Annotated in this window: 59 protein-coding genes and 1 pseudogene; 26 read left to right on the forward strand and 34 right to left on the reverse strand. The window is 60.6% G+C overall.

Going from position 1 to position 54,407, the window contains the following annotated elements:
• Window positions 1-256: 256 nt before the first annotated feature.
• The 10 genes from QK296_RS08640 to ccmA all read right to left on the reverse strand — a co-directional run bounded on the left by QK296_RS08640 (window position 257) and on the right by ccmA (window position 7,630).
• Window positions 257-664: a lipoprotein gene (locus QK296_RS08640; protein ID WP_034135170.1), complete on the reverse strand. Its 408-nt coding sequence runs from the start codon at window positions 662-664 to the stop codon at window positions 257-259.
• Window positions 665-680: 16 nt separating this feature from the next.
• Entirely contained in the window at window positions 681-1,871 is a 1,191-nt protein-coding gene (gene ccmI / locus QK296_RS08645) for a c-type cytochrome biogenesis protein CcmI (RefSeq protein ID WP_032892671.1), read from the reverse strand.
• On the reverse strand, window positions 1,864-2,337 hold the full coding sequence (locus QK296_RS08650; protein ID WP_003189960.1) for a cytochrome c-type biogenesis protein: 474 nt from the start codon (window positions 2,335-2,337) through the stop codon (window positions 1,864-1,866). The genes ccmI and QK296_RS08650 overlap by 8 nt, the downstream gene beginning before the upstream one ends.
• Window positions 2,334-2,870: a DsbE family thiol:disulfide interchange protein gene (locus QK296_RS08655; protein ID WP_003189958.1), complete on the reverse strand. Its 537-nt coding sequence runs from the start codon at window positions 2,868-2,870 to the stop codon at window positions 2,334-2,336. The genes QK296_RS08650 and QK296_RS08655 overlap by 4 nt, the downstream gene beginning before the upstream one ends.
• Complete coding sequence (locus QK296_RS08660) at window positions 2,867-4,855, reverse strand: heme lyase CcmF/NrfE family subunit (RefSeq protein ID WP_003189956.1); 1,989 nt, start codon at window positions 4,853-4,855, stop codon at window positions 2,867-2,869. The genes QK296_RS08655 and QK296_RS08660 overlap by 4 nt, the downstream gene beginning before the upstream one ends.
• A gap of 3 nt (window positions 4,856-4,858) precedes the next feature.
• On the reverse strand, window positions 4,859-5,317 hold the full coding sequence (gene ccmE, locus QK296_RS08665; RefSeq protein WP_034135169.1) for a cytochrome c maturation protein CcmE: 459 nt from the start codon (window positions 5,315-5,317) through the stop codon (window positions 4,859-4,861).
• Complete coding sequence (ccmD, locus tag QK296_RS08670) at window positions 5,314-5,490, reverse strand: heme exporter protein CcmD (protein ID WP_003172771.1); 177 nt, start codon at window positions 5,488-5,490, stop codon at window positions 5,314-5,316. The genes ccmE and ccmD overlap by 4 nt, the downstream gene beginning before the upstream one ends.
• On the reverse strand, window positions 5,487-6,242 hold the full coding sequence (locus QK296_RS08675) for a heme ABC transporter permease (RefSeq protein ID WP_003189953.1): 756 nt from the start codon (window positions 6,240-6,242) through the stop codon (window positions 5,487-5,489). The genes ccmD and QK296_RS08675 overlap by 4 nt, the downstream gene beginning before the upstream one ends.
• 87 nt (window positions 6,243-6,329) lie before the next feature.
• Window positions 6,330-6,998 carry a heme exporter protein CcmB gene (gene ccmB / locus QK296_RS08680; RefSeq protein ID WP_003189951.1) on the reverse strand — a complete coding sequence of 223 codons (669 nt, stop codon included), beginning with the start codon at window positions 6,996-6,998 and terminating at the stop codon, window positions 6,330-6,332.
• Entirely contained in the window at window positions 6,995-7,630 is a 636-nt protein-coding gene (ccmA, locus tag QK296_RS08685) for a cytochrome c biogenesis heme-transporting ATPase CcmA (protein WP_003189949.1), read from the reverse strand. The genes ccmB and ccmA overlap by 4 nt, the downstream gene beginning before the upstream one ends.
• A 199-nt stretch (window positions 7,631-7,829) precedes the next feature.
• On the opposite strand from ccmA, the gene QK296_RS08690 reads away from it, so the two are divergent.
• Together QK296_RS08690 and QK296_RS08695 are read left to right on the forward strand one after the other, a co-directional pair.
• Window positions 7,830-9,407 carry a flagellar hook-length control protein FliK gene (locus QK296_RS08690; protein WP_282390818.1) on the forward strand — a complete coding sequence of 526 codons (1,578 nt, stop codon included), beginning with the start codon at window positions 7,830-7,832 and terminating at the stop codon, window positions 9,405-9,407.
• Complete coding sequence (locus tag QK296_RS08695; protein ID WP_003189945.1) at window positions 9,404-9,733, forward strand: EscU/YscU/HrcU family type III secretion system export apparatus switch protein; 330 nt, start codon at window positions 9,404-9,406, stop codon at window positions 9,731-9,733. The genes QK296_RS08690 and QK296_RS08695 overlap by 4 nt, the downstream gene beginning before the upstream one ends.
• Before the next feature lie 234 nt (window positions 9,734-9,967).
• Here QK296_RS08695 and glp read toward each other — a convergent pair whose 3' ends face one another.
• Both glp and moaB read right to left on the reverse strand, forming a co-directional pair.
• Window positions 9,968-11,194 (reverse strand): gephyrin-like molybdotransferase Glp, encoded by a 1,227-nt coding sequence (glp, locus tag QK296_RS08700; RefSeq protein ID WP_282390819.1) that lies wholly within the window; start codon window positions 11,192-11,194, stop codon window positions 9,968-9,970.
• On the reverse strand, window positions 11,178-11,717 hold the full coding sequence (moaB, locus tag QK296_RS08705; RefSeq protein ID WP_032892684.1) for a molybdenum cofactor biosynthesis protein B: 540 nt from the start codon (window positions 11,715-11,717) through the stop codon (window positions 11,178-11,180). Before moaB ends, glp begins: the two co-directional genes overlap by 17 nt.
• A gap of 76 nt (window positions 11,718-11,793) precedes the next feature.
• On the opposite strand from moaB, the gene mobA reads away from it, so the two are divergent.
• Window positions 11,794-12,396: a molybdenum cofactor guanylyltransferase MobA gene (gene mobA, locus QK296_RS08710; RefSeq protein ID WP_282390820.1), complete on the forward strand. Its 603-nt coding sequence runs from the start codon at window positions 11,794-11,796 to the stop codon at window positions 12,394-12,396.
• Window positions 12,397-12,475: 79 nt separating this feature from the next.
• Window positions 12,476-12,697 carry a YgdI/YgdR family lipoprotein gene (locus tag QK296_RS08715; protein WP_003189935.1) on the forward strand — a complete coding sequence of 74 codons (222 nt, stop codon included), beginning with the start codon at window positions 12,476-12,478 and terminating at the stop codon, window positions 12,695-12,697.
• 55 nt (window positions 12,698-12,752) lie between these two features.
• On the opposite strand, the gene QK296_RS08720 is transcribed toward QK296_RS08715, so the two are convergent.
• The 3 genes from QK296_RS08720 to QK296_RS08730 all read right to left on the reverse strand — a co-directional run bounded on the left by QK296_RS08720 (window position 12,753) and on the right by QK296_RS08730 (window position 14,359).
• Window positions 12,753-13,643 (reverse strand): pseudouridine synthase, encoded by an 891-nt coding sequence (locus tag QK296_RS08720; RefSeq protein ID WP_094774924.1) that lies wholly within the window; start codon window positions 13,641-13,643, stop codon window positions 12,753-12,755.
• A 69-nt stretch (window positions 13,644-13,712) separates the two neighbouring features.
• Window positions 13,713-14,048 (reverse strand): hypothetical protein, encoded by a 336-nt coding sequence (locus QK296_RS08725; protein WP_003189932.1) that lies wholly within the window; start codon window positions 14,046-14,048, stop codon window positions 13,713-13,715.
• A 74-nt stretch (window positions 14,049-14,122) separates the two neighbouring features.
• Window positions 14,123-14,359 (reverse strand): glutaredoxin family protein, encoded by a 237-nt coding sequence (locus tag QK296_RS08730; protein WP_282390821.1) that lies wholly within the window; start codon window positions 14,357-14,359, stop codon window positions 14,123-14,125.
• Window positions 14,360-14,608: 249 nt separating this feature from the next.
• Between QK296_RS08730 and QK296_RS08735 the strand changes: the two genes are divergently transcribed.
• Window positions 14,609-16,339 carry a monovalent cation:proton antiporter-2 (CPA2) family protein gene (locus QK296_RS08735; RefSeq protein WP_282390822.1) on the forward strand — a complete coding sequence of 577 codons (1,731 nt, stop codon included), beginning with the start codon at window positions 14,609-14,611 and terminating at the stop codon, window positions 16,337-16,339.
• On the opposite strand, the gene QK296_RS08740 is transcribed toward QK296_RS08735, so the two are convergent.
• Window positions 16,326-17,534, reverse strand: a complete 1,209-nt coding sequence (locus QK296_RS08740) for an ammonium transporter (RefSeq protein WP_003189927.1) — start codon at window positions 17,532-17,534, stop codon at window positions 16,326-16,328. The two genes, QK296_RS08735 and QK296_RS08740, sit on opposite strands and share 14 nt — an antisense overlap.
• Window positions 17,535-17,879: 345 nt before the next feature.
• On the opposite strand from QK296_RS08740, the gene QK296_RS08745 reads away from it, so the two are divergent.
• The 7 genes from QK296_RS08745 (at window position 17,880) to QK296_RS08775 (ending at window position 25,526) form a co-directional block, all read left to right on the forward strand.
• The gene (locus tag QK296_RS08745) at window positions 17,880-18,194 is read left to right on the forward strand and encodes a YqjD family protein (RefSeq protein ID WP_003189926.1); all 315 of its coding nucleotides are present in this window, start codon (window positions 17,880-17,882) and stop codon (window positions 18,192-18,194) included.
• Window positions 18,195-18,196: 2 nt separating this feature from the next.
• Window positions 18,197-18,601 (forward strand): phage holin family protein, encoded by a 405-nt coding sequence (locus QK296_RS08750; protein ID WP_032892696.1) that lies wholly within the window; start codon window positions 18,197-18,199, stop codon window positions 18,599-18,601.
• Window positions 18,598-18,939, forward strand: coding sequence for a hypothetical protein (locus QK296_RS08755; RefSeq protein ID WP_003189922.1), 342 nt, complete (start codon window positions 18,598-18,600; stop codon window positions 18,937-18,939). The genes QK296_RS08750 and QK296_RS08755 overlap by 4 nt, the downstream gene beginning before the upstream one ends.
• 165 nt (window positions 18,940-19,104) lie before the next feature.
• Window positions 19,105-20,436 carry a deoxyguanosinetriphosphate triphosphohydrolase gene (locus tag QK296_RS08760; RefSeq protein ID WP_282390823.1) on the forward strand — a complete coding sequence of 444 codons (1,332 nt, stop codon included), beginning with the start codon at window positions 19,105-19,107 and terminating at the stop codon, window positions 20,434-20,436.
• Between the two features lie 168 nt (window positions 20,437-20,604).
• Window positions 20,605-21,006 (forward strand): response regulator, encoded by a 402-nt coding sequence (locus tag QK296_RS08765; RefSeq protein WP_003189919.1) that lies wholly within the window; start codon window positions 20,605-20,607, stop codon window positions 21,004-21,006.
• A gap of 249 nt (window positions 21,007-21,255) precedes the next feature.
• Window positions 21,256-21,882 carry a response regulator transcription factor gene (locus QK296_RS08770; protein ID WP_003189917.1) on the forward strand — a complete coding sequence of 209 codons (627 nt, stop codon included), beginning with the start codon at window positions 21,256-21,258 and terminating at the stop codon, window positions 21,880-21,882.
• Between the two features lie 8 nt (window positions 21,883-21,890).
• Window positions 21,891-25,526, forward strand: coding sequence for a transporter substrate-binding domain-containing protein (locus QK296_RS08775; RefSeq protein ID WP_282390824.1), 3,636 nt, complete (start codon window positions 21,891-21,893; stop codon window positions 25,524-25,526).
• A gap of 70 nt (window positions 25,527-25,596) precedes the next feature.
• Here the strand turns inward: QK296_RS08775 and QK296_RS08780 are convergent, their stop codons facing one another.
• Entirely contained in the window at window positions 25,597-26,079 is a 483-nt protein-coding gene (locus tag QK296_RS08780) for a GAF domain-containing protein (protein ID WP_003189914.1), read from the reverse strand.
• Window positions 26,076-26,966 carry an ATP-binding protein gene (locus QK296_RS08785; protein WP_003189912.1) on the reverse strand — a complete coding sequence of 297 codons (891 nt, stop codon included), beginning with the start codon at window positions 26,964-26,966 and terminating at the stop codon, window positions 26,076-26,078. The genes QK296_RS08780 and QK296_RS08785 overlap by 4 nt, the downstream gene beginning before the upstream one ends.
• A gap of 164 nt (window positions 26,967-27,130) precedes the next feature.
• Between QK296_RS08785 and QK296_RS08790 the strand changes: the two genes are divergently transcribed.
• On the forward strand, window positions 27,131-29,440 hold the full coding sequence (locus QK296_RS08790) for a response regulator (protein WP_120247717.1): 2,310 nt from the start codon (window positions 27,131-27,133) through the stop codon (window positions 29,438-29,440).
• A 21-nt stretch (window positions 29,441-29,461) separates the two neighbouring features.
• Here the strand turns inward: QK296_RS08790 and QK296_RS08795 are convergent, their stop codons facing one another.
• Window positions 29,462-29,947 (reverse strand): glutathione peroxidase, encoded by a 486-nt coding sequence (locus QK296_RS08795; protein WP_014717681.1) that lies wholly within the window; start codon window positions 29,945-29,947, stop codon window positions 29,462-29,464.
• A 152-nt stretch (window positions 29,948-30,099) separates the two neighbouring features.
• Window positions 30,100-30,492 (reverse strand): peptide-methionine (R)-S-oxide reductase MsrB, encoded by a 393-nt coding sequence (gene msrB / locus QK296_RS08800; RefSeq protein WP_003189907.1) that lies wholly within the window; start codon window positions 30,490-30,492, stop codon window positions 30,100-30,102.
• Between the two features lie 202 nt (window positions 30,493-30,694).
• On the opposite strand from msrB, the gene QK296_RS08805 reads away from it, so the two are divergent.
• Complete coding sequence (locus QK296_RS08805; protein WP_003189906.1) at window positions 30,695-31,906, forward strand: pyridoxal phosphate-dependent aminotransferase; 1,212 nt, start codon at window positions 30,695-30,697, stop codon at window positions 31,904-31,906.
• A gap of 304 nt (window positions 31,907-32,210) precedes the next feature.
• Window positions 32,211-33,098, forward strand: coding sequence for a protease HtpX (gene htpX, locus QK296_RS08810; RefSeq protein ID WP_003189904.1), 888 nt, complete (start codon window positions 32,211-32,213; stop codon window positions 33,096-33,098).
• A gap of 199 nt (window positions 33,099-33,297) precedes the next feature.
• Here the strand turns inward: htpX and QK296_RS08815 are convergent, their stop codons facing one another.
• A complete protein-coding gene (locus tag QK296_RS08815) occupies window positions 33,298-33,954 on the reverse strand; it encodes a thiopurine S-methyltransferase (RefSeq protein ID WP_003189903.1) in 657 nt (218 codons plus the stop codon).
• A 103-nt stretch (window positions 33,955-34,057) separates the two neighbouring features.
• On the opposite strand from QK296_RS08815, the gene QK296_RS08820 reads away from it, so the two are divergent.
• Window positions 34,058-34,825, forward strand: a complete 768-nt coding sequence (locus QK296_RS08820; RefSeq protein ID WP_003189901.1) for a class III extradiol ring-cleavage dioxygenase — start codon at window positions 34,058-34,060, stop codon at window positions 34,823-34,825.
• 192 nt (window positions 34,826-35,017) lie between these two features.
• Here the strand turns inward: QK296_RS08820 and QK296_RS08825 are convergent, their stop codons facing one another.
• Complete coding sequence (locus tag QK296_RS08825) at window positions 35,018-36,691, reverse strand: DEAD/DEAH box helicase (RefSeq protein WP_003189900.1); 1,674 nt, start codon at window positions 36,689-36,691, stop codon at window positions 35,018-35,020.
• Between the two features lie 423 nt (window positions 36,692-37,114).
• Here QK296_RS08825 and QK296_RS08830 point away from each other — a divergent pair, with 423 nt between their 5' ends.
• A complete protein-coding gene (locus tag QK296_RS08830; protein WP_003189899.1) occupies window positions 37,115-37,906 on the forward strand; it encodes a crotonase/enoyl-CoA hydratase family protein in 792 nt (263 codons plus the stop codon).
• Between the two features lie 127 nt (window positions 37,907-38,033).
• On the opposite strand, the gene QK296_RS08835 is transcribed toward QK296_RS08830, so the two are convergent.
• The gene (locus QK296_RS08835) at window positions 38,034-38,789 is read right to left on the reverse strand and encodes a spermidine synthase (RefSeq protein ID WP_003189897.1); all 756 of its coding nucleotides are present in this window, start codon (window positions 38,787-38,789) and stop codon (window positions 38,034-38,036) included.
• Between the two features lie 123 nt (window positions 38,790-38,912).
• Between QK296_RS08835 and QK296_RS08840 the strand changes: the two genes are divergently transcribed.
• Window positions 38,913-40,259 (forward strand): 3-deoxy-7-phosphoheptulonate synthase class II, encoded by a 1,347-nt coding sequence (locus QK296_RS08840; protein ID WP_003189896.1) that lies wholly within the window; start codon window positions 38,913-38,915, stop codon window positions 40,257-40,259.
• 97 nt (window positions 40,260-40,356) lie between these two features.
• Here QK296_RS08840 and QK296_RS08845 read toward each other — a convergent pair whose 3' ends face one another.
• On the reverse strand, window positions 40,357-41,586 hold the full coding sequence (locus QK296_RS08845; RefSeq protein ID WP_034135155.1) for a winged helix-turn-helix domain-containing protein: 1,230 nt from the start codon (window positions 41,584-41,586) through the stop codon (window positions 40,357-40,359).
• Between the two features lie 45 nt (window positions 41,587-41,631).
• A complete protein-coding gene (locus tag QK296_RS08850; RefSeq protein WP_003189892.1) occupies window positions 41,632-41,838 on the reverse strand; it encodes a DUF1127 domain-containing protein in 207 nt (68 codons plus the stop codon).
• Window positions 41,839-41,908: 70 nt separating this feature from the next.
• On the opposite strand from QK296_RS08850, the gene QK296_RS08855 reads away from it, so the two are divergent.
• Entirely contained in the window at window positions 41,909-42,790 is an 882-nt protein-coding gene (locus QK296_RS08855) for a LysR family transcriptional regulator (protein ID WP_282390825.1), read from the forward strand.
• On the opposite strand, the gene QK296_RS08860 is transcribed toward QK296_RS08855, so the two are convergent.
• Complete coding sequence (locus QK296_RS08860) at window positions 42,780-43,529, reverse strand: sulfite exporter TauE/SafE family protein (protein ID WP_169855540.1); 750 nt, start codon at window positions 43,527-43,529, stop codon at window positions 42,780-42,782. The genes QK296_RS08855 and QK296_RS08860 overlap by 11 nt on opposite strands.
• Window positions 43,530-43,637: 108 nt before the next feature.
• Here QK296_RS08860 and QK296_RS08865 point away from each other — a divergent pair, with 108 nt between their 5' ends.
• The 3 genes from QK296_RS08865 to QK296_RS08875 all read left to right on the forward strand — a co-directional run bounded on the left by QK296_RS08865 (window position 43,638) and on the right by QK296_RS08875 (window position 46,172).
• Window positions 43,638-44,588 carry a LysR family transcriptional regulator gene (locus tag QK296_RS08865; RefSeq protein WP_057710903.1) on the forward strand — a complete coding sequence of 317 codons (951 nt, stop codon included), beginning with the start codon at window positions 43,638-43,640 and terminating at the stop codon, window positions 44,586-44,588.
• Between the two features lie 81 nt (window positions 44,589-44,669).
• The gene (locus QK296_RS08870) at window positions 44,670-45,122 is read left to right on the forward strand and encodes a MarR family transcriptional regulator (RefSeq protein WP_057710902.1); all 453 of its coding nucleotides are present in this window, start codon (window positions 44,670-44,672) and stop codon (window positions 45,120-45,122) included.
• Between the two features lie 630 nt (window positions 45,123-45,752).
• On the forward strand, window positions 45,753-46,172 hold the full coding sequence (locus QK296_RS08875) for an organic hydroperoxide resistance protein (RefSeq protein WP_057710901.1): 420 nt from the start codon (window positions 45,753-45,755) through the stop codon (window positions 46,170-46,172).
• Window positions 46,173-46,238: 66 nt separating this feature from the next.
• Here the strand turns inward: QK296_RS08875 and QK296_RS08880 are convergent, their stop codons facing one another.
• Both QK296_RS08880 and earP read right to left on the reverse strand, forming a co-directional pair.
• Complete coding sequence (locus tag QK296_RS08880; protein WP_003172723.1) at window positions 46,239-46,811, reverse strand: elongation factor P; 573 nt, start codon at window positions 46,809-46,811, stop codon at window positions 46,239-46,241.
• A gap of 49 nt (window positions 46,812-46,860) precedes the next feature.
• Window positions 46,861-47,994, reverse strand: coding sequence for an elongation factor P maturation arginine rhamnosyltransferase EarP (gene earP, locus QK296_RS08885; protein ID WP_169855539.1), 1,134 nt, complete (start codon window positions 47,992-47,994; stop codon window positions 46,861-46,863).
• Between the two features lie 132 nt (window positions 47,995-48,126).
• On the opposite strand from earP, the gene QK296_RS08890 reads away from it, so the two are divergent.
• Both QK296_RS08890 and QK296_RS08895 read left to right on the forward strand, forming a co-directional pair.
• Window positions 48,127-48,495, forward strand: coding sequence for a hypothetical protein (locus tag QK296_RS08890; protein ID WP_094774932.1), 369 nt, complete (start codon window positions 48,127-48,129; stop codon window positions 48,493-48,495).
• Window positions 48,496-48,509: 14 nt separating this feature from the next.
• Window positions 48,510-48,992 carry a transcription elongation factor GreAB gene (locus QK296_RS08895; RefSeq protein WP_282390826.1) on the forward strand — a complete coding sequence of 161 codons (483 nt, stop codon included), beginning with the start codon at window positions 48,510-48,512 and terminating at the stop codon, window positions 48,990-48,992.
• A 123-nt stretch (window positions 48,993-49,115) separates the two neighbouring features.
• Here QK296_RS08895 and cysB read toward each other — a convergent pair whose 3' ends face one another.
• The 5 genes and pseudogenes from cysB to QK296_RS08920 all read right to left on the reverse strand — a co-directional run bounded on the left by cysB (window position 49,116) and on the right by QK296_RS08920 (window position 52,203).
• Complete coding sequence (gene cysB, locus QK296_RS08900; protein ID WP_003189876.1) at window positions 49,116-50,090, reverse strand: HTH-type transcriptional regulator CysB; 975 nt, start codon at window positions 50,088-50,090, stop codon at window positions 49,116-49,118.
• A gap of 103 nt (window positions 50,091-50,193) precedes the next feature.
• Window positions 50,194-50,694 (reverse strand): universal stress protein, encoded by a 501-nt coding sequence (locus QK296_RS08905; protein ID WP_003189875.1) that lies wholly within the window; start codon window positions 50,692-50,694, stop codon window positions 50,194-50,196.
• 48 nt (window positions 50,695-50,742) lie between these two features.
• Window positions 50,743-50,841, reverse strand: a pseudogene (locus QK296_RS08910) (5'-nucleotidase); the annotation flags it as partial.
• 16 nt (window positions 50,842-50,857) lie between these two features.
• The gene (locus tag QK296_RS08915; protein ID WP_003189874.1) at window positions 50,858-51,820 is read right to left on the reverse strand and encodes a putative 2-dehydropantoate 2-reductase; all 963 of its coding nucleotides are present in this window, start codon (window positions 51,818-51,820) and stop codon (window positions 50,858-50,860) included.
• Entirely contained in the window at window positions 51,817-52,203 is a 387-nt protein-coding gene (locus tag QK296_RS08920; RefSeq protein WP_094774933.1) for a thioredoxin, read from the reverse strand. Before QK296_RS08920 ends, QK296_RS08915 begins: the two co-directional genes overlap by 4 nt.
• Between QK296_RS08920 and QK296_RS08925 the strand changes: the two genes are divergently transcribed.
• Window positions 52,202-52,636: a PilZ domain-containing protein gene (locus QK296_RS08925; protein WP_003189872.1), complete on the forward strand. Its 435-nt coding sequence runs from the start codon at window positions 52,202-52,204 to the stop codon at window positions 52,634-52,636. The genes QK296_RS08920 and QK296_RS08925 overlap by 2 nt on opposite strands.
• A 130-nt stretch (window positions 52,637-52,766) precedes the next feature.
• Window positions 52,767-53,843, forward strand: coding sequence for a 3-deoxy-7-phosphoheptulonate synthase (locus QK296_RS08930; protein ID WP_282390827.1), 1,077 nt, complete (start codon window positions 52,767-52,769; stop codon window positions 53,841-53,843).
• A gap of 69 nt (window positions 53,844-53,912) precedes the next feature.
• On the opposite strand, the gene QK296_RS08935 is transcribed toward QK296_RS08930, so the two are convergent.
• Entirely contained in the window at window positions 53,913-54,194 is a 282-nt protein-coding gene (locus QK296_RS08935) for a GNAT family N-acetyltransferase (RefSeq protein WP_003189869.1), read from the reverse strand.
• Window positions 54,195-54,407 lie beyond the last annotated feature (213 nt).

Genomic DNA, 54,407 nt, shown 5'->3' on the forward strand with positions numbered 1-54,407 from the left:
CGAGCCTAAGCGAGGTGCCGAGTGGTGGGGCAAGAGCCCTTTTGGTTACTTTTGGCTGGGCCGGCATTCCGGGCTCTTTTCCAAAAGTGACCCGCTGTCAGAGCGGAACCCTAGGTGGCCGTTACCTAAATAACGGATATGTACCCGGTCCAACTGTGTTGACTGTTAGGCCGTCTTCGCAGGCAAGCCAGCTCCGTCAGTTAATAGCATTCCAAATCGAAAATAAAAAAGGCGACCTGAACACGGTCGCCTTTTGTCATTGCGCGTACTGCTTGCTCAACCCCGGCGGCACGCCTTGCACATTGGTTTCTTCCCATGGCCCATTGGGGCTGATGGAGCGGCTCCAACCGTTACTCCAGCGGTAGTAGGTGCGCTGGCGGTAGAAGGTGTCAGGCTGGTCGTCCAGCACATACACCTGCATCTTGCCGTCCCAATGGCTGGCGGCGCCCGGCGGTGGGGCGAAGGTCGGCGATTTGCTTGGCAGAGGTTTGGGCGCCGGTGTCACGGGGCCGGAAGGTTTGGTGCTGGGCTTGGTGCTCGGCTGCGTAGATGGGCCAACAGGTGGAATAGTCGGGCCGGTCGGCGCCGCAGGTGGGCGGTGGACCGCACAGGCGCTCAGGCCGAGTACCAGGCTGAGCAGGGTGATGCGTGCATATGCGGTCATGGGCGTGTCCTCAGAATTACTGGTCCGGAGTGTCGATGGTCAATTGCTGCAGCGCAGTGGTGCTGCTGGCCAACGGTTGGCTGCGGCCGATCCATTCGCCAGTGGTCGGTTGGCCGGCCCGGGATATGCGCGCAACCAGTTGGACTTCGGGGAAGTTGGACAGTTTCAACTGCGGCATCATCGCGTCGGCATCGCCCAGTTCGACGGTAACGGGCAATGCGTCGACGGTCACACGCTTGGCCGCCAAGGGCGCCGGCGGGCCGTTAACGGCGCGGGCGAAGATGAACACGCTGTCGCCTGGCAGGGCCTTGGCTTTGACCTCGGCGGATAGGTCCACACGCACTTTAAGCAGCGCCTTGGGCGCCTGTACGACGCTGCCACCGCTCTCCTTGAGCTTCTCTGCCGCGCGGTCAATTCCGCCTTGCAAGGCGACGCGGGAGTTGTCCTCTGGCGGCAATTGCGCGAGCAGGCGGTTCCAGTAGTCGATGGCTTCCTGATAACGCTGGCCCTCAAAGGCGGCGATACCCAGCAGGCCGAGACTGGTGACTTCCTTGGGGTCGAGCTTCAAGGCTTCGTCGGTCAGCGCCTGAACCTTCGGCGACCACTGTTTGTTGTCGGCAAAGTACTGCGCCTGGGCCCATTGGCCGAGCAATTCCGGTTGGCGCCCGGCCAATGCAACCGTACGTTCAAAGACTTTGGCGGCATCGGCGGCACGGTCCTGGGCCATATAGGCGCGCCCAAGGAAGTACAAACCTTCTGCCGAATCCGGTTGCGCGGCGGCGGCGCGCTCCAGGCGGCGAGTCATGTCGGCCATGGACACCGGCGGTTGGGAAAACTCACGGGTCAGTTCAACCTTGTCGCTCGCCCCATAATGCAGGTACAGCGCAACGCCCAGCACAGGCACCAGAAACGCCGCCAAAAACGGCAGCGGTTTGCCTAACCGCGATTCACGGGGCTTTTCCACGCCTTCGGTGTCGGCCAGCAACTCGCGGGCCGCTTCGGCGCGGCCCGTGTCGAGTTGCGCGGTATTCAACACACCTTCGTCCTGCTGCGCTTGCAGCTCGGCGACACGTTCCTGGTACAGCGCCACGTTCAACGCGGTGCGATCCTCTTCGCGCTGGGCACGACGGCCACGCAACACAGGGATCAACAGGAAACTCAGGGCAATCAGTAGCAGCAAACCGGCTGCGAGCCAGAAATCAATCATCAGTCTTGGTGTCCAGCAATTGGTCGAGGCGTTTGCGCTCTTCAGGGGACAGCGCATCAGCGCCATCAATCGGTGCAACGCGGCGACGGCGCACGATCACGGCCATCACCACCACGCCGGCCAGCAACAGCCCGGCCGGGCCAAACCACAGCAGCGCGGTCTTGCCGGTGAGCGCCGGTTTGTAGCGCACGAAATCGCCGTAGCGGTCGACCATGAAGTCGATGATCTGCTGGTCGTCCTTGCCCTCCCCCAGCATGCGGAAGATCTCTCGGCGCAGGTCAGTGGCGATCGGGGCGTTAGAGTCGGCGATGTCCTGGTTCTGGCACTTGGGGCAGCGCAGTTCCTTGGTCAGGTCGCGAAAACGCTCGCGCTCGGCGTCGTTGGCAAATTCATAAGTGTCGATGGCGGCGTGGGCCACACCAGCCAGGCCCAGGGCTAAAACAGCTGCGGTCAACCAACGCTTCATGGCTTGGCCTCATCGACTAGCGCCTGGTACTTGGCGGCCAGCTGTTCGCGCCACACCGTTTCGTCGATCACGCCGACGAACTTGTCGCGAATCACACCCTTGGCGTCGATGAAGAAGGTTTCTGGCGCGCCGTAAACGCCCAGGTTCAACCCCAGGTTGCCGTCTTCGTCGCGGATATCCAGCTGGTACGGGTTATGAAATTCCGCCAGCCACTTCAAGGCCGCCGCATTGTCGTCCTTGTAGTTGATGCCGTAGATCACCACGCCCTTCTCGGCCAGCTTGTTCAACACCGGATGTTCGACGCGGCAAGAGATGCACCAGGTGGCCCACACGTTGACCAGCGCCGGCTTGCCCTGCAAGTCGGCCTGGGTGAGGGTCTTGTCACCCTGCACCGTTGGCAGGTTGAAGGCGGGGAACGGCTTGCCGATCATCGCCGAGGGCAGCTCGGCCGGGTCCAGGTACAACCCGCGATACAAAAACACCGCCATCAGCAAAAACAACGCCAGCGGCACAACCATCAACCAACGCTTCATACCGCAGCTCCCGAAAGGCCCAGCGCTTCACGCACCCGGCTCTTGACCTTGACCCGATAGCGCCGGTCCAACGCCGCGAGCAACCCGCCGAACCCGGTGAGCAACCCGCCGAACCAGATCCAGCGCACGAAGGGTTTGACATGCACGCGCACGGCCCAGGCGCCATCGCCCAGGGGTTCACCGAGGGCCACATACAGGTCACGGGTGAAACCGGCGTCGATGCCAGCCTCGGTCATCATCGAACTCTGCACGGTATACAGGCGTTTTTCCGGGTGCAGCACGGCGATTTCCTTACCATTGCGCACCACGCGCACAGTACCTTTGTCGGAGGTGAAGTTCGGCCCTTCGAAGTGCTTGGCACCTTCGAAGATGAAGTGGTAACCGGCCAGGTCCATGGACTCGCCCGGCGCCAGGCGCAGGTCGCGCTCGGCGCTGTTCTGGCTGGACAGCACCACCCCAAGGGCGCACACCGCGATACCAATATGGGCGATCTGCATGCCCCAGTAGCTGCGGGTCAGGGTGGGCAGGCCCTTGAGCAAACCCTTGTGACGCGTCTTGTCGACGATGTCACGCACGCCAGCCAGTAACACCCAGGCCGCCAGCAGGAACGTCGCGAGTACCGCCCAATTGAAGTCGCCGTAGGCAAACCCGGCGATCACCGCCAGGGCCACGCTGCCGAGCAGCACCGGCATCAGCATGCCCGCCAGCCATTTCACCGGGGTGTCTTTCCAGCGCACCAGCACACCGACCGCCATCACCACCATCAACAGGCCCATCAGCGGGATGAACAACGCATTGAAGTACGGCGGCCCCACGGACAGCTTGGCGCCGCTCAAGGCGTCCAACACCAGCGGGTAGAGCGTGCCGAGCAGGATCATCGACGCGGCCACCACCAGCACCAGGTTATTGCCCAGCAACAGGGTTTCCCGCGACCACAGGTTGAAACCGACCTGGCTCTTGACCACCGGCGCGCGCAGGGCAAACAGGGTGAGCGAACCGCCGACGACAAACAGCAGGAAGATCAGGATAAACACGCCGCGCTCAGGGTCTGAGGCAAACGCATGCACCGAGGTCAGCACGCCCGAGCGCACCAGGAAAGTGCCGAGCAGGCTGAGGGAAAACGCCGCGATGGCGAGCAGTACCGTCCAGCTCTTGAACACACCACGTTTTTCGGTAACGGCCAGGGAGTGAATCAGCGCGGTGCCCACCAGCCACGGCATGAAGGAGGCGTTTTCCACCGGGTCCCAGAACCACCAGCCGCCCCAGCCGAGTTCGTAGTAGGCCCACCATGAGCCCAAGGTGATACCGATACCGAGGAAGGCCCAGGCGACGATGGTCCATGGCCGTGACCAGCGCGCCCAGGCGGCGTCGAGACGCCCGCCGAGCAAGGCGGCGATGGCGAACGCGAAGGCCACGGAAAAGCCCACATAGCCCATGTAGAGCATCGGCGGGTGCACGATCAGGCCGATATCCTGCAGCAACGGGTTGAGGTCGTGACCGTCCACCGGGATCTGCGGCAGGATGCGGGTGAACGGGTTGGAGGTCATGATCAGGAACAGCAGGAAACCGATGCTGATCATGCCCATCACCGCCAGCACCCGCGCCAGCATCACTTGCGGCAATTGGCGCGAGAACACCGAGACAGCGAAGGTCCAGCCGCCGAGGATCAAGGCCCACAGCAGCAATGAACCTTCGTGGGCGCCCCACACGGCGCTGAACTTGTAGTACCAGGGCAAGGCGCTGTTGGAGTTGTTGGCAACGTAGGCGACGGAAAAATCGTCGGTCATGAAGGCGTAGGTCAGGCAACCAAAGGCGAACAGCAAGAAAGCGAACTGGCCCCAGGCGGCCGGCTGCGCCAGGCTCATCCACAGGCGATCGCCGCGCCAGGCACCCAGCAAGGGCACCACGGCCTGGACCACCGCAAAGCACAGCGCGAGGATCATCGCCAACTGGCCCAACTCAGGAATAAACAGTGCGGACGTCATGGCTTAGCCCTCCTTGGCTGGGGCGGCGGGCGCGGTTTGGCCGCTGTCTTTCAAGGCTTTGGTGACCTCGGGCGGCATGTATTTTTCATCGTGCTTGGCCAGCACTTCGTCAGCCACTACCACGCCGTCGGCGTTGAGCTTGCCCAGGGCGACAATGCCCTGGCCTTCGCGGAACAGGTCCGGGAGAATGCCGCGATAGGTGATGGTCACGGCCTTGTTGAAGTCGGTGACCACGAAGGTCACGTCCAACGAATCGCCGGAACGCTTCAACGAGCCCTGCTCCACCATGCCGCCGGCGCGGATGCGCGTATCGACCGGCGCTTCGCCATTGGCGATCTGGGTGGGCGTGTAGAACAGGTTGATGTTCTGCTGCAAGGCGCTCAGGGCCAGGGTCACGGCAATGCCGACGCCGACCAGGATGGCAAGGATGATCAACAGACGCTTTCTACGCAGCGGATTCACTTTTCAGTCTCCCGGCGCAGACGTCGCGCCTCTTGTTGCAGGTAACGTTTGCGGGCCAGGATCGGCGCGGCGACGTTGAGGGCCAGCACCGCCAGGCAGATGCCATAGGCCGTCCAGACATACAGGCCGTGGTGGCCCATGGCGAGAAAATCACTGAAAGAAGCAAAACTCATCCGCGTGCTCCCAGGCAGTTTTGCACTTCGGCTTTGACCCAACTGGTACGGGCTTCACGCTTGAGCACTTCAAGGCGCATGCGCAGCAGCAATACGGCACCGAAGAAACAGTAAAAGCCCAGCACCATCAGCAGCAACGGCGCCCACATTTCCACGGGCATCGCCGGTTTTTCGGTGAGGGTGAAGGTGGCGCCCTGGTGCAGGGTGTTCCACCACTCCACCGAGTACTTGATGATCGGGATGTTGATCACGCCGACAATCGCCAGCACCGCGCAGGCCTTGGCGGCGCTGTCGCGGTTGCTGATGGCGTTGCCCAAGGCGATCAGGCCGAAATACAGGAACAGCAGGATCAGCATCGAGGTCAGGCGCGCATCCCACACCCACCACGAACCCCAGGTCGGCTTGCCCCAGATTGCACCGGTCACCAGCGCCACGGCGGTCATCCACGCGCCGATGGGCGCGGCGCATTGCAGGGCCACATCGGCCAGCTTCATCTTCCAGACCAGGCCGACGATGCCGCACACCGCCAGCATCACATAGCAGGACTGGGCCAGCATCGCGGCAGGCACGTGGATATAGATGATGCGAAAGCTGTTACCTTGCTGATAGTCCGGCGGCGCGAAGGCCAGGCCCCAGACCAGGCCGATGCCGATCAGCAGGATGGCGGCGATACTCAACCACGGCAGCAGCTTGCCACTGATGCCATAAAACCATTTGGGCGAGCCGAGCTTGTGAAACCAGGTCCAGTTCATTGTTGTTTCCATCACGGTGCTTTTCGTCGTGGCGAAAAGCTCAGGGTCTTTACTGACTCCGCGTCGTTAACGCAGGGTCAGACCTCATTATTCGCCGACGCTGATTTTCAGGCCGGCGGCTATAGCAAAAGGTGTCAGGGTTACCGCCAGGGCGGTCAGGCTGCCAAGCCACAAGAGGTAACCGGTCGCCGGCATGCCCATAAGCGCGGCTTGTAACGCGCCACTGCCCAGGATCAACACCGGGATATACAAAGGCAGAATCAACAGAGCCAGCAACAGCCCGCCACGCTTCAAGCCGACCGTCAACGCTGCGCCCACCGCCCCCAACAGGCTGAGCACCGGCGTGCCGAGTAACAAGGACAGGAGTAGCACCGGCAGGCATTCAACGGGCAACCCGAGCATCATGGCAAGCAGTGGCGAGAGCAAGACTAGCGCCAAGCCGGAAAAAGCCCAGTGTGCCAGCACCTTGGCCAGTACCAGAAGTGGCAAAGGGTGCGACGAAAGGACCCACTGTTCCAGGGAACCGTCTTCGAAATCACTGCGAAACAGCCCGTCCAGCGATAGCAGAACCGATAAAAGCGCGGCGACCCACACCAGTCCCGGGGACAAGGTTTGCAACAGTTTAGTCTCCGGGCCGACCGCCAGCGGGAACAGCGCAATCACGATGGCAAAGAACACCAGCGGGTTGGCCAGTTCGGCGGGGCGACGGCACAGCAGTCGGGCTTCACGGGCCACCAACAGGGCGAACACACTCATAGCGACCACCGCCCCAGGTCCAGCTCACGGTAGCCAGCCGGCATGCGCGCCAAGGTGTGGTGGGTGGTGAGCACCACCAGGCCGCCTTGTTCGCAGTGCTGGGCCAGGTGCGCTTCGAGTTGAGCCACGCCTTGTTTGTCGAGGGCCGTGAAGGGTTCGTCGAGAATCCACAGCGGCGGGCCGGTCAAGTACAAGCGGGCGAGGGCCACGCGGCGCTGCTGGCCGGCAGACAGGGTGTGGCAGGGAACATCTTCAAAGCCCTTGAGGCCCACCGCGGCCAGGGCCTGCCAGATGGCGTCACGGGAAGCAGGATGATGCAGGGCGCTGAGCCAACTGAGGTTTTCTTCAGCGGTGAGTACGTCCTTGATGCCGGCGGCGTGGCCGATCCAGACCAGGTTGCGCGCCAGCTCGCTACGTTGTTCGTTCAACGGCTTGCCGTTGAGACGCACCACGCCGGCCGTCGGCTGCATCAGCCCGGCCAGCAGGCGCAGCAGGCTGGTCTTGCCGCTGCCATTGGGGCCACTGACTTGCACCATGTCGCCACCCGAAAGCCGCAGGTCGAGTTGCTCGAACAGCAGGCGCAGGTCGCGTTCACAGGCAAGCGCTACGGCTTCAAGAAGAGGGCTGGTCAAAAGATCGCGGGCCTTTACGGTTCAAGTCGGCGGTGCAGCGGCCGTTATAGAGAGATGCACAATAACGGCTTTGGCGACCGATTTTAGAGAGCTGGATCAAATAGTTGTGAGTTTTTACCGCTCTCTTTGCAGACGGGCGGCATTATACATGCGATGCCCTACTCTAAAGAGGGCAATTTCCCCAGAGACGATGCGTACGATGACCGGTGAGATCAATCTTCCTCCACTGCCGCCAGCCTCCACGCCCGGGCCTGCTCCACTGCCTGGGGCCGGCGCGTTGCTCAAACTGCTGGAGCCACAGGCCGGGTTGATCGAGCCGGGGAAAACCGTGAACGCTGAGGTCATCGCGCTTAAACAAGGCGGCGAGGCCTTTCAGTTGCTGCTCAAGTTGACCCTCGCAGGCGGCCGACAAACCCTGGTGCAGGCCAGCAGTGCCCAGCCCCTGCCCCTGGGCAGCAATGTGGCGGTAAGCCAGACACCTGCGGGCAACCTGGCCATCACCTTGCAGCAAGCCATGAGCGCCAATGTGGCCGCCCTCACCCGCCTCGACACCACGCAAATGCCGGTGGGTACGTTGTTGCAAGCCAAAGTGCTGACCACGCAGATGCTGCCTCAGGGCACGGCGCAACCGGCGATCTATCGCTCGCTGGTGAGTGTGCTCAATAACGCCCTGGCCGGTACCACCCTGACGTTGGAAAGCCCCCAGCCGTTGAGGGTGGGCAGCTTGCTCAGTGCCGTGGTGCAGAACGCGCAAACCCTGAACTTCGTACCGCTGAGCGGCTTGAAAGACCAACTGGCCGTGGCGCAACAACTCGCCACTCAGCAAAGTCGCCAAGGCTCGCTGGACACGGTGTTTAGCGCCTTGCAAAACCTGCCCCGTGGTGACAGCACATCGGCTGAGCTGCGGGCCGCCGCCGAGCGATTATTGGCGGCCTTGCCCGATCTGGCGCAGGTCAGCAATCCCAAGGTACTGGCCCAGGTGGTGCAGAACAGCGGCGCCTTTCTGGAAGCCAAATTGCTTGCCGGGCAGAACCCGCAAATCCCACCGTTGGACATGAAAGGCGCGCTGTTACGCCTGGTCGCAGACCTGCTGCCTGCCCTGCCCGCCAGCACCAACCTGAATGCGATCCTCGCCGCCAATACCCTGGCCCAGGTGTTGCCGCACTTTGTGCGCAGCCCGCTGAACACCCTCGGCCAGGTCGGCGCCCGGCAGATACCCGCCGGCTTCCCGCTGCCCGAAAGACTGATGGCAAAACTGGAAGGTGAAGGCGACCTGGAAAACCTGCTGCGCCTGGCCGCCGGGGCGATCTCGCGCTTGCAGAGCCATCAACTGTCGAGCCTGGAACAGACCGGCACCACCGCCGACGGCCGCCTGCAAACGACCTGGCAGCTGGAAATCCCCCTGCGCACTCTGCAAGACATCGTGCCGTTGCAGGTCAAGTTCCAGCGCGAGGAGCCCGCGCCAGACAAGGACCAGCCCGAGCGCAAGGATAAAAAAGACCCGAAACAAATGCTCTGGCGCGTCGAACTTGCCTTCGACATGGAGCCGCTGGGGCCGTTGCAAGTTCAGGCGCAGCTGTCCCAAGGCAAACTATCCAGCCAGCTGTGGGCCAGCCGCCCGTTCACCGCCAGCCTGATCGAAAGCCACTTGGGCAGCCTGCGCGAGCGCCTGGTGTCATCCGGGCTCAACGTCGGCGACCTGGATTGCCATCTGGGCACCCCGCCACGCGGACCAAAAACCGGATTGGAACAACGCTGGGTGGATGAAACCGCATGAAAAACGCCGCCCCACCCCGCCAGGCCATCGCCCTCAAGTATGACGGCCAACAGGCCCCCACCCTGACGGCCAAAGGCGATGATGCCCTGGCCGAAGCCATCCTCAAATTGGCACGGGAGAACGAAGTCCCCATCTATGAAAACCCCGAGCTGGTGAAACTGCTGGCGCGCATGGAACTGGGCGACAGCATTCCAGAGGAGCTGTACCGCACCATTGCCGAAATCATTGCGTTTGCCTGGACGTTGAAGGGCAAGTTCCCAGTGGGCTACGACCCGGATGCAGGGCCAGTGGAGCGGGACGTCACTGAGCAGGGTGACGATTACTGATTGCTCATGAGGCCCATACACCAACCAACTGTGGGAGCGGGCTTGCTCGCGAAGGCGGCTTGGCAGTCAACACAGTTGGATCGTTGGGGTGTCAGGTAGATATTGGTCGGCTGTGAGGGCGTCATCGCAGGCAAGCCAGCTCCCACAGTTGGATCGTGGGGTGTCAGGTAGATAGGGGGCGGCTGGCAGGCCGCCATCGCAGGCAAGCCAGCTCCCACATTTTTTAGCGCGCGGTCAGCTCAGGACTTCGCTCAAGGGAATGAAATTGACCCGGTCGCCAATGGCCAACGTGGTCCCTTCCATCACCTCCACAAAACCCTCAGCCCATGCCGCACTGCGCAGCACCCCGGAGCTTTGGTTGCGGTAGATGATCGCCTTGCCCTGTTCGATCCGCCCACGCAGGTACTCGCGACGGTTGCCAGGCTTGGGCCAGACAAACCCTGCCAGCACTTCGAAGCGCAACGGCTGCACCTCCATCACACCTTGGCGACGCAGCAGATACGGGCGCGCCAACAGCGCAAAGGTCACCAGGGTCGAGGCCGGGTTGCCCGGCAGGCCGATCACCGGCACGCCACGAAAATGCCCGAAGGTCAGCGGCTTGCCCGGCTTGATCGCCAACTTCCACAGCGCCAGCTCACCCTCTTCGCGCAAGGCAATGCCGAGGAAGTCCGCTTCGCCCACCGACACACCGCCGGTCGAGAGGATCAGGTCAACGCTGCCCAGCCCCGCCAGGCGCGCGCGGGTCTGTTCCAGATCATCCGGCAAAATCCCGGCATCAATCACTTCACAGCCCATGCGCACCAGCCAACTGCACAGCACGCGGCGGTTGCTGTTGTAGATCTGCCCCGGGCCGAGCGGCAGCCCTGGCTCGATCAGCTCATCGCCGGTCGACAACACGGCCACGCGCACGCGCCGCACCACCTCGAGTCGATCACGCCCAAGGGACGCGGCCAACCCCAGCTCGATGGGGCCCAGACGGGTGCCGGCATTGAGTACGGTCTCGCCGACGGTGGTCTCCTGGCCCTGGGGACGGATGTTGTCGCCCTTGTGCAACGGCTCGGTAAAACTGACGCGCTGGTCGGCATGCACCATGGCGTTTTCCTGCATCTGCACGCAGTCCGCCCCCTGGGGCACCGGCGCGCCGGTAAAAATGCGCGCACAGGTACCGGCCGCCAAGGGTTCAGGAGCAGTGCCGGCGAAAATACGCTGGCTCACCACCAAGGGTTCGCCGGTCCAGTCCGCCAGGCGCACGGCGTAGCCGTCCATGGCACTGTTGGGCCACGGCGGCAGGTCGAGTGTGGAGATCAAGTCCTGGGCCAATACCCGGCCATCACACTCAGCCAGGGGCAGCACTTGCTGCTCGCGGATCGGTGCAGCGCCAGCCATGTCGAGCAAACGCTGCAAGGCCGCTTCCACCGGCATCAGGGCGCCGGTCTTGCCGGGCTTACCCACGGGATTCACAAGGCTCGGCCTGCTTGAGGTGCGGGACGAAGTTGCACGGGCGATGACGGTTATCGAGTTGCTCGGCAAGGATGCCGTCCCAACCAGTGCGCACGGCATTGGTGGAGCCCGGCAGGCAGCACACCAGGGTGCCATTGGCCAACCCCGCCAAGGCGCGCGATTGCACGGTGGAGGTGCCGATATCGGCCACGGAGATCTGGCGGAACAGCTCGCCGAAACCATCGACCTGCTTGTCGAGCAGGCAGCTCACTGCTTCAGGCGTGCTGTCGCGGCCGGTGAAGCCGGTGCCGCCGGTAATCAGCACCACTTGCACCACGTCTTCGGCGATCCAGTGGGCCACCTGCGCGCGGATCTTGTAGAGGTCGTCCTTGAGCAGCACGCGCTCGGCCAGGTGGTGGCCGGCGGCGGTGAGGCGGTCGACGAAGACCTGGCCGGAGGTGTCAGTCTCCAGGGTGCGGGTGTCGCTGACGGTCAATACAGCAATATTGAGGGGTACAAAGGGCGCATCGGCCTTGGCTTTCATGGCACGGTCCGGTTGTCGAAGGAACAGCCCGATGTTATATCACAGGCCCCTGTTTACCTGCCGCAGCGCAACTACCATGAGCTTTGAATTTTCCTCCCTGCCGTGTTCAATCCTGTTGTTGGCCGGAGGTCGCGGCCAACGCATGGGCGGCCAGGACAAAGGGCTGCTGGAATGGCAAGGCCAGCCCTTGATCGCCCACCTGCACCAGTTGGCCCGGCCACTCACCAATGACCTGATCATCTCGTGCAACCGCAACCATGAACGCTACGCGCTCTATGCCGACCAACAAGTGAGCGATGACAGCCCGGACTTCCCCGGCCCGCTGGCCGGTATCCGCGCAGGACTCTTCGCCGCACGCCATGCGCATCTGCTGATCTTGCCTTGCGATGTGCCGCAGATCGATGCGCGGTTGCTGGCCGACCTGCGTGCGACCTCACGACGCAACCCGCAGCTACCGGTGATGGTGCGCCAGGGTGAAGACTGGGAACCCTTGCTGTGCATCATCCCCACAAGCCTGAAAAACCAGATGGAACAGGCGTGGCAAGCGGGTGAACGCAGCCCGCGCAAGCTCTGGCTGCAACTGGGCGCGGTGGCCCTGCAATGCCCGGCCAATGACCCGCGCCTGGCCAATCTTAATACGCCCGAGCTGTTGCACCCCGGGGCTGGCATGTCAGAATGAACCCTGCACAAGGAACTTTGCCGGCGTCTCGTACGTCACAAGGTCAGCAATTTAAAAGTATTCTCTCGGAGACAAACTCATGACTCAACGGACCATCGCCGCTCTCATGCTTGCACTGGGCCTCGCCACCCTCGCCGGTTGCGCTTCGCCAACAGTGATCACCCTGAATGACGGTCGCGAAATCCAGGCCGTCGACACCCCGAAATACGATGAAGATTCGGGCTTCTACGAATTCGAACAGCTGGACGGCAAGCACACCCGAATCAACAAAGATCAGGTTCGCACTGTTAAAGACCTGTAAGTCTTAACGCTCGCACACAAGGCCCGCCTAGCGCGGGCCTTGTTGTTCCTGGGGTTTACCAGTCCAAGGTGATCTGGCTGCGGAAGCTGCGCTCCTGGCCGCTCACCGGGTCGATAAAACGCACGCCTTGGGCCAACAGCTTGAGTGGCCTTGCGTAATCATCCTCGGCGTCCTTGATCACTTCGGGGTAGAACGGGTCATTGCAGATGCTCGCTCCCAGCGCCGTCATGTGCACGCGCAGCTGGTGCTTCTTGCCGGTCACCGGGAACAGGCCGTAGCGCCATAGATCGCCATTTTTCTCGCGCACCTCTACCGCCGTCTCAGTGTTGCTAGCGCCCGGCCCTTCCTGCATGCGAAAGAAAGGTTCGCCATCCACCAAGCGGCTTTTGTGCACCAACGGGAAGCTGAGATGCGGCAAGGCCGGGGCGATGGCTTCGTAGAATTTGTCGATACGTCGCGTGGGAAACAATTGCTGATAGGCCGAACGGCTATGCGGGTTGGCGGAGAACAGCACCAACCCCGCCGTATGCCGGTCGATACGGTGCAGAGGCACCAGAGCGGGGTTGTCCAGGCGCCGGATCAAGCGGCGCAACAAAGTGTGCTCGACGTACTCGCCAGCGGGTGTCACTGGCAGGAAATGCGGTTTGTCCGCCACCACCAGATGCTCATCGGCGTACAGGATGCTTTCCTGCACCGGAATCACTTTCTCGTTGAGCACTTCGCGAAAGTAATAGATGCACAGGCCTTCCTTGTAGCCCAGGCCCAGGCTGATCGGGCTGCCGTTGACATCCAGCACCCGGCCTCGGGCAATGCGGTCCAGCCACTGTTCACGGCCAATGGCCGGGAAGTGTGCGCACAGGCAGTCGAGCACCGTCCCCCAGGAGCCCGGCGGCAAGTACAGGGTGCTGGCTTGGTGCTGGGAGGGAGAAAAAACGCAAGTAGACATGCTGACGCTCAAAGCCTGGAAAACAGGCGGGCATTATCGCCCATGGCGTGCGATTGCCTAGGGCCTATCTCAGGCCTTGGCCAGTTGAGCCCGCAGCACCGGCGAGGCGCTCGCCGCCTCGGTGAACTCCTTGAGCCAGCGCAGCACGTCCACCGCTTCCCAACGGCCCGGGTCATACAGCGCGTAGAGCAAGCCCTGATAACCCACCACATCCAATTGCTTGTGATAACCGGCGCGCTGGAACAGCGCCTCGATTTCCGCGAAGCAGGTGTTGAAATGCACTTTGTTAAACGGCGTCTTGCCTTCCGTGACCAGGCCATCGAGGCGCAGCTCGTTCACCGCGTCGCGCACCACATCGGCGGACATGCGATTGACGCTGCTTTTAAGTTGTTCAACATTCACCACGGGCGTTCCCTCTATTCAATCGCTGTACGAATATACAGTAACTGAATATTTGAAAAGCCGCCATCGCATAAATCTCAGCGCAGGAAGGCAACCACCTGATCGGTGTCGAACGGCCAGTCCAGTTCCGCCTTGGTGTCCGTGCGGCGAAGCACCGGAATCCGCAGGCCGTAGACGTCTGTCAGGTCCTGGGGATCGGTGATATCCACCAACTCCACCAACAGCCCGTGTTCGACGAGCGGCATGATTTCGGCTTCGGCGATCTCACACAGATGGCAACCCAGGGTGCCGAACAGCTGGCATTCAGGAAGCATGATCAAAGGACTCAGGTCACAAAACGAACGTCCATTCTAAGCCCAACAAGCCCCTTGTAGGAGCGAGCTTGACTCGCGAAAAGCTCCCGTGCGCCGCGCTCATTCAGGACCCTGCGCGCTAGCGTTGACGTTTTTCGCGAGCAAGCTCGCTCCTACGGTGCAAAAAGCCTGACCCAGATCACCATGGCCTATAACTGATTCAGCGATTCTCGCGGCTTTTTTGCCGCTCACCCTGCAACGGAGATGCCTGTGTTCGCCAACCTGCTGATTATCCTGGCCTCATCCCTGGTGGTGATTGCGCTGTTTCGCCGGCTGCAACTGCCCCCTGTGCTGGGCTACCTGTGCGTTGGCCTGGCAGTGGGGCCCACCGCGTTGGATTGGGTCAATGACAACGAAGACCTGCCGGACCTCGCCGAGATGGGCGTGGTGTTCCTGCTGTTTTCCCTGGGGCTGGAGTTTTCCCTGTCGAAAATGTTGGCGCTGCGCAGCGTGGTATTTGGCCTGGGCAGCCTGCAAGTGCTGGGGTGTGGGGCATTGCTGGGCGCATTACTAATGGGCTTTGGCCTCGCACCCGGCATCGCGCTGCTGCTGGGCGCAGGGCTGACGTTATCGTCCACGGCCATTGTCAGCAAAGAGTTGACCAGCCTCGGTGAGATCTTCAGCAGTCATGGCCAGAACGCGATAGGCGTGTTGCTGTTTCAGGACGTCGTGGCGGTGTTGCTGCTGACATTGGTGCCGGTGTTTGCCGGCAGCAGTGACCAAGCCTGGTACTGGGCGCTGCCGCTGACCCTGGGCAAGACCGTGGTGCTGTTCGTGGGCCTGTTGTTCGCCAGCCGCTGGTTGCTGCCGCGCCTGTTCCGTGAAGTCGCCGCGTCGCATTCGGCGGAGCTGTTTGTGCTGCTGGCGCTGGTGATTGTCTTGCTCACCGCCTGGCTCACCCACCTGCTGGGGCTGTCCCCTGCCCTCGGCGCGTTCCTGGCCGGCATGTTGCTGGGCGAGAGTCATTACCGGCACCAGATCGAAGCGGATATCCGCCCGTTTCGCGACATTCTGCTGGGGCTGTTTTTTGTCAGCATCGGCATGCTTATCGACCTGCAGTTGTTCGTCAGCCACAGCCTGTTGATCTTCGGCCTGACGCTCACGTTGATGCTGGTCAAAGGCATGGTGGTCGCGGCGCTGGTCAAATGGCGTAACAGCGACGCCGAAACGGCCTGGCGCAGCGGCCTGGCGCTGGCCCAGGGCGGCGAGTTCTGTTTTGCGCTGATGGCGCAGATGCAGCAGAGCCGGTTGATTCCCGATGAGTTCAACGGCTTGCTATTGGCCGCCACCTTCTGCTCGATGCTGCTGACACCGCTGCTGTTGCGTGCGGCACCGGCCGTTGCCCTGCGCCTGCACCGCAAGCCCAACCAGCAAGTGCAACTGGAGCAGATCACCGCGCTCAATGCCCAACTGCGCGGGCACGTGGTGATTTGCGGCTATGGCCGCGTAGGCCAGTCCATCGGGCGCTTTATGCGCCGCGAACAACAGGCGTTTATCGCCCTGGATGATGACCCCGAACGGGTGCAGGAAGCCGCCACCGAGGACAGCAGCGTGCATTACGGCGACTGCCGCCGTGGCGCCTTGCTCAGCGCCGTCGGCCTGGAGCGGGCGCGGTTGGTGGTGATCGCGGTGGACAACAGCGATGTCGCCCTGGTGGTGCTCAAGGAGGCGCGGCAGATCAACCCCGACGTGCCGATCCTGGTGCGCACCCGCGATGACAGCCAGTTGGCTGAGCTCAAGGCCGCGGGCGCCAGCGAAGTGGTGCCCGAGTTGCTGGAGTCGAGCCTGATGCTCGCCGCCCATGCCCTGATCCTGCTGGGCCTGCCGGACCAACAGGTGCAGGCACGGGTGGATGAGGTACGGCACAACCGCTACCGCCTGCTACACGGTTTTTACCCGCCGCCACATACAGATGAAGAAGCGCCGATCAATCCTGACTGACCGCGCCGATCTTGTGGATCGACAGGTCCGCGCCGTAATACTCCTGCTCCTGGGTCAAGCGCAGCCCTTGCACGCGTTTGATCACGCCGTACACCAGCAAGCCGCCGCCAAACGCCACGACCACGCCCAGCCCGGTGCCGATCAACTGGCTGATCAGGCTCACACCGCCCAGCCCACCCAGGGCGGTCTGCCCGAAGATGCCGCAGGCAATGCCGCCCCACACACCACACAAACCATGCAACGGCCACACGCCCAGCACGTCATCGATCTTCCAGCGCGATTGGGCAGCGATAAAACACCACACGAACAAGCCGCCAGCCACCACGCCCGTGACCAACGCGCCCACCGGGTGCATCAGGTCGGAGCCGGCGCAGATCGCCACCAACCCGGCCAGGGGACCATTGTGCAGAAAACCGGGATCGTTACGGCCAATCACCAGGGCAGCCACGGTGCCACCGACCATGGCCATCAGCGAATTGACGGCCACCAGGCCACTGACGCCATTGAGGGTTTGCGCGCTCATCACGTTAAAGCCGAACCAGCCCACGATCAGAATCCACGAGCCCAGCGCCAGGAAAGGAATGCTCGACGGCGCAAACGCCACCAGGCGCCCTTCGCGATAGCGCCCATTGCGCGGGCCCAGCAGCAACACCGCCGCCAGCGCCAGCCAGCCGCCCATGGCGTGCACCACCACGGAGCCGGCAAAGTCGTGGAAGCTGGCGCCAAAGGTTACGAGCAGCCAGGCTTGCAAGCCAAAGTTGCCGTTCCACACCAGGCCTTCGAAGAACGGGTAAATAAACGCCACGATCAGCGCGGTGGCACACAACTGCGGCGCAAACTTCGCACGCTCGGCAATCCCGCCGGAAATGATCGCCGGAATCGCCGCGGCAAACGTCAGCAGGAAGAAAAACTTTACCAGGCCGTAACCATGATCGGCGCTGATGACGGCGGCCGGTTGCAGGAAGCTCACACCGTAGGAGATCCAATAGCCTATAAAGAAATAGGCCAGCGTTGAAATCGCAAAATCACTGAGGATTTTCGACAAGGCGTTGACCTGGTTCTTCTGGCGTACCGTGCCGACTTCAAGGAAGGCAAAGCCGGCGTGCATGGCCAGTACCATGACCGCGCCAATCAGGATGAACAGGGTGTTGGAACTGTGGACAAGAGTGTCCACTGCGCTTTGCAAGTTTTCCATGGAGGTTGGCAGGCCTGCATCAAGGCAAAAAGCACCAAAGCGGTTCAAGCCAGAGTTTCGCGCACTAAATTGGCACCGCCGGCTTCGCCCCTCTTCAGAGGGCGTGAACCGCTTTAGCGCAGCGTTCAACACAACAGGCCGTTGCCGATAGGGTTTTTCCGCGAAGTTGAGTGATTTAGGGTAAGGTTTTTCAAGGTGTTTACCTCGACCGCCCGGATTCAGCGCAGGCCTTAAAGCCTGCGCACCAAGGCAAAGCAAAAGCTGTACCACACAATTGCACTGAACCTTCAGCCAACGCCGCGACTCGAAACCACACGTACAGATCAGCTACCCACGGAGACAACCATGGCCGGTAAAACAGCAAAGACTGCTCAAGAGATACTGATGGAGGATTTTCAAACCCTGGTCAGCGATACCGAAAAGTTGCTGGACGACACCGCCGTGCTGGCCGGTGACCAGGCTGACGAGCTGCGCACCAAGATCCACGAGAGCCTGCTCAAGGCCCGCGAGACCTTGCAACTGACTGAGGACTCACTGCGCGAGCGCGGCCAGGCGGCGATCACTGCCACCGAAGACTACGTGCAAGCCAACCCATGGCAGTCGGTCGGCATTGCTGCCGGCGTAGGCTTTTTGATCGGTCTGCTGGCTACAAGGCGCTAACCATGTCTATCGGCGAATCCAGCTCATCTTCGAGCGCACATTCCTCAGCAAGCGGTTCGACCTCCCGACGCCTGGGCGCAGCTGTGCTGGGCTTGCTGCACAGTCACGTCGAGTTGTTCGGCATTGAATTACAAGAGCAAAAGGCCCGCACCGTCAGCCTGTTGCTGTTTGCCGGCCTGGCGTTGGTGTTTGCCCTGCTGTTGCTGGTGGGGTTGTCGACACTGGTGATGATCCTGGTGTGGGACACAGGCTATCGCCTCACCGGTATCATCTGCCTGTGCGTGTTCTATAGCCTGGCCGCTGCGTTCTGCGGTGTGCGCTTGAAGGCGGCGGTGTTCGATGAGTCCACGCCCTTCCACGCCACGCTCGAAGAACTGGCCAATGACCGGGAGCGCCTGCTGCCATGAGCATGACTGAGATCCCGCAAAACACGTCACGCCGGGAAATGCGCAAAGCCTTGATCCGCCTGCGCATGGAAATGCACCGCCAGGAAATCCGGCATGAGTCCCAACAACTCATGGCGCCCCTGCACAAAATGCGCAACATGCGCCACAACTGGCAGGACAGCCTGGGCATCAAGCACGCGCCGTTGTGGGGCGTGGCGGCGGTCACGCTGATGGGCTTCTTTACCGGCAAAGGCGCCAAGGGCGGCAGCATCAGCAGCGTCACGCGCCTGGTGCGGCTGGGTGCCGGGTTGATCCCGCTGATCAAGTTGGCCATGCAGAGCTCTTCGCGCAAAAGCTGATACGCGTGAGCCGATGACCGCAATGACCAGACACGTGCTGGTCATTGCGGTTTTTTGCGCTGGCTGTTAATTGATATCGACTCGGCTTACCGCTGGATTCGCTTGCATCACAAAAGCCGAAGCGGGAAGCTGGAACTGTCATTCACGTTACGGAGAACCTGCGCCTTGGATTGGCCCACCCTGCTGACCCGCGAACGTCTTGGAAAAACCCTGCACAGCCCTGAAGAACTGGGCCGCAGCCCCTTCCACAAAGATCACGACCGCATTATTTTCTCCGGCGCGTTCCGGCGCCTGGGCCGCAAGACCCAAGTGCATCCGGTTTCGAGTAACGACCATATCCATACACGCTTGACCCACTCCCTGGAAGTCAGCTGCGTGGGGCGTTCACTCGGCATGCGCGTGGGCGAAACCCTGCGCAGCGCCCTGCCCGACTGGTGCGACCCGAGCGACCTGGGCATGGTGGTGCAATCGGCCTGCCTGGCCCATGACATCGGCAACCCGCCATTCGGGCATTCTGGCGAAGACGCCATTCGCCACTGGTTCCAACAGGCCGCCGGGCGCGGCTGGCTGGATGACATGAGCGGCGCGGAACGCAATGACTTCCTGAACTTCGAAGGCAATGCCCAGGGCTTTCGGGTACTCACCCAACTTGAATACCATCAGTTCGACGGCGGCACGCGGCTGACCTACGCCACGTTGGGCACTTACCTCAAATACCCCTGGACCGCCCGCCACGCCGACTCGCTGGGCTACAAGAAACACAAGTTCGGCTGTTATCAGAGCGAGCTGCCGATTCTTGAGCAGATCGCCCACAAGCTTGGCCTGCCCCAGTTGGAGGAGCAACGCTGGGCACGTCACCCGCTCGTCTACCTGATGGAGGCCGCCGACGATATCTGCTATGCGCTGATCGACTTGGAAGACGGCCTGGAAATGGAGCTTCTGCAGTACGCCGAAGTCGAGTCGCTGCTGCTGAACCTGGTCGGCGATGACCTGCCGCAAACCTATCGCCAACTGGGCCCAATGGACTCACGTCGCCGCAAGCTGGCGATCCTGCGCGGCAAAGCCATCGAGCACCTGACCAATGCGGCGGCGCAGGCGTTTGTCGAACAGCAGGACGCCCTGTTGGCCGGCACGCTGCCCGGTGACTTGGTGGAGCACATGCACGGCCCGGCAAAGCGCTGCGTGCTGGATGCCAAGGACATGGCGCGCAAGAAGATCTTCCAGGACAAGCGCAAGACATTGCATGAGATCGGGGCCTACACCACCCTGGAAATTCTGCTGAATGCCTTTTGCGGCGCGGCCCTGGAGCAACATGGCGGGCGCACGCCGTCGTTCAAGAACCGGCGCATTCTCGATTTGCTGGGCAATAGCGCGCCGGACCCCGCCTGGCCGCTGCACGCCTCTTTCCTGCGCATGATCGACTTCATCGCCGGTATGACCGACAGCTACGCCACCGAAATGGCACGGGAAATGACTGGGCGCTCCAGCCCTCAATAACGACTCCATCCAGCTGCCTGTTCCCTGAAGCGAATTGCCCTACGATGGGAACAGAGCGGCCTGATCGAATTCGTACAGGCGCACGAAGAATAATCACGCGCGCCCCCAACGGACCCGCCGAGTAATTCCTACTGCCCCCATCGACGCTTGCCTTACTGTGTGCTCTTTATGCCCAGCTATTCTCTTCGTATTGTTTTGGTGGAGGATCACCCCTTTCAACTCATGGCCACCCAGTGCCTGCTCAGAAGCTTCGGCTTCGATCAACTGACCCCGGTGGAAAACGCCGAGCAAGCCATACGCGTGATGAGTCAGTCCGAACACCCTTTCGACCTGATGTTATGCGACCAATGCCTGCCCGACCTGCCCGGGCTTGAATTGGTGGAAATCGCCAGCCGCCGGCGCTTCATCACCAGCGCTATCTTGTTAAGCGGTTTACCCACCTCGGAATTGGTTAACCTGACGATACAAGCCGCACAACGAAGTCTGCCCCTCCTTGGCTACTTATCAAAACCTTTGAACAAAGATGAACTTGAGCGATTAGTCCGCTCAACTTTTAACCCGCTCCTGTAGGATTTTAAACATCCCCTACAACGAAAAACGATTCGGGGTCCGCCGTAAATCTCCAAGCCTCCTTTCTTGTCTGGCTCATCCTCAAAACGCTCACATGCGCTGTCACGATTACCTAACAACTTGTAGGCCGATACCTTTTTAAATGTAGGAACTTTCCTGTTCTGCATCTACTCCGTGCGAGCTTCATACTGCGCACTCACCTTCTGAGCTAATGTGCCCGCTTTATCTGCACCTGCATGGAAAGTGACTATGAACACAGTTTTTATTATCGATGACCACCCCGTTATCCGGCTTGCCATTCGAATGTTGCTGGAGCACGAAGGTTACAAAGTCGTCGGCGAAACAGATAACGGGTGCGATGCCATACAGATGGTCCGTGAATGCCTTCCAGACCTGGTGATTCTCGACATCAGCATCCCGAAACTTGATGGCCTTGAGGTGCTCTGCCGGTTCAACGCCATGAACACCTCCATGAAAACCCTGGTGCTCACGGCCCAATGCCCCACGCTGTTTGCCACGCGCTGCATGCGCTCGGGGGCGGAAGGCTACGTGTGCAAGGAGGGTGACCTGAGCGAGTTGCTGAGTGCCATTCGCGCGGTGCTGTCCGGCTACAACTACTTCCCCAGCCAGGCCTTGAATGGCCCCGGAACCGAAGGCATGGATGCTCAAGAGCTGGAGCTGTTCAAGACCGTCAACGACCGGGAACTGATGGTCCTGCAACTGTTTGCACAGGGCCGCACTAACAAGGAAATCGCCAAAGGCATGTTCTTAAGTAACAAGACCGTCAGCACTTATAAAAAGAGACTCATGCAAAAACTTCAAGCCAAATCCTTGGTTGACCTCATCGAGATGGCAAAACGAAACGCGCTAGTGTGAGAAAGCGGATGCCCAGGCGTATAAAGGACTATCTAATAATACTAAGTGCCGGTTTGTACTTCAGCACGACTGTGCTCGCTGAGCACCAAACCAGCCCGGAACGCTTCACCCTCTTGAGTCGCGCGGGAGCTGTTCAACTGGACACTCATTTTGACAAGGCCCAGCGCCAGTGGCTGCAGAACAAACGTGAACTAACGCTGGGGACATCCACGCCCGACTACCCGCCCTTCGACCTCACTTCCAGCGGCCATGATTACGAAGGCCTTACCGCCGACTATGCAGGACTGCTGGCCAAGGCACTCTCCCTGCCCATCACTGTGATGCGCTACCCCTCCCGAGCGGCGGCCATTCGTGCCCTGGAAGCCGGGGAAATTGACCTGCTGGGCTCCTCCAACGGGTTTGAAGCTGCAACGCCGAACCTTATCCTCTCCGAACCCTATGCCGTGGACCAGCCGGTGCTGGTCACGCGCGAGGGAGAAACCCGCAGCCTCAGCGAAGGCCTCGACGGGCTGCGCCTGAGCCTTGTCTATCACTACCTGCCGCTCGATGAGGTGGAAAAGCTGTACCCCAAGGCGATCATCCGCGCCTACCCGTCTTATCAAAATGCCTTGAATGCAGTGGCCTTCGACCAGGCGGATGTGTTTCTCGGTGACACCATTTCCACCCATTACATGATCAACAAGGGCTATCTCAAAAACATTCGCATGGCCAACTTCGGCAAGCATGAAGCTTATGGTTTCAGTTTTGCCACACGCCAGGACAACCGGATGCTCCTCAGCATTGTCGATTCAGCCCTGGCCTCGGTGCCCATCAACGAAAGGGACAGCATTGCCAAGCGCTGGAGCGCCGGCAGCGACATCCTGCTGACCGACCAGAAACTGCAACTGACCCAGCGCGAAGAGCGTTGGCTCAAAGATCACCCGGTGGTCACGGTGATCGTCAACGAAACCTTCGCGCCCCTGACGTTCTTCGATGCGGACGGTAATTTTCGCGGGATCACCGCCGATCTGCTGGAGTTGATTCGCCTGCGCACCGGCCTGCGTTTTTCGGTGCAGCGCGGGCGCGACGTCAACGCGATGATCGATCAGGTCGCGGCTCAGAAAATCGATATGATCGGGGCCATCGTTCCAAGCAACGAACGAGACTCACAGCTTAATTTCAGCCGTCCTTACCTGGAAAACTCCTATGTGCTGCTGACGCGCAAAGAGCCAGGGGCGCCCACGAACATGGAGCAAATGGCAGGAAAGCGTCTGGCTATAACCCAGGGCAACCCCTTGGCCGCAACTTTGGGCAAGGACTTTCCTGAGATTCACCTGGTGGAAACCAGTGATACATTCAGAGCATCTGAGTTGCTCGCACAGGGACAAGTGGACGGGGCCGTGAATACCCTGGTGATCGCCAACTACTTCCTGTCTTCCCAGGTTTTCCAGGACCGCCTGCAAATCAGTGCCAGCATCGGCACGACCCCTGCGACCTTCACCCTGGCCACCTCGCGTCAAGCCACGGAGTTGAGCTCTATCCTCGACAAGGCCCTGCTCAGCATTGCCCCGGATGAAATGGGTGTGATCAACAGCCGCTGGCGTGGCTATACCGCCGCGTCCGACAGCTACTGGCGTAACTACCATCAATTGATCGCGCGCATCATCATCGGCACCGGGCTGTTGCTATTGATTTCCCTGGCCTGGAATGCCTACATGCGTCGCCAGATCAAACATCGAAAAATGGCCGAACGCGCCCTCAACGATCAGTTCGAGTTCATGCGCGCACTGGTCAATGAGACGCCGCATCCGATCTACGTGCGCGACCGCAATGGGCTGTTGCAGACCTGTAACGACAGCTACCTGCAGGTGTTCGATGTCAAGCGCGAAGAGGTGATCGGCAAAAGCGTGACCCAGATGACCATGGCCCTGGCGTCGGAAGCAGCCCAGTATCATGCTGACTACCTGCGCGTAGTCGCCGAGGGCAACCCGCTGATCCTCGATCGCAGCCTGCATATCCACGACAGGAAACTGACCATCTACCATTGGATCCTGCCCTACCGCGACTCCACGGGTGAAGTCCAAGGCATCATCGGTGGCTGGATCGATATCAGTGACCGACGCCAGCTATTCGATGAACTACGCGCCGCCAAGGAGCGTGCCGACGAGGCCAACCGCGCCAAGAGCACGTTCCTGGCCACCATGAGCCACGAGATTCGCACCCCGATGAACGCCGTGATCGGCATGCTCGAACTGACGCTCAAGCGCGCCGACCAAGGGCACCTTGACCGTCCAGCGATCGAGGTGGCGTACAACTCGGCCAGAGACCTGCTGGAGCTGATCGGTGACATTCTCGACATCGCGCGTATCGAGTCCGGCCGCCTCAGCCTAGCGCCGGAGCGCGTCAACCTGCGGGAGGTGATTGAATCAGTGGTGCGCGTCTTCGACGGGCTGGCACGGCAGAAAACCCTCAGCCTGCTGCTGGAGTTCAAACCCGATCTGAACGATATCGAGGTGCTGATAGACCCACTGCGCTTCAAGCAGGTGCTATCGAACCTTGTCAGCAACGCGATCAAGTTCACCGAACAGGGGCAGGTCAAGATCAAGGTTGAGCTGCAGCCTACCCAGGCCCCGGAGCAGATCGAGCTGAGACTGGTGGTGGAAGACACCGGCATCGGCATCAGCCGGGAAGACCAACTGCGCCTGTTCGAACCCTTTGCCCAAGCGGACAACTCCGGGCAACTAGCCCGCAGTGGCGCGGGCCTGGGGCTGGTGATCTGCCGCAGCCTGTGCGCGATGATGGGCGGCCAATTGAGCCTGAGCAGCGTGCCCATGGTAGGCACCCAGGTGCACGTCAACCTCAGCATGCCTCGCCTGCAAGCGATCCAGGCGGAGGGTGAACACACGCCGCAAACGCCGGCCACCGCACTGGTGCTTAACGTACTGGTGGTAGACGACCACCCGGCGAACCGCCTGCTGATGTGCCAGCAACTGGGCTACCTGGGGCATAAATTCACCGCTGCCGAGCACGGTGCGGCGGGGTTCCAGGCCTGGCGTAAAGAGCATTTCGACCTGGTGATTGCCGACTGCAACATGCCCATCATGAATGGCTATGAACTGAGTCGCTCAATCCGTGAGTATGAGCAGCGCGAACAATTGGTGCCCTGCGTGGTACTGGGCTTTACCGCCAATGCCCAGCCAGAAGAAAGACAACGGTGCGTGCAGGCCGGCATGGATGACTGTCTGTTCAAGCCCATCAGCCTCACCGTATTGGAGCGCCAACTGGCACACATTGTCCCTAAAGCCGTGCACCAACGACTGGACCTCGAATGCCTGGAAGCGTTGACCGGAGGTGACCCCCATTTGAGTAGACGCCTGCTGGAGGAACTACTGAGCAGCAGCCATCAAGACCGCCAGATCCTTAGCGAACTGCTGGATCGACACGCGCCACTCTCGGAAATTATTGAGCAAGCCCACAAGATCAAGGGCGCAGCCCGTATCGTGCAAGCCCATTCATTGGCGGGGCAATGCGAAGTCTTGGAGCAAAGCTGTTCTCGCAATGAGGAGTGGGCCGTGATCGAAAGCGGTATCAAGGCCCTGGAACAACTCATGCAGGCACTGGAAAAGATGCTGCAGGTTCAACTGGATGAGCTGCAAAGCCAATAATCGCCAGGGCCGGTAGGGGCAGGAGTGAGCAAACGCGCCCCTACCCCAACCTGCCTTAGCACCAGCCGCTTCAGCAGTCGGTCAACCGCAGGAAAATCTCCGCCAGCCGCTCAATGCCCACCTGGTCCTGAGGGGTGAACCGGGCCAGCAATGGGCTGTCGAGGTCAAGAACGCCAATCAGGCGACCGTCCTTGACCAAGGGCACTACCAATTCACTGTTCGAAGCGCTGTCACAGGCGATATGGCCTGGGAACGCGTGCACATCCTCCACGCGCTGGGTTTGCCGCGTTGCCGCAGCCGCACCACACACGCCACGACCAAACGGAATGCGCACACAGGCGATCTGCCCCTGGAAGGGCCCCAGTACCAACTCTTCATTGCGATTGAGGTAAAAGCCCGCCCAGTTCAAGTCATCCAACTGGTTGAACAGGAACGCGGAAAACTGCGCACTGTTGGCAATAAAATCGCGCTCATCAGCCAACAACGACTCCAGTTGCGCGCACAGCATGGCATAGCCATCAAGGCCGCTGCCGGCCTGTTGTAAATCGATCATGGTTGACGTTCCAACAATTTAAGACCCACCCAGTAACGGGCGAATTGATAGGCACACCGGCCATTGCGGTTGCCCCGCCCAGTGGCCCAACGCACCGCGAGGACATCAAGCTGCTCATCGCGCTGCCACTGCAAGCCGGCCTTGCTGGCCAACTCGCCGATCCAGTGCTCCACCACATCCAGGAAATGCTCCTGGCTAAACGGGTAGAACGACAGCCACAGGCCAAAACGATCCGACAAGGCAATCTTGTCTTCAACCGCCTCGCTCGGGTGCAATTCGCCATCCACGCGCTTCCAGTTGTCATTGTCGCTCTGGTTTTCCGGCACCAGGTGGCGACGGTTGGACGTGGCATACAGCAGCACGTTTTCCGGCGCCTGTTCCAGGGAGCCATCGAGCACGCTCTTGAGCACGCGATAGTCGCCTTCGCCGGCCTCAAACGACAGGTCATCGCAAAACAGAATAAAGCGTTGGGGGAGCTTGAGCAGTTGCTCGACTACCCGCGGCAGATCCGCCAGGTGGTCACGCTCGATCTCGATAAGACGCAGGCCCGCCTTGGCGTGCTGGGCAAGCAAGGCACGAACCATGGAAGACTTGCCGGTGCCACGCGAACCCCATAACAGCGCATGGTTGGCGGGCAAACCGTCGAGGAACTGTTGGGTGTTGCGCGCCAGTTGCTCGCGTTGTTTATCGACACCGATCAGGTCCGACAGGCGCATGTCCAGGCTGACTTCCAGCGGCAACAGGAAGCCACTGCGGCCTTCGCGCTGCCAACGGGCGGCCAGGCATTGGCTCCAGTCGATCGCTTGGCGCGGGGCGGGTAACAACGGTTCCAGGCGAGCCAGCACCGCATCGGCGCGCTCAAGAAAGGCATTCAATCGAGAATCCACAGCTATTCCTCTGGCAACTTCTTGCAAAAGATGGCGTATTGGCAACCCTGCGGCACACTGCATGGGCTGCATCAAAAAAACGATTCATGCCGGGCGAGCCAAAGCTTGTGGATGTTCAGCTATGCTTGCCGGGCGAAGGGAAACGCTAAGTGGTTCAACACTCGATGGATATCAAGTTCGCCCACCGCTTGTCTTATAAACAAGCCAGATTGACTGTGCTGGTCGGTTTCGTCTTGGGAACCCTGCTCAGCCTGATCCAAATCGGCATTGATTATGCCAGTGAAGACGCATCCATCAACCGTGAAATACGCTCACTGATTGAAATCAGCCACAACCCGGCGTCACGCATCGCCTACAACATCGATGCCGAACTCGCCCAGGAACTGACCCTGGGCCTGCTGCACTCCCCTGCCATCATCCGCGCGCAGTTGATCGACAACAATGGGGTGGTGCTGGCGGACGTCAACCGCCCGCGCAAAGAAAGCAACTATCGGCCCGTCAGCGATTTTCTGTTTGGCGCCAATCGCCAGTTCGAAGACCGGCTGTTTCTCAGCCATATGCCCAACGACTCGCTGGGTGTGCTGCGCCTTGACGTCGACACCTATGCCTTTGGCAGCCGTTTCCTGCATCGCGCCGAGATCACCCTGCTCAACGGCTTCGCCCGCAGCCTGCTGCTCACCGGGATTTTGCTCGGCCTGTTCTACGTGATGCTCACCCAACCGCTGGTGCGCATTATCCGCGAGCTGAGCACACGCAAACAGGCGCGCCTGGATTGCCCACCGGGGCATGAACACGATGAAATCGGCGTGCTGGTCAGCGTCGCCAACCAGCAATTCGAAAACATGGAAACCGAGATCCAGCAGCGGCGCCACGCCGAAGACCGCCTTACGGAGTACCTGGGGCAACTTGAGAATATCGTTTCGGCGCGCACCCTTGAACTCAAGGCCAGCAACCAACGCTTGAGCCAGTCCAACGATGAGCTGGAGGCGGCGAAAATGACGGCGCTGGGCATGGCCCAGGCGCGGGCGGCATTCCTGGCCAATATGAGCCATGAAATCCGCACGCCACTCAACGGGCTGCTGGGCATGATTGCCCTGTCACTGGACAGCCCGCTGACCGCCGAACAGCGCCAGCAACTGTCCATTGCCCATGACTCAGGCAAAGTGCTGGTGGAGTTGCTCAACGATATTCTCGACCTGTCCAAATTCGACGCCGGCCAGTTGGAACTGGAGCATATCCCCTTCGACCTGGGCTCCCTGGTGGAGGACACCGCCAACCTGCTGTCGCAAAACGCTGCGCCGAGTGTGGAGCTGACCTGCCTGATCGACCCGCAATTTCCCGCCCAGGTGATCGGTGACCCGACCCGTGTGCGGCAAATCGTCAGCAACTTGCTCTCCAATGCCTTGAAGTTCACCCGCTTCGGCCGCGTCGATGTGCGCCTGCGCGCCTTGGAAGGCCGGGTCAGCATCGAAGTGTGCGACACCGGCATTGGCATCGCTCAGGAAGCCCAGGTGAAAATTTTCCAGCCGTTCACCCAGGCCGGCGCTGGCATCACCCGTCAGTTTGGCGGCACGGGTTTAGGCCTGGCACTGACCCATAACCTGTGCGAAGCCATGCAAGGCCGCCTGAGTATCAGTTCGGAGGTGGGCTTTGGCAGCCAGTTCTGCGCCGACCTTCCACTGCCGGCGCATTTGCCTGCCACACGCTATGCACCGCTCACCGGCGAGGTGATCGCCATCACCAACGCCGGCGGCGGGCTGACGGAGCTGCTCACCACGCTGTTGCCCTCTTGGGGGCTGACGCCGCGCTGTTATTCCCAGGACGACGATTTGAGCGGGCTGGCGCCCGACCTGTTGATCACCGACTGCCCTGAGTGCTTGTTCCGCTTGCGCCCGGGCATCAGCGCGCCGATTCTGCTGGTCACCGCCTACGGCAACTTTTTGCCCAGCGCTGAAGTCGCGGCCCTGGCGCCGCTACAACAACAGGCACGCCCGTTGAGCCGTAACGCGCTGTACCAGATCTTGCAACGCAACCTGCGCAGCGACGCGCAACTGGTGCTCGACCCGGTACAGATAGAGGCCGCACCGCTTGCGCACCGTGCGCGCATCCTGTTGGTGGAGGACAACGCGGTCAACCAACTGGTGGCCAAGGGCATGCTCAGCAAGCTCGGGTGCGAGGTGATCGTCGCGGCCCACGGTGGCGAAGCCCTCAGGCTGCTGGAGGACCAGCGCTTCGATATGGTGTTGATGGACTGCAACATGCCCGTGATGGATGGCTATGAGGCCAGCCGACAAATTCGCCGCAGCGGGCGTTGGCCGGACTTGCCCATCGTGGCCTTGACCGCCAATGCGATGGCCGAAGAACGCGAGCGTTGCCGGGCGGCGGGTATGAACGACTACCTGGCCAAGCCGTTTCGACGGGAAGAACTCAACGCCTTGCTGGAACTGTGGGTACCGAAGACCACCAGCCTCTGACGGGTACCCGCACCGCGTAGGTCATTTGAGCAGGGCTTCGATCTCCTGGGTCAAGTCCTGGGGCTTGGTGGTTGGCGCAAAACGCTTGACCTGCTGGCCATCACGGCCGATGAGAAACTTGGTGAAGTTCCACTTGATGTTCTTGGAGCCCAGCAGACCCGGTGCCTGTTTTTTCAACTGCACGAACAGCGGGTGGGCATCGCTGCCATTGACGTCGATTTTCTTGAACAGCGGAAAACTGACGCCGAAGTTCAGCTCGCAGAACTCGGATATCGCACCTTCGTTGCCCGGCTCCTGCTTGCCGAACTGGTTGCAGGGAAAGCCGAGCACTACCAGGCCCTGGTCCTTGTATTGCTGCCAAAGCTGCTCAAGGCCCTTGTACTGCGGGGTGAAGCCGCATTTGCTGGCGGTGTTGACCACCAGAATGGCCTTGCCGGCAAAATCGGCCAAGGTTTTTTGTTCACCCTTGATGGTGGTGCAAGGGATGCTCAGCAGGGAGTCGCTCATGGCAATACCTCAAGTCAGCGAAAGAAGAACCTTATTCGTGTAGGAGCGAGCTTGCTCGCGAAAAACTCCCAGACGCCGCGTTCATTCAGGCGCCCCGCGTTATCGTTGACGTTTTTCGCGAGCAAGCTCGCTCCTACGGGGGCTATGCAAGCCTAGCGCGGCACCAGATCCAGGCATACCGAGTTGATGCAGTAGCGCAGGCCCGTCGGCGGTGGACCGTCCGGGAACACATGCCCCAGGTGTGCATCACATTTGGCGCAGGTGACTTCGGTGCGAATCATGCCGTGACTGACGTCGCGGATCTCGACCATTGCGCTATCGGCAATCGGCTCATAGAAGCTGGGCCAGCCGCAGCCGGAATCAAACTTGGCCTTGGAATCGAACAGCGGCTCGTTGCAGCAGATGCAGTGGTAGACGCCGTCGGTCTTGGTGGCGTTGTACTTGCCGCTGAACGGTCGCTCGGTACCCTTGAGACGGCACACGTTGTACTGCTCCGGATCGAGCATCGCCTTCCATTCGTCTACAGTTTTCTGCAACTTATCCATCGGTACACCTCGGCAACTGAAAAACCCTGATCTGTGTCTTTTCCATGGATCAGGCGGCACGTATGATTGCGCCTCTTCAAAACGCCAGTCTGGCACCCGCGCCACCGGCATTCAAACGTATTTATGGGTGCGGGCCGTGCAGGCTTCACCCTACGGTAGTGCCTACGCCGTCGGGATCGTTCATTTTCAGGATCACATCGCCATGCAGGTCAGCAAATCGAACAAGCTCGCCAACGTCTGCTACGACATTCGCGGCCCAGTGCTCAAGCACGCCAAACGCCTGGAAGAGGAAGGCCATCGCATCCTCAAGCTGAACATTGGCAACCCGGCGCCGTTTGGTTTCGAGGCGCCGGACGAAATCCTCCAGGATGTGATCCGCAACCTGCCGACCGCCCAGGGTTACAGCGACTCCAAGGGCCTGTTCAGCGCGCGCAAGGCGGTGATGCAGTACTACCAGCAGAAGCAGGTCGAAGGCGTCGGCATCGAGGACATCTACCTGGGCAACGGCGTGTCCGAGTTGATCGTGATGTCCATGCAGGCATTGCTCAACAATGGCGATGAAGTCTTGGTACCAGCCCCGGATTACCCTCTATGGACCGCCGCCGTGACCCTGGCGGGCGGCCACCCGGTGCATTACCTGTGTGATGAAGGCGCCGACTGGTTCCCGGACCTGGCCGACATCAAGGCCAAGATCACCCCCAACACCAAAGCCCTGGTGATCATCAACCCGAACAACCCGACAGGCGCCGTTTATTCCAAAGAAGTGCTGCTGGGCATGCTGGAGCTGGCGCGCCAGCACAACCTGGTGGTGTTCTCCGACGAGATCTACGACAAGATCCTCTACGATGACGCCGTACATATCTGCACCGCCTCCCTGGCCCCGGACCTGCTGTGCCTGACCTTCAACGGCCTGTCCAAGTCCTACCGCGTGGCGGGTTTCCGCTCCGGCTGGATCGCCATCTCCGGGCCCAAGCACAACGCGCAAAGCTACATCGAAGGCATCGATATGCTGGCCAACATGCGCCTGTGCGCCAACGTGCCAAGCCAGCACGCGATCCAGACCGCCCTGGGCGGTTACCAGAGCATCAATGACCTGATCCTGCCCCAAGGCCGCTTGCTGGAGCAGCGTAACCGCACCTGGGAATTGCTCAATGCCATTCCAGGCGTGAGCTGTGTGAAGCCCATGGGTGCGCTCTATGCATTCCCGCGGATCGACCCGAAAGTCTGCCCGATCCTCAACGATGAGAAGTTCGTGCTCGACCTGCTGCTGTCAGAAAAACTGCTGGTCGTGCAAGGCACCGCCTTCAACTGGCCGTGGCCGGATCACTTTCGCGTAGTGACCTTGCCACGCGTGGATGACCTGGAAATGGCCATTGGTCGCATCGGCAACTTCCTGAAGTCCTATCGCCAGTAAGGCAATTGACGCTGTACGACTCACAAAGGGTCGTACAGCGATTATCTGGCAACACTTCTGTGTCACTTACTTGCGGTTGTACTTCATTTGGCCTCTGCCGATGACGTACCCCCTATAATCACGGGGCGACGGGGTAGCATCGGGTCGATCACGGCTGACAATACAGGTGGGAAAATCCCTTCAAGGCCCTACGCCCGAGGTGTAGGACACAGTTTGAAATAGTCCCCCGGTTGAATCACCCCATGCCGCACCTTATATACCCCGCAGTGAGCGACATATTAAGCATGAGGAGAATTCTACAACCATGATGCGCATCCTGCTGTTCTTGGCCACTAACCTGGCGGTCGTACTGATTGCCAGCGTCACCCTGAGCCTTTTTGGCTTCAACGGGTTCATGGCGGCCAATGGGGTTGATCTGAACCTCAATCAGCTGCTGATTTTCTGTGCGGTCTTTGGTTTTGCCGGTTCGCTGTTCTCGCTGTTCATCTCCAAGTGGATGGCGAAGATGAGCACCAGCACCCAGATCATCACTCAACCCCGCACTCGCCATGAACAATGGCTGATGCAAACCGTGGAGCAGTTGTCTCAAGAAGCAGGCATCAAAATGCCCGAAGTGGGGATTTTTCCTGCTTATGAGGCCAACGCCTTTGCCACCGGCTGGAACAAGAACGACGCGCTGGTGGCCGTGAGCCAGGGTCTGCTGGAGCGGTTTTCGCCCGATGAAGTCAAGGCGGTGCTGGCCCACGAGATCGGCCACGTAGCCAACGGCGACATGGTCACCCTGGCACTGGTACAGGGCGTGGTGAACACCTTCGTGATGTTCTTTGCGCGGATCATCGGCAACTTTGTCGACAAGGTCATCTTCAAGAACGAAGAAGGCCGTGGCATTGCCTACTTCGTGGCGACCATTTTCGCCGAGTTGGTCCTGGGCTTCCTGGCCAGCGCCATCGTGATGTGGTTCTCGCGCAAACGCGAGTTCCGCGCAGATGAAGCCGGCGCACGCCTGGCGGGCACCAGCGCAATGATCGGCGCGCTGCAACGCCTGCGCTCCGAACAGGGCCTGCCGGTGCATATGCCGGACAGCCTGACCGCCTTCGGCATCAACGGCGGCATCAAGCAGGGCCTGGCTCGCTTGTTCATGAGCCACCCGCCGCTGGAAGAGCGGATTGACGCACTGCGTCGCCGGGGCTGATAGCCAGATGACTCGACAAGGGGCGATCTAATCGCCCCTTTTTTGTGCATGCTGATTTCTCACCCTCCTCTGTAGGAGCGAGCTTGCTCGCGAAAAACTAACAGGCGCCGCGTTCATTCACCAAGCACGCATTATCGTTGACGTCTTTCGCGAGCAAGAACTAGGCGTCCCCCTCGCTCCTACAAAAGCAAAAGCCCTTTCAGCGCCGGGTCAGCCGATAAGCACGCTCTTCAAGGCGGGTAACACCGTCCTGCAGGAACTTCCCGCTCTCCCCCAGGATGTCCCGCTCCTCCAGCCGCTCCAACATCCAATATGGCCCCAGCAGCACCTGCACCTCCTCGTTCGAAACAGCAAAAGGCGGACCGGCCTTCTGAGCTTGGTCGTAATCAAGAGTAATCAGCAACCCCTGGCAGCCTGAGGGCAGCAAGGCATTCAGGTGCTCGGCGTATTGCGCACGCATCAGCGGCGGTAAGGCAATTAATGCCGCGCGGTCATAAACGGCGCTGCAACCGGCCACTGCCTCAGCATCCAGACTGAAGAAATCGCCACACCACAGTTCGATCTGGCCCGCCTGGTAAACCTTGAAGGCGCCCTTCTGAGTGACGTGCGGCACAAGCCCCTGCTCGCTGAAGAACGCCTCCACCGCCTGCTCCGATAGCTCCACGCCCATGACCGGGTACCCCTGGCTCTCGAGCCATACCAAGTCCAGGCTTTTGCCACACAACGGCACCAGCACCTTTGCCCCCTCGGGCAGCCCCAGCACGGGCCAGTGCCGTTGCAAATAGGGATTGACCTCGCGCTGGTGGAAACCAATCTGATTGCTCGCCCAGCGGTCCTGCCAAAATTCAGGCTGCATGAATCACTCCGAAAATTCGATCAAAAGGCGCTAAAACTTATATTAGATTTAGATCGATGATCTGATTGAAGATGGCTCCATCTTAACCCTCAGGACCCTGCTCATGCTCCCCAGCCTGTTTATCTCCCACGGCTCGCCCATGCTGGCCTTGCAACCCGGCGCCAGCGGCCCTGCGCTGCAGCGTCTGGCTGCCGAGCTGCCACGGCCCAAAGCCATTGTGGTGGTGTCGGCGCATTGGGAAAGCCCGCAGCTGCTGGTCAGCGGCAGTGCTGCACCCGAAACCTGGCACGACTTCGGCGGCTTCCCGCGCGAGCTGTTTGCGGTGCAATACCCCGCGCCGGGTGACCCACAACTGGCCAGTGAGATCGTCGAATTGCTGCACGCCGACGGTCTGGCTGCCAGCATTGATGAACGTCGGCCCTTCGACCATGGCACCTGGGTCCCGCTGTCGCTGATGTATCCGGCAGCAGACATTCCAGTGGTGCAAGTCTCCTTGCCCAGTCGTATGGGCCCCGCCTTGCAGACCCGCGTGGGGCATGCACTCGCCAGCCTGCGTGAACAGGGTGTGCTGTTGATCGGCTCCGGCAGCATCACCCATAACCTGGGCGAACTGGATTGGCGCGCCGGGCCGGAGACGATCACACCGTGGGCGCTGGAGTTTCGCAACTGGGTGGTCGACAGACTGGCGGCCAATGACGACGCCGCCTTGCATGACTATCGCCGCCAGGCGCCCCATGCCGTGCGCAGCCATCCCAGCGATGAGCATTTGCTGCCGTTGTACTTCGCGCGGGGTGCGGGCGCAGATTTCAGCGTGGCGCACCAAGGCTTCACACTGGGCGCCCTGGGCATGGATATCTATCGCTTTGGCTGACACCGTTACCCCTGTGGGAGCTGGCTTGCCTGCGATAGCGGTGTATCAGTCACACACTGGCTTGCTGACTCACCGCTATCGCAGGCAAGCCAGCTCCCACAGTTGTTCGTGCCGGAGACTAAACATCAGGCAAAAAAAATCCCCGAACCAGTCGGGGATTTTTTATGTGCGATCAATCAACCCAAGGGCGGATCAATCTTCGCGGTAGCGACGCAGCTTGAGCTGCTTACCAGCAACGCGAGTATCTTTGAGCTTGGTCAGCAGTTTTTCCAGGCCGTCTTCCGGCAGCTCCACCAGGGAGAAGCTGTCACGCACCTGGATACGACCGATGGCTTCACGCGCCAGGCCACCCTCGTTGAGGATAGCGCCCAGCAGGTTCTTGGCAGCGATACCATCACGCGCACCCAGCGCGGTACGGCAACGAGCACGGCCTTCAGCCAATGGCACTGGAGCACGACGCTCACGGTCGCCACGGTCTGGACGGTCGCCGGAACGCTCTGGACGATCACCGCGTGGCGCGCTGTTCGGAACCAGTGGACGTTCTTTCTCGATGGCTGCCAGGGTCAGGGCTTGACCGTTGGTGGCTTTGCGCAGCAGAGCTGCAGCCAGGGCACGCGGGGTGCAACCGATATCGGCGGTCAGGCGGTCCAGCAGGTCGCCGTGAGTCGATTCAGCGTCAGCCACCAGTGGCGCCAGGCTGTTGGTCAGTTTCTTGATGCGCGCATCGAGAACGGCCTGAGCATCCGGCAGGCGGACTTCGGCAACTTTCTGACCGGTAACACGCTCGATCACTTGCAGCATGCGGCGCTCACGTGGAGTCACCAGCAGCAATGCACGCCCTTCGCGACCGGCACGGCCAGTACGGCCGATACGGTGAACGTAGGACTCTGGATCGTAAGGCATGTCAACGTTGAACACGTGGGTGATACGTGGAACGTCGAGGCCACGGGCGGCAACGTCGGTCGCTACAACGATGTCCAGACGGCCATCCTTGAGGGAGTCGATCACGCGCTCACGCTGGTTCTGGGCAATGTCACCGTTCAGCGCAGCGGCTTTGTAGCCTTTGGCTTCCAGGGCGCTAGCCAGGTCCAGGGTCGCTTGCTTGGTGCGCACGAACATGATCAGGGCGTCGAAGTCTTCGACTTCCAGCAGGCTCAATACAGCCGAGGTCTTCTGGTCAGCGTGAACCAACAGGTGAGCCTGTTCGATCGCGGTAACGGTCTGGGTCTTGGTCTGGATCTTCACGTGCTCCGGATCGCGCAGGTGGCGTTCGGCAATGGCACGGATGGACTGCGGCAGGGTGGCCGAGAACAGTACAGTCTGACGGGTCGCTGGCAGTGCCTTGAAGATGACTTCCAGGTCATCCATGAAGCCCAGCTTCAACATTTCGTCAGCTTCGTCCAGAACCAGGTGGTTCACGGTCGACAGAACTTTTTCGTCACGACGCAGGTGGTCGCACAGACGGCCCGGAGTGGCGACAACAATCTGTGCGCCATTACGGATTGCCTTGAGTTGTGGGCCCATAGGCGCGCCGCCGTAAACGGCCACAACAGTTACACCCGGCATTTGCTTGGCGTAGGTTTCAAAGGCGGTTGCTACTTGCAGCGCCAACTCACGGGTTGGCGCCAGGATCAGGGCTTGCGGCTCGCGCTTGGCAGGATCGATGCAATGCAGAATAGGCAGGGCGAACGCGGCGGTTTTACCGGTACCGGTTTGCGCCTGGCCAATCATGTCCTTACCGGCCATGATGATCGGGATCGATTGCTGCTGAATCGCCGAAGGTTCTTCGTAGCCGGTCGCTGCGACGGCTGCAAGAATATTCGGGTTAAGATTAAAAGCGGCGAAGCCGCCGGTTTCCTGGGTCATGGGTCTGCCTCTAAGTGCATCCGCAAAGACCCATGCTCCAAAGCTGCGCATGCCGTGTTGAGACTCAAGAGTCGCCCTGGCTGCTTTGTCGGCGGGGATTTGCGAAAACGAATGAATGAAAAAGATTCGTCAAGGGAGAGTCCGCTGTGCGGACGTGCAGCCGAAGCTGACTTCGGGGAATTGCGCTACCTAAACGCGGCCCGGTTAAAGGCCGGCGCGCACTATACCGGAAATAGCTGAAAAAGGGAGCTTTTTTTATCGCCAGGCACCGATAAAGCGCACTGCGTCACGCGTTTTGCAGATCCGTGCGCCAGGGTCTATTTTTCAGAGGCCCGGCCCTGTTGGCCATCAAGCTTAAACGGTTCACCCAACCATTGAGACCCTTTGGTCTGAAACCTTACCCGCGCCCCGAGGGCACACCCCATGAATCAAGCCAGCAGTAGCCGTGTCAGCCGCGCACTTGAGGGCCATGTTCTATTGCTGGGCCTGGACCGTGTGGCCAAACGCAACGCCTTCGACCTTGATTTGCTCAATGCGCTGAGCCTGGCCTATGGCGAATTTGATCGAAACGATGACGCTCGGGTGGCCGTGGTGTTTGCCCATGGCGATCACTTCACGGCCGGGCTGGACCTGGCCAATGTCAGCAGCGTGATGGCGGGCGGCTGGCAACCGCCGCTGGGAGGGTGCGACCCGTGGGGGGTGTTTGCCGGCCCGCGCGTAAGCAAGCCGGTGATCGTCGCCGCCCAGGGTTATTGCCTGACGATCGGTATCGAATTGATGCTGGCGGCGGATATCAACCTCTGCGCCAGCAATACCCGCTTTGCCCAGATGGAAGTTCAACGTGGGATCTTCCCGTTTGGCGGCGCGACATTGCGCTTTCATCAAATCGCCGGCTGGGGCAATGCGATGCGCTGGCTGCTCACTGGCGACGAATTCGACGCCCATGAAGCCCTGCGCCTAGGGTTGGTACAGGAAGTGATGGCCAGTGAAGACCTGTTGCCCCGCGCCATCGAGTTGGCCAACCGCATTGCGCGCCAGGCACCGCTGGGTGTGCAGGCCACGTTGATGTCGGCGCGGCTGGCGCGGATGGAGGGTGAGGCCGTCGCAGCCGCCGCGCTGCCGCCCATGGTGGATAAACTGCTTAACAGTGAGGATGCCAAGGAGGGTGTTCGGGCGATGATCGAGAAGCGGCCGGGGGTGTTCAAGGGGATTTGAACGAACTGAATTAGCGGTCGGCAGTGAGGGCCTCTTCGCGGGCAAGCCCGCTCCCACAGTTGAATTGCATTCTCTGCTGAAATGCAATCCCCTGCGGGCTAGCCCGCGAAAGCGCCCGAACTGACAACTAAGTTGCTGGCCGAATCGCCTTGATCAACGGCTGCAACGAATACCCCAACCGCGGCGCCAAGGCTTCGGCGCGGGCTGACAGCGCCTCCAGGTCCAGCTCCTGATCCAACTCCGAAGGCACCAACAGAATCACATTGCCCTCCTTCACCGGCAGCTCCCAGTAATGCCGGTGGTACAACCCACGCAGCAACGCCGCCCCCAGCGGTTTGCCATCATCGGTGGCCCACTGGTTGATCACCAGCCAGCCGCCGGGGTTGAGTTTCTTTTGGCAGTTTTCCAGAAAGGTCCAGGCCAGATGCCCCACGCCCGGGCCGACATCGGTGTAGAGGTCGACGAAAATCAGATCGGCAGATTCGGCACTGTCGAGCAATTGCAGCGCGTCACCAATGCGGATGTACAAGCGCGGATCGTCATCCAGCCCCAGATATTCAATCGCCAGGCGCGGTACATCGGGGCGCAGCTCAATGGCTTCGACATCGTCCAGCGCCAGGAACTTGAGGCACGCCTGGGTCAACGTGCCCGCGCCCAGGCCGAGAAACAACGCACTCTCCGGCTGCTCATGGCACAACGCACCGATCAGCATCGCGCGGGTATAGTCGTACTCCAGCCAGCTCGGGTCAGCGGTGAATACACAGCTTTGCTCAATGGCATCGCCGAATTCGAGAAAGCGGTAATCCGCCACTTCAAGCACACGGATCATGCCGAATTCATCATGGACTTCGGCCAGCAGGCGCTCGACACGCTCCTCGCTCATCACTACTCCTAAAGGGTCTACCGCACGACAAAGGCGCGATTGTCGGCCAAGCGGCAGCCACAGGTCACGTACTAATTGCTGCTAACATTGACGCCCCGACATCCACCCGCAAACGAGTTCATGATGAGCCAACCCTGGAGCCCCGATAGCTGGCGAGCCCTGCCGATCCAGCAGCAACCCCAATACCCGGACGCTGCCCACTTGCTGCAAGTGGAACAAAGCCTGGCGAGCTACCCGCCCCTGGTGTTTGCCGGGGAAGCCCGCGAATTGCGCCGTCAGTTTGCCGAAGTGACCCAGGGCCGTGCCTTCCTGCTGCAAGGTGGCGATTGCGCCGAGAGCTTTGCCGAGTTTTCCGCCGCGAAGATCCGCGACACCTTCAAGGTGCTGCTGCAGATGGCTATTGTCATGACCTTCGCCGCCGGTTGCCCGGTGGTGAAAGTCGGGCGCATGGCCGGTCAGTTCGCCAAGCCACGCTCGGCCAACGATGAAACCATCGACGGCATCACCCTGCCCGCCTACCGTGGCGATATCGTCAACGGCATCGGCTTCGACGAAAAAAGCCGCGTGCCAGACCCGGACCGTCTGCTGCAGTCCTACCACCAGTCCACCGCCACCCTCAACCTGCTGCGCGCCTTTGCCCAGGGCGGTTTCGCGGACCTGCACCAAGTGCACAAGTGGAACCTGGATTTCATCGCCAACTCAGCCCTGGCTGAAAAGTACAGCCAACTGGCCGACCGCATCGACGAAACCCTGGCCTTCATGCGCGCCTGTGGCATGGACAGCTCGCCGCAATTGCGCGAAACCAGCTTCTTCACTGCCCACGAAGCGTTGCTGCTCAACTATGAACAAGCCTTCGTACGCCGCGACAGCCTGACCAACGACTACTACGACTGCTCGGCACATATGCTGTGGATCGGCGACCGCACCCGTCAGTTGGACGGCGCCCATGTCGAGTTCCTGCGCGGGGTAAACAACCCGATCGGCGTGAAGGTCGGACCGAGCATGAACCCTGACGACCTGATCCGCCTGATCGACATCCTCAACCCGGATAACGACCCCGGCCGCCTCAACCTCATCGCCCGCATGGGCGCAGGCAAGGTCGGCGACCATTTGCCCAACCTGATCCGCGCCGTGCAGCGCGAAGGCAAGCAAGTGCTGTGGAGCTGCGACCCGATGCACGGCAACACCATCAAGGCCAGCAGTGGCTACAAGACCCGTGACTTTGCGCAGATCCTTGGCGAAGTGAAGGATTTCTTCCAGGTGCACCAGGCAGAAGGCACCTATGCTGGCGGGATCCATATCGAGATGACCGGGCAGAACGTCACCGAATGCATCGGCGGCGCACGGCCGATCACCGAAGATGGCCTGTCGGACCGCTATCACACCCATTGCGACCCACGGATGAATGCCGATCAGTCGCTGGAGTTGGCGTTTCTGATTGCCGAGACCTTGAAACAGGTAAAGCGCTGACGCTTTATCGACCGGGATGACGCCATCGCGGGCAAGCCCGGCTCCCACATTTGAACGCGTTTCTCTGTGGGAGCCGGGCTTGCCCGCGATAGGGCCCTTAAAGGCTGACATCCCGGTTCAGCATCGCAGCCCTCAATCGGGCAGCGCTGGGCCGTTGGCAATTGAGCTGAACCTGTTCCAGCCCTAGCCAGTCGGCCATTTTGCGTAGGTTCAATGCCAGCGCCAGCATGCCTTCCTCATCCAGCCCCGGCTCTTCCTCGTGCACGGCATGTACGGCCAGGCGCCCATGGGCACGCTCGGCCCGCAGGTCGACGCGCGCGGCAATGCGCTCGTTGTGCAGAAACGGCAGCACGTAATAGCCATACACGCGCTTTTCTTGCGGGGTGTAGATCTCCAGCCGATAGCGAAAGTCGAACAAGCGCTCGGTGCGGCTGCGCTCCCATATCAGCGAATCGAACGGTGACAACAGTGCGCTGGCCGGTACGTTGCGCGGCAATTTCGGCTGCGCCAGGCAATACGCGGGTTGCTTCCAACCCCGCACCTGGCACGTCAGCAGTTGCCTATCCTCGACCAGCTCGGCCAAGCGGTTGCGGCTGTCGGCGGGCTCGAGGCGAAAATAATCGCGCAGGTCTTTTTCGGTGGCGACACCCAATGCCGTCGCACTGTGCAACAGCAAGCCGCGCTGCGCTTGAGCCTCACCCATGGAGACATTGAGCACCTCGGCGGGGATAACGCGTTCGGGCAAATCATAAAGCCGCTCGAACCCTCGGCGACCGGCAACCGTGACCAAACCAGCGGCGAACAGCCATTCCAGCGCGTGCTTTTCATCACTCCAATCCCACCAAGGCCCGGCACGCTCCTCGCGGGTCGACAAGCTGCCGGCCCCCAAGGCGCCCTGCTGTTCGACGATGCGTAACACGCGCTGGATAGTCGCCTGCTGTTCACGGCCAAAACGTGCCATTTGCGCATAGATCCCCTGCCCTTGCCGCGCGCGCTCCATGCGCCACTTCATCAGCGGGTACAGGGCCATGGGCAGCAGCGACGCCTCATGCCCCCAGTATTCGAACAGTGAGCGTCGCCGCCCCTGGCTCCAGGCGGCCTGCTCAAGGATCGACGGGGAATAAGAACCAAGGCGGGAAAACACCGGCAGATAGTGGGAACGCACCAGCGCATTGACCGAGTCGATCTGTAAAACGCCCAGGCGTTCGATCAAGCGGTTGAGGTGCGTGGCCTTTATCTGTGCAGGCGCCTGGCGCCCGGAAAACCCCTGGGCTGCCAGCGCCATGCGTCGAGCTTGCTTGAGTGAAAAACACAGGTCGGCGGGCATGGCAATCTCCATAGAAGCTCGCCCCCTACCCTACTGCATCCAGGCTTATTTTCGCAGCGGGTCTTCCCAGAAATGCCGATGGCTTTCCTGCGCGACGTCGGCGCGATTGAGCCCGATGTCCTTGAGTGCGTCATCGCTCAGGGTCGCCAGCATCTGGCGCTCCTGATGCAACAGCTGCCAACGCGCGAATGTGTGAAACAGCCCGGAAAGCGGCCATTTACCTGTCGATATGAAACCTTTTTGACCTTTCATCTTCTCGCCCTCCAGTGGGGATGACGACAGTGTGTGCCTGGCATTATGATCAATCCAACGAATGTTTCTTATGCAATACATCTCGGAGATTGATCAATTGTCCGCCTATCCCAGCATCGACACAGATGTGCTGCGCACCTTCGTCGCCATTGCCGACCAAGGCGGTTTCACCCGCGCCGGCGAGCAGGTCAACCGTACGCAGTCGGCAGTGAGCATGCAGATGAAGCGCCTGGAAGAGGACGTACTGCAGCGCAAACTGTTCGAGCGCGATGGCCGGCAGGTACGGCTCACGCCCGAAGGCCAGGTGCTGTTGGGTTATGCGCGGCGCATCCTGAAATTGCACAGCGAGGTGTTCAATACCTTGCGCGAGCCCCACATGGTGGGCTTGGTGCGCATCGGCACGCCGGATGACTACGTGATGCGCTTTCTGCCTGGGATCCTTAAGCAGTTTTCCAAAGCCTACCCACTGATTCAGATCGAAATGCACTGCGAAGCATCGACCGTATTGATGCAGCGGCGGGACCTGGCGTTGACCGTGATCAGCCGCGAACCTGGAAACGATCTGGGTGAGTTATTGCGTACCGAACGCATGGTGTGGGCAGCATCGCCGTGCTTTTGTGTGGAGGAGCACGATGCCCTGCCCCTGGCGGTGTCCGGCGACGAGTGCCTGTACACCCATTGGGCACGGGCCGCACTGGAGGCGGCCGGGCGAGATTATCGTCTGGCCTATCACAGCTCTAACGGAGCAGCGATCCTGGCGGTGGTCAGTGCAGGCCTGGCGGCGATGGTCAGCATGGAAAGCCTGGTCACCGACGACCTGCGCGTGCTCGGCAGCGACGAAGGCTTCCCGCCTTTGCCGTCGATGAACCTGCGCTTGCTGCGTAACCCGCAGATGACCTCGCCGATCACCGAATGCCTGGCGGACTACATCGTCGAAGGCTTCAAACTTTAAAGGTCAGCATCACCGCGCACACCACCAAAAAGCCACAGAACAGGCCGCGCAACAGACGCTCCGGCAAGGCATGGGCCACTTTCACGCCCCAACTGATACTCAGCAGGCCCCCCACCGCCAGCGGCAGGCCGATCATCCAGTCCACCTCGTGGTGCCAGGCATAGGTGACCAGGGTCACACCGGTGCTGGGCAGCGCCAGGGCCAACGACAAACCTTGGGCCACTACTTGCGTAGTGCCGAAGACACTGGTGAGTACCGGCGTGGCCACCACCGCGCCGCCGACACCGAACAGCCCGCCCATGGAACCGGATGCCGCGCCCAAGACGCCAAGCCAAGGCCAGGAATAACGCATTTGCGCGGTAGGCGGCGCGTTGCGAGTGAACATGCGCAGCTGGTTGTAGGCAGACAGCGCCACCAAGAACGCAATAAAGCCGATGCGCATGGCGCCCGCATCCAGCCCCACCGCCCAGATCGACCCCAGCCAGGCAAAGCAAAAGCCGGTCACACCCAGGGGTAAGGCATGACGCAACTCGATGCGGTTACGCTGGTGATAACGCCACAGGGCGAGCATCACGTTCGGCACGACCATCACCAACGCGGTGCCCTGGGCGATCTGCTGATCCAGGCCGAACAACACGCCTAGCACCGGGATAGCAATCAGCCCGCCGCCAATGCCAAACAGCCCACCCACGGTGCCCAACGCCGAGCCCAATGCCAGGTACATCACTAAATCCCACACCGCTCGCTACTCCGCCATTTGATGCTTGGCATGCTACGCAGTCGGCCCTGGCGCGGAAACGCACAGCAACGCACAATGGCTGTGCCAATCTCGCATAAGCGTTGAGCCATGAACCCCAACACCTTGACCGACCAACTGAGCCTGTTTCTGGATGTACTGGAAACCGGCAGCTTTTCCGCCGCCGCGCGCCGCCATCCGCTGACACCTTCCGCCGTGGCGCGGCGCATCGACAGCCTGGAGAACTCAGTGGGCAGCCGCCTGTTCCAGCGCAGCACCCATGCGGTAGTGCCCACCTCAGCGGGCTTGGCCTTTGCCGAGCGGGCGCGACGGATTGTCAGCGAGTTGCAGTTGGCGCGGGCCGAAGCCGTCTCACTGAGCCATGCGCCGGAAGGGTTGATACGGGTCGATGCGCCCGCAGCATTCGGCCGCCGGCATCTGGCGCCGGTCATTGCGGACTTTTTGAACCTGTACCCCGGACTGGACGTGCACCTGCACTTGATCGACAGCTTTGTCGATATGCAAGGCGCGCATCTGGGCAAGGTCGATCTGGTTCTGCGCGCTGGGCATATTGTCGACACTCGGCTGGTCGCTACGCCGTTGGCGAGTATCGTGCGTATCGCCTGTGCCAGCCCCGCGTACCTGAAAAGCCGTGGCACGCCGGCCCATCCTCGGGAGCTGAGCGAACATGATGGCCTGGACTGGGACGGGCTGGCGCCGATGTTCGCCTGGCGCTTCGAACTGGACGGGCGCCGCACCACCTATCGCCCGCGGCGCATCCGCATGAGCGCCAACAATGCCGAAGCCCTGCTTTCGGGTGCATTGGCCGGGCTGGGCATCGCGCACCTGCCAACCTGGTTGGCCAGTGAATATCTGGTGCGCGGCGAACTGTTGCCGCTGTTTTGTGAAGACGGGTTGCCCAGTCCGGAAACCGCCGGCATCTATGCGTTGCGCCTGGAACAACAGCCCAATGCCCGCAGCCGGTTGCTGCTCGAATACCTCAAATCCCGTTTCAGCCCGGTGCCGCCTTGGGATCTGGCATTGCAAAGTGGCCTGGTCTGACGCCTAGGGCAACAATTACCTGGCGCATTAAAGATTTGCCCGCTAGATTCCAGCCCATACATGCTTTTTCGAGGCACTACCATGAGCAAAAACCCTGATCCTTGCGAATCGCTGTTGCTGGACAACCAGCTGTGCTTCGCCCTGCACTCCACTTCACTGCTGATGACCAAGGTCTACAAGCCGCTGCTCCAAGCCATCGGCCTGACCTACCCGCAATACCTGGCCATGATGGTGCTGTGGGAAGAGGATGAGTTGACTGTCAGCGAAATCAGCAGCCGCCTGCTGACGGACCCGGGCTCCATGACGCCACTGCTCAAGCGCCTGGAAGCCGAGGGCTTGCTCAGCCGCACCCGCAGCCGTGAAGATGAACGGGTGGTGGTGGTGGAGTTGACCGACGCCGGGCGCGCCTTGCAGGAGAAGGCCAAGGATGTTCCACAATGCATCCTGGGCGCCAGCGGGATGGCGCTGGAGCAATTGCGCAAGCTGCAAGGCGATCTGATCGCGTTGCGCACTAATCTGCTAACCAGCCTCTGACACCCCCAGCATTACACACACTCAGAAGTGGGAGCTAGCTTGCCTGCGATGGCGCCCTCACAGCCGATACCTATCTACCTGACACCCCAACGATCCAACTGTGGGAGCGGGCTTGCTCGCGAAGGCGGCCTGATAGTCAATACAGTTGGATTGTGTACATATCCATTATCTAGGTAACGGCCACCTAGGGTTCCGCCCTGACGGCGGCTCACTTTTGAAAAGCGCAAAAGTAAGCAAAACGCTCTTGCCCCACCACTCGGCACCTCGCCTAGGCTCGGTGTGCCCAAATCACTGTCGAATTCCGGCCAGCGTGGTTTGACGGGGCGCCTAAGATCAAAAGCAGATCAAGAGCAAGAGCGGCTCGCTTCGCATCGTGGTTAGCGGGGGCTGCTACAGCCCACAAAAAGGTGTGTAGATACCTAGGCTGCGATGGCGGCGAATCAGTCAGTATTTTCGGGGCTGACACACCGCAATCGCAGGCAAGCCAGCTCCCACTTTTGCTCTGCGGCGCCCTCACATTTTTTGTTCATCTGAAAAATTATCTTGCGCACTAAACATTAGAGCTATACATTCACCTCACCAACTACTTAGCGCGCAAATGTTTAGCGCTAAAACACAGAGGAACGCCCCATGCAAACGCTCTACACCGCAGTAGCCACCGCCACTGGCGGCCGTGATGGTCGCGCCGTTTCCAGCGACAATATCCTCGACGTCAAGCTGTCGACTCCAAAGGAGTTGGGCGGTGCCGGTGGCCAGGCCACTAACCCCGAGCAATTGTTTGCTGCCGGCTACTCCGCTTGCTTTATCGGCGCACTGAAATTCGTGGCCAGCCAGACCAAACGCAAAATCCCGGATGACGCGTCGATCACTGCCCACGTGGGCATCGGCCAGATCCCTGGCGGCTTCGGCCTGGATATCGACCTGAATATCAGCCTGCCGGGCCTGGCCCAGGATGATGCGCAAAGCCTGGTCGACGCCGCGCACCAAGTCTGCCCGTACTCCAACGCCACACGTGGCAACGTTGATGTGCGTTTGCATGTAACGGTCTGATAAACAGACGCCCATGAAAAAGCCCGACTCAAGGTCGGGCTTTTTTTCGTATCGCCGGGGCCAGAATTACTTCTTGGCGCGACCTTTGTACGAACCACCTTCACGGGTGTCGATCTCGATCAGGTCGTCGATTTCGATGAAATCGGCCACTTGCAGTTCGGTACCGTTGCTCAGCTTGGCAGGCTTCATCACCTTGCCGGAAGTGTCGCCGCGAGCGGAGCCTTCGGTGTAAGCAACCTTACGCACGATGGTGGTCGGCAGTTCTACGGAAACCAGGCGCTCTTCGAAGAAGATCGCTTCGCAGACGTCTTCCATGCCTTCTTCGATGAACGGCAGAACGGCTTCGATATCTTCAGCGTTCAGCTCGTACATGGTGTAGTCGGTGGTGTCCATGAACGTGTAGGTGTCGCCGCTGATGAAGGACAGGGTCGCTTCTTTGCGGTCGAGGATCACGTCGTCCAGTTTGTCATCGGCGCTGTAGACGATTTCGGTCTTGTAACCGGTCAGCAGGTTCTTCAGCTTGGTCTTCATGATTGCGCTGTTACGACCAGACTTGGTGAACTCAGCTTTCTGAACCAGCCAAGGGTCGTTTTCGAGACGGATCACTGTACCGGGTTTCAGTTCTTTACCAGTTTTCATTGCGTATATCCGAAATTTGGATGGGATTGACAAAAATCAAGGTGGCGTATCATATCCAACTTTCATAAAACTGTACCAGCGCCGTCGCAAGATCGGCCTGCAAGCCCTGTTCCAGACACCAGTTCTGCGCGTGCTGGCTGACCTCGGGCCAATGTTCCAGCAGCATTTTCCAGGACTGTGCCATATCGCCATCAGCGTTCCAGGCTTGCCAGAGCGTAACGACGGCAGCCTTGGCGGCCGGCGAAAGTGCGGCGGTGTACAGCTCCAGGAAGGCGTCGAGCTTGTCCAGGTGGATGTCTTCGTCCTGGCGGTAGATGTGCCACAGCAATGGCCTGCCCGCCCACTGGGCACGCACGAATGAGTCCTCGCCACGCACGGCGTTGAATTCGCAGCACCATAGCAATCGGTCATATTGCTCCTGACGCACGAATGCAATGACCTGTACGGTCAGCGCACCACGCACCTGGATGTCACCTGCGGACAAGCTGTTCACGCCCAGCCAGCGTTGCACATCCCCCAGAATGCGCCCTTCCGGCACCAGCAAGTGCGTCCCACGCCTATCGGCTGCCAATACGTCCAGCCAGCCGGCCAAGCCGTCATTCTCATAGGCAAACAGCGACATCAAACGCGCACCGGCCGTCGGAGCAACACCCAGGCTTTGCAGGAACTGTTGCTGCGCGAGGTCATCCTGCTGAAATGCCTGGCGGCGCTCCAACAAGCCGGCTTCGCGCAACAGGCCGCCGGTGCCAGGGCGAAAACCGGGGAAGAAAAAGTATTTCTGCACGCCCTTGTACTTCACCGAAGGCAAGCGATGGCAGCCCACCACCCAGTCTTCGGCGCTGAGGTAATCGAGGTTCATCCACAAGGGCGCACGCTCACGCTCGGCCATGCGGTCCATGTACTCAGGCGGTAGCTGGCAGGCGAACGCGGCAATCACCACATCGGCAGGGTGTGCGCCCGGCCATTCGGCCGGCCAGTGACGCACTTGCACGCCCTCTTGCCATTGCTGGCCCACCTGCACATCAATGTCCGGGCACATGCGTTCGAAGGCCCGCAGGTCGTCGACCCACAAACGCACGTCACAGCCCTGCTCCACCACTAACTGCCGGGCCAGGCGCCAGGTCACGCCGATGTCGCCGTAGTTGTCGACGACACTGCAAAAAATATCCCAGCGGGCTTTCATTCCGGGCTCCATCGATCAAAGGTTCGATTGTCCGCATAAATGCGTGGATGCAGAAGGCTTGATCGCGATTATTCTGCACGGAGGCTGTGCGACAATCACCGCCATGCCGTCAATGCCTGCCAGGAGGCCCTTATGTCTGACCGTCCGTTATCGCTGTTCAAGCTCTGCATCGCGATTGCCGCAGGCGTGTGGCTAGGGTTTATCGCCATTGCGCTGACCACCTGGCTGGCGTCTCGCTACCTGTTCCCCCAGAGCCTGGCGCCGGTGGCACAGGCGCTTCAGCAATTGGGCCAACCGGCGATGGTTGAGCCGCAGCCACCGAACCGCCTGTTCGAACAGTACCAACAGAACCTGCATAAACAGGAACAACAACAGGCTCTGGAACAGGCCCGAAGCAACGCGCGTAACCTGTCCAACCCCAAATGCCAGTTCTGGCTGCAACAAGACCAGAACGCTCCCAATGAAAAGACGCGGGCCAATGTCCTGCAATTCTGCGATTGATGCCAGATACCGCCATGAATAAACACGCCGTGCTCCAGTTGATCCTGGAAAAGCTCACCGTCGACCTCGACATCGTCCAACGCGCCGCGCAGACCGCTTACGAAACCGCGACCCACGAAGAAAACATCGCCGAGAACAAATACGACACCCTCGGCCTGGAGGCTTCGTACCTGGCCACCGGGCAGGCCCGGCGAGTGGAGGAGATCAAGCAATCGCTGGTGCTGTGCCAGAACCTGCAGCTACGTGCATACGATGATCAACGCGGGATAGAGACAGGCACGCTGGTGGGCCTGGAAGACGAGGACGGTCGCCAGCAATGGCTGTTCCTGGCGCCGGATGCAGCGGGTTTGAAAGTGGATGTGGTCGGGCAACCAGTGACTGTCATCACGCCGCGCTCGCCCTTGGGCAAAGGCCTGCTGGGCAAGCGTATCGATGAAGAGGTGGAGATTCTGGTGGCCGGCGCTCGGCAGTACTTTACGGTGACCGAGGCCAGATAACCTACGGCCCCTGTAGGCGCGAGCTTGCTCGCGAAGAAACGCAAGGGCGCCGCATACAACCTGGCGCCCCGCGTTATCGTTGGCGATCTTCGCGAGCAAGCTCGCGCCTACAGGGTAATCGTGTCAGTGGACGGGCAATTCGACGCCGTCGAACAGCTCTTCCAGCTCTTGCTTGTTGTGGCACTGAATCGCCTTTGCCATCACTTCGCGGGTCAGGTGCGGGGCGAACTTCTCGATGAAATCGCACATGAAGCCGCGCAGGAAAGTACCGCGGCGGAAACCGATCTTGGTCACGCTGGACTCGAACAATTCGCTGGCATCCAGCACCACCAGGTCTTTGTCCAGGTTGGTGTCGACCGCCATCTTGGCAACGATCCCGACGCCCAGGCCGAGGCGCACATAGGTCTTGATCACGTCGGCATCGGCAGCGGTGAACACCACCTTGGGCGTGAGGCCGCGATGGCTGAAGGCTTCGTCGAGCTTGGAACGGCCGGTAAAGCCGAACACATAGGTCACAATCGGGTATTCAGCCAAGGCTTCCAGGGTCAGCTTCGGCAACTTGGCCAACGGGTGCCCCTGAGGCACAACCACGCAACGGTTCCAGCGGTAGCAGGGCATCATCACCAGGTCGCCGAACAGTTCCAGGGCTTCGGTGGCGATGGCAAAATCGACGGTGCCGTCAGCGGCCATTTCGGCAATCTGCATCGGCGAACCCTGGTGCATGTGCAGCGCCACGTCCGGGTATTGCTTGATGAAATCGCGGATCACCGGCGGCAGTGCATAACGTGCCTGGGTGTGAGTGGTGGCGATCGACAAGGTGCCTTTCTTCTCGTTGGAGAATTCCTGGGCAATCTGCTTGATGCTTTCGACTTTACGCAGGATCTCGCCGGCGGTGGTGATGATGCGCTCGCCAGCCGGAGTGACGCGGGTCAGGTGTTTGCCACTGCGTGCGAAGACTTCGACGCCCAGCTCGTCTTCGAGCAGGCGGATCTGCTTGCTGATACCAGGCTGCGAGGTGTAGAGGCTTTGAGCGGTAGCGGAAACGTTGAGGTCGTGGTGCGCCACTTCCCAGATGTAGCGCAGTTGTTGAAGCTTCATATCAATCCCTCAAAGCAGATAGACGCCACGGGTATCAGCGACGGTATATAACTATATTAAAGGTTTGGCGGATAAATCTAGAACTTTTTATCGTTTTTACCGGTCAGCTGTCGTCACTGCGCCGACGCTGCAGCGACGGCACCAAGTAAACCGGCACCGGGGACAACTGCAACACCCGTGCGGCGGTACGTCCAAGGGGGACGGCCACGCCGGTTGCCTGGCTATGACTGCCGACGACCAGCAAGTCCACAGACAGTTTTCGCAACTGGTCGAGAATCACCTCGCAAGGGTCCCCCTGGATCACCTTGACCGAGCGAATCCATTGCAGGTCCTGCTCCCCTTCCCCCCACTCCTCGCGAAAGCTGTCGAGCACGCGCTGTTCAATCGTCGCCATCACCGTGCTCAGCCCCTTGCTCTGCCATTCGCTCAAGGCGGCCTCATCAAGGTAGCTCTGCAACACCGATTCGGCGAACAAGCCGATGGGCTCGACCACGTGGATCACATACAGGTCAGCCTTGAACGTTCGCGCCAGCGCCAATGCATGTTGCATCACATAGGGTGCATACAGACCGAGGTCCGTGGCAAACAGCATCGAACGAATCATAAAACCTCCTGGACTGCCAGGATGGCGGGGATGGAATGAGCTTAGCAGCTAGCGCTCGGTCTGGATTCTCAACTCGTTGCTGATGCCATGGGGCACATGCCCAGTGGCCACCACCTCCCTGGCTTTCTCGCAATGGCCAGCCTGGTCAGTGGTTCCCCCCCAATCAGCGGTTGTGCCGATCAATGAAACTCAAGGCCTGGTACAGCGCCTGCATGCGTGGCAGTTCGCAACCGGCCGCTTTGGCAGCGGCCAAGGGACGGGCGTAGATGGCCGCCAGTTCCAAGGGCCGCTTGTGCAGGTGGTCGTGGTACATGCTGGGCAGGTAGTCGTCCATGGTTTCGGTCATGGCGAACATCTGCCCGGCGTAGCTGGCAGGAATTTCATGCCCACAGGCATGAGCGCCCTGCACCACCTCGGCCATCAGCGCCTGGATCAACTCGCGGCTGGACTCGTCGGCCATCATGGCCGTGGTGCCCGTGCCCAGCAACACCGAGAGGCCGTTGAATGGCACATTCCAGACCAGCTTGTGCCAACGCGCCAGATGCACATTGGCCATGGCCTGGGACTCGATACCGGCTTGATGAAACAGCCCGGCGCCGGCTTCGACAATCGCCTGTTGCCGCGCCTCATCGTTGGCCGCCGTGCCACTGTGATAGCCCAGGTTGACCCGGCCCAACGCCTGATGCTCGACCACACCGGGGGCCGAGCGGTGCACACCGATGTAGCACAGGCCGCCCAACAGATGCAGCGAAGGCGGCAGGTGTTCACGCAGGCTATCTTCCACATCGAGGCCGTTTTGCAGGAGCACCACTTTGGCGTCCGGCGCCGCCACTTGGGCGATGGTCGGCGCCAGGTCCACATTGCCGGTGGACTTGGTGCCCACCAATAGCCAGTCGCACGGCGGCATGTCGGCGGCGCTGGCATAGGCCTGCACCGGATGCAGGTGCAGTTGCCCATGCACCGTACTGTTGACGTGCAGGCCATGCTTGCTCACCGCGGCGTATTCGCTGCGCAACAGGAAATGCACGTCGAAGCCGGCACGCGCCAGCATCAGTCCGTAGTAACCACCAATGGCACCGGTGCCGATAATGCCAATGCGTGGCGACGGGGCTGCAACTGCTGTCATGGCAAATCCTCTGGTGTTCGGGTTAGCGCCTGGTTTACGCATTCGGCGAGGTCGGATGCTGTAAGACGTGCCTGTAATTGCCCAAGGAATTGACCCTCGCATACCAGGAACAATGCCGGCAAATGAAAGATCTGGTAGCGTTGCACCGCACCGCCGTTGTGCCCGGCATCCACCCAGCACACGCGGTCCACCGGCAAGTGCCAGCCGGGCAATTGCTGGCGTGCCCAGCGGCAACTGGTACAACCGACACTGGTGAACACTACCAGCGAAATACCTGGCAATCCCAGCAATTGCTGGTCAATATCCAGGTCGGTCAATTCCAGTTCCTTCACTATACTGCTGCCATTGCCGTCAACTGGACGGCGCTCGGAGTCCGTGTGCATGGGTCGTTTTTTACCTCACCCTGATGATGTCGCTGTCGAGTTGATCCAACGTCCCTCTCCCGCCCTTCCCCGCCAACGCCTGCACACTATCGGCCGTGGCGGCATCGCCTGCAATTGGCCGCGTGCCTGGCGCGCCGGCACGGCGGTTGATCTGCATATCCCTTCCCTGGGGCCCAGCGCCCGTTATCCGGGCTATGTTGCCTGGTGCCGCAAGGTCGAACAGGGCTATCGCATCGGTATCTGCTTTACCGACGAACACGCCTTGTTCGGTGCGCGGATGGGCGAGCAAGTGTGCCAGATCGAGCGTTACTGCCGCCTGCACGAAGATGCCGAGCCAACGCCTGCGCAACTGGAAGCCATGGCCCGTGATTGGGTGTCGCGCCATGCCGGCGAGTTCTCCCATGAGGCGGTTGTGCAGCCAGCACTGGATTAAACCGGGCTTTGCCCATTGTCGCGGGCCCGTGTTACGCGCTAAGGTTCCTCCCCCCTGCATTCAAATCATGCTGTGCCCGCCGCACGGGGATAGCTGGCGGCCGGCACCCGTGACCCTGGCGAGTAACACGATGGCTGATTTACCGATCAATGACCTTAACGTTGAATCCAACGAGACCCTGATCACCCCCGATCAGCTCAAGCGCGAAATCCCCCTGAGCGACGCTGCCCTGCAGACCGTCACCAAGGGCCGCGAAGTCATCCGTGACATTCTCGACGGCACCGACCACCGCCTCTTCGTGGTGATCGGGCCCTGCTCTATCCACGACCTCAAGGCCGCCCACGAATATGCCGAGCGCCTCAAGGTGCTGGCAACTGAGGTGTCCGACACCTTGTACCTGGTCATGCGCGTGTATTTCGAGAAGCCGCGTACCACCGTCGGCTGGAAAGGCTTGATCAACGACCCGTACCTGGACGACTCCTTCAAAATCCAGGACGGCTTGCACATCGGTCGCAAGCTGCTGCTGGACCTGGCTGAAATGGGCCTGCCCACCGCCACCGAAGCCCTCGACCCGATCTCCCCGCAATACCTGCAGGACCTGATCAGTTGGTCGGCTATCGGCGCACGCACCACCGAATCCCAGACCCACCGCGAAATGGCGTCCGGCCTGTCCTCGGCCGTAGGCTTCAAGAACGGCACCGACGGCGGCCTGACCGTGGCGATCAATGCGCTGCAATCGGTCTCCAGCCCTCACCGTTTCCTGGGTATCAACCAGGAAGGCGGCGTGTCCATCGTGACCACCAAGGGCAACGCCTACGGTCACGTGGTGCTGCGTGGCGGCAATGGCAAGCCCAACTATGATTCGGTCAGCGTCGCCCTGTGCGAACAGGCGCTGAACAAGGCCAAGATCAAGCCAAACATCATGGTCGATTGCAGCCACGCCAACTCCAACAAAGACCCGGCGTTGCAGCCGTTGGTGATGGAGAACGTTGCCAACCAGATCCTGGAAGGCAACCAGTCGATCATCGGTTTGATGGTGGAGAGCCATCTGAACTGGGGTTGCCAGGCGATTTCAAAAGACCTGGCCGACTTGCAGTACGGCGTATCGATCACCGATGCCTGTATCGACTGGTCCGCCACCGAAACCACCCTGCGCAGCATGCATGCCAAACTCAAGGACGTGTTGCCCCAGCGCAAACGCACCTGAGCCTGTACCTGTTTCGCGCACACAAAAACGCCGGGCTAAGCCCGGCGTTTTTTATTGGCAACTGGTCAGTTACAGCTTCGCGGCATGGCGCTGGTGGCGCTCCATGTAGCGTTCGACATAGGAGCACGACGGGATCACCGTGTAGCCAGCCTCTTCGGCAAACTTCAAGGCTTCCTCGGTCAACGCAGCCGCAATGCCTCGCCCCCGCAGTGCGTTGGGCACGAAGGTGCGATAGATATCCAGGGTCTGCTTCCCGAGGTCCATGTAGGTCAGGTAGGCACGATGACCGTCCACATTGGTCTCGAACTGATGACCAGCCTGGTCATGGTGGATGGACAACGCCTCGCTCATCACTACTCCTCGCGGGTCTGAATTAACGACCCTACCTTACCGATGTTTTTCCGGCGAAGGAACATCTACGCCACCCCGTGCCGGTTTCGACAGCGAGAAAACCGTGAGCGCTCACAACCAGCACATAGGGAATAGTAGGCACCAAACCTGAAATTGCTCAAGGCGCACTCGTCATTCCCCGCCGCTGATGGATATAGAAAGGGCCTCGATCAA

It is taken from the genome of Pseudomonas sp. AL10, assembly GCF_029960685.1.
Classification (GTDB): domain Bacteria; phylum Pseudomonadota; class Gammaproteobacteria; order Pseudomonadales; family Pseudomonadaceae; genus Aquipseudomonas; species Aquipseudomonas lactis.

Bases quoted from the DNA above. Each gene is read 5' to 3' on its own strand.
- QK296_RS08640 (WP_034135170.1), bottom strand. From the start codon at position 664: ATGACCGCATATGCACGCATCACCCTGCTCAGCCTGGTACTCGGCCTG.
- ccmI (WP_032892671.1), bottom strand. From the start codon at position 1,871: ATGATTGATTTCTGGCTCGCAGCCGGTTTGCTGCTACTGATTGCCCTG.
- QK296_RS08650 (WP_003189960.1), bottom strand. From the start codon at position 2,337: ATGAAGCGTTGGTTGACCGCAGCTGTTTTAGCCCTGGGCCTGGCTGGT.
- QK296_RS08655 (WP_003189958.1), bottom strand. From the start codon at position 2,870: ATGAAGCGTTGGTTGATGGTTGTGCCGCTGGCGTTGTTTTTGCTGATG.
- QK296_RS08660 (WP_003189956.1), bottom strand. From the start codon at position 4,855: ATGACGTCCGCACTGTTTATTCCTGAGTTGGGCCAGTTGGCGATGATC.
- ccmD (WP_003172771.1), bottom strand. From the start codon at position 5,490: ATGAGTTTTGCTTCTTTCAGTGATTTTCTCGCCATGGGCCACCACGGC.
- QK296_RS08675 (WP_003189953.1), bottom strand. From the start codon at position 6,242: ATGAACTGGACCTGGTTTCACAAGCTCGGCTCGCCCAAATGGTTTTAT.
- ccmB (WP_003189951.1), bottom strand. From the start codon at position 6,998: ATGAGTGTGTTCGCCCTGTTGGTGGCCCGTGAAGCCCGACTGCTGTGC.
- QK296_RS08690 (WP_282390818.1), top strand. From the start codon at position 7,830: ATGACCGGTGAGATCAATCTTCCTCCACTGCCGCCAGCCTCCACGCCC.
- QK296_RS08695 (WP_003189945.1), top strand. From the start codon at position 9,404: ATGAAAAACGCCGCCCCACCCCGCCAGGCCATCGCCCTCAAGTATGAC.
- moaB (WP_032892684.1), bottom strand. From the start codon at position 11,717: ATGAAAGCCAAGGCCGATGCGCCCTTTGTACCCCTCAATATTGCTGTA.
- mobA (WP_282390820.1), top strand. From the start codon at position 11,794: ATGAGCTTTGAATTTTCCTCCCTGCCGTGTTCAATCCTGTTGTTGGCC.
- QK296_RS08715 (WP_003189935.1), top strand. From the start codon at position 12,476: ATGACTCAACGGACCATCGCCGCTCTCATGCTTGCACTGGGCCTCGCC.
- QK296_RS08720 (WP_094774924.1), bottom strand. From the start codon at position 13,643: ATGTCTACTTGCGTTTTTTCTCCCTCCCAGCACCAAGCCAGCACCCTG.
- QK296_RS08730 (WP_282390821.1), bottom strand. From the start codon at position 14,359: ATGCTTCCTGAATGCCAGCTGTTCGGCACCCTGGGTTGCCATCTGTGT.
- QK296_RS08740 (WP_003189927.1), bottom strand. From the start codon at position 17,534: ATGGAAAACTTGCAAAGCGCAGTGGACACTCTTGTCCACAGTTCCAAC.
- QK296_RS08745 (WP_003189926.1), top strand. From the start codon at position 17,880: ATGGCCGGTAAAACAGCAAAGACTGCTCAAGAGATACTGATGGAGGAT.
- QK296_RS08750 (WP_032892696.1), top strand. From the start codon at position 18,197: ATGTCTATCGGCGAATCCAGCTCATCTTCGAGCGCACATTCCTCAGCA.
- QK296_RS08755 (WP_003189922.1), top strand. From the start codon at position 18,598: ATGAGCATGACTGAGATCCCGCAAAACACGTCACGCCGGGAAATGCGC.
- QK296_RS08765 (WP_003189919.1), top strand. From the start codon at position 20,605: ATGCCCAGCTATTCTCTTCGTATTGTTTTGGTGGAGGATCACCCCTTT.
- QK296_RS08770 (WP_003189917.1), top strand. From the start codon at position 21,256: ATGAACACAGTTTTTATTATCGATGACCACCCCGTTATCCGGCTTGCC.
- QK296_RS08775 (WP_282390824.1), top strand. From the start codon at position 21,891: ATGCCCAGGCGTATAAAGGACTATCTAATAATACTAAGTGCCGGTTTG.
- QK296_RS08780 (WP_003189914.1), bottom strand. From the start codon at position 26,079: ATGATCGATTTACAACAGGCCGGCAGCGGCCTTGATGGCTATGCCATG.
- QK296_RS08790 (WP_120247717.1), top strand. From the start codon at position 27,131: ATGGATATCAAGTTCGCCCACCGCTTGTCTTATAAACAAGCCAGATTG.
- QK296_RS08795 (WP_014717681.1), bottom strand. From the start codon at position 29,947: ATGAGCGACTCCCTGCTGAGCATCCCTTGCACCACCATCAAGGGTGAA.
- msrB (WP_003189907.1), bottom strand. From the start codon at position 30,492: ATGGATAAGTTGCAGAAAACTGTAGACGAATGGAAGGCGATGCTCGAT.
- QK296_RS08805 (WP_003189906.1), top strand. From the start codon at position 30,695: ATGCAGGTCAGCAAATCGAACAAGCTCGCCAACGTCTGCTACGACATT.
- htpX (WP_003189904.1), top strand. From the start codon at position 32,211: ATGATGCGCATCCTGCTGTTCTTGGCCACTAACCTGGCGGTCGTACTG.
- QK296_RS08815 (WP_003189903.1), bottom strand. From the start codon at position 33,954: ATGCAGCCTGAATTTTGGCAGGACCGCTGGGCGAGCAATCAGATTGGT.
- QK296_RS08820 (WP_003189901.1), top strand. From the start codon at position 34,058: ATGCTCCCCAGCCTGTTTATCTCCCACGGCTCGCCCATGCTGGCCTTG.
- QK296_RS08825 (WP_003189900.1), bottom strand. From the start codon at position 36,691: ATGACCCAGGAAACCGGCGGCTTCGCCGCTTTTAATCTTAACCCGAAT.
- QK296_RS08830 (WP_003189899.1), top strand. From the start codon at position 37,115: ATGAATCAAGCCAGCAGTAGCCGTGTCAGCCGCGCACTTGAGGGCCAT.
- QK296_RS08835 (WP_003189897.1), bottom strand. From the start codon at position 38,789: ATGAGCGAGGAGCGTGTCGAGCGCCTGCTGGCCGAAGTCCATGATGAA.
- QK296_RS08840 (WP_003189896.1), top strand. From the start codon at position 38,913: ATGAGCCAACCCTGGAGCCCCGATAGCTGGCGAGCCCTGCCGATCCAG.
- QK296_RS08845 (WP_034135155.1), bottom strand. From the start codon at position 41,586: ATGCCCGCCGACCTGTGTTTTTCACTCAAGCAAGCTCGACGCATGGCG.
- QK296_RS08850 (WP_003189892.1), bottom strand. From the start codon at position 41,838: ATGAAAGGTCAAAAAGGTTTCATATCGACAGGTAAATGGCCGCTTTCC.
- QK296_RS08855 (WP_282390825.1), top strand. From the start codon at position 41,909: ATGCAATACATCTCGGAGATTGATCAATTGTCCGCCTATCCCAGCATC.
- QK296_RS08865 (WP_057710903.1), top strand. From the start codon at position 43,638: ATGAACCCCAACACCTTGACCGACCAACTGAGCCTGTTTCTGGATGTA.
- QK296_RS08870 (WP_057710902.1), top strand. From the start codon at position 44,670: ATGAGCAAAAACCCTGATCCTTGCGAATCGCTGTTGCTGGACAACCAG.
- QK296_RS08875 (WP_057710901.1), top strand. From the start codon at position 45,753: ATGCAAACGCTCTACACCGCAGTAGCCACCGCCACTGGCGGCCGTGAT.
- QK296_RS08880 (WP_003172723.1), bottom strand. From the start codon at position 46,811: ATGAAAACTGGTAAAGAACTGAAACCCGGTACAGTGATCCGTCTCGAA.
- earP (WP_169855539.1), bottom strand. From the start codon at position 47,994: ATGAAAGCCCGCTGGGATATTTTTTGCAGTGTCGTCGACAACTACGGC.
- QK296_RS08890 (WP_094774932.1), top strand. From the start codon at position 48,127: ATGTCTGACCGTCCGTTATCGCTGTTCAAGCTCTGCATCGCGATTGCC.
- QK296_RS08895 (WP_282390826.1), top strand. From the start codon at position 48,510: ATGAATAAACACGCCGTGCTCCAGTTGATCCTGGAAAAGCTCACCGTC.
- cysB (WP_003189876.1), bottom strand. From the start codon at position 50,090: ATGAAGCTTCAACAACTGCGCTACATCTGGGAAGTGGCGCACCACGAC.
- QK296_RS08905 (WP_003189875.1), bottom strand. From the start codon at position 50,694: ATGATTCGTTCGATGCTGTTTGCCACGGACCTCGGTCTGTATGCACCC.
- QK296_RS08915 (WP_003189874.1), bottom strand. From the start codon at position 51,820: ATGACAGCAGTTGCAGCCCCGTCGCCACGCATTGGCATTATCGGCACC.
- QK296_RS08925 (WP_003189872.1), top strand. From the start codon at position 52,202: ATGGGTCGTTTTTTACCTCACCCTGATGATGTCGCTGTCGAGTTGATC.
- QK296_RS08920 (WP_094774933.1), bottom strand. From the start codon at position 52,203: ATGCACACGGACTCCGAGCGCCGTCCAGTTGACGGCAATGGCAGCAGT.
- QK296_RS08930 (WP_282390827.1), top strand. From the start codon at position 52,767: ATGGCTGATTTACCGATCAATGACCTTAACGTTGAATCCAACGAGACC.
- QK296_RS08935 (WP_003189869.1), bottom strand. From the start codon at position 54,194: ATGAGCGAGGCGTTGTCCATCCACCATGACCAGGCTGGTCATCAGTTC.